Source organism: Verrucomicrobiota bacterium, assembly GCA_021413925.1.
Classification (GTDB): domain Bacteria; phylum Verrucomicrobiota; class Verrucomicrobiia; order Chthoniobacterales; family UBA6821; genus UBA6821.
This window is the reverse complement of record JAIOPL010000002.1, coordinates 173,015-230,074: the sequence shown is the minus strand read 5'-3', so window position 1 is coordinate 230,074 and position 57,060 is coordinate 173,015. Positions and strand designations below refer to the sequence as shown.

The 57,060-nt window shown below is 56.5% G+C and carries 52 protein-coding genes and 3 tRNA genes (1 of these 55 running past the window's edge); 35 read left to right on the top strand and 20 right to left on the bottom strand.

All coding sequences use genetic code 11. From position 1 onward, the window contains the following. Positions 1 to 13: 13 nt before the first annotated feature. Complete coding sequence (locus K8R57_01885) at positions 14 to 1,414, bottom strand: MFS transporter (GenBank protein MCE9587046.1); 1,401 nt, start codon at positions 1,412 to 1,414, stop codon at positions 14 to 16. A gap of 116 nt (positions 1,415 to 1,530) precedes the next feature. Next, a complete protein-coding gene (locus tag K8R57_01880) occupies positions 1,531 to 2,160 on the bottom strand; it encodes a hypothetical protein (GenBank protein ID MCE9587045.1) in 630 nt (209 codons plus the stop codon). Positions 2,161 to 2,377: 217 nt separating this feature from the next. On the opposite strand from K8R57_01880, the gene K8R57_01875 reads away from it, so the two are divergent. The 4 genes from K8R57_01875 to K8R57_01860 all read left to right on the top strand — a co-directional run bounded on the left by K8R57_01875 (position 2,378) and on the right by K8R57_01860 (position 5,886). Continuing rightward, on the top strand, positions 2,378 to 3,820 hold the full coding sequence (locus K8R57_01875) for a sugar porter family MFS transporter (GenBank protein MCE9587044.1): 1,443 nt from the start codon (positions 2,378 to 2,380) through the stop codon (positions 3,818 to 3,820). 158 nt (positions 3,821 to 3,978) lie between these two features. Beyond that, positions 3,979 to 4,063, top strand: a tRNA-Leu gene (locus K8R57_01870). An 83-nt stretch (positions 4,064 to 4,146) separates the two neighbouring features. After that, positions 4,147 to 5,112, top strand: coding sequence for a cysteine synthase A (cysK, locus tag K8R57_01865; GenBank protein ID MCE9587043.1), 966 nt, complete (start codon positions 4,147 to 4,149; stop codon positions 5,110 to 5,112). A 144-nt stretch (positions 5,113 to 5,256) separates the two neighbouring features. Next, positions 5,257 to 5,886, top strand: coding sequence for a tetratricopeptide repeat protein (locus K8R57_01860; protein ID MCE9587042.1), 630 nt, complete (start codon positions 5,257 to 5,259; stop codon positions 5,884 to 5,886). A gap of 341 nt (positions 5,887 to 6,227) precedes the next feature. Here K8R57_01860 and K8R57_01855 read toward each other — a convergent pair whose 3' ends face one another. Continuing rightward, on the bottom strand, positions 6,228 to 7,625 hold the full coding sequence (locus K8R57_01855; protein ID MCE9587041.1) for an NAD(P)/FAD-dependent oxidoreductase: 1,398 nt from the start codon (positions 7,623 to 7,625) through the stop codon (positions 6,228 to 6,230). Between the two features lie 340 nt (positions 7,626 to 7,965). Between K8R57_01855 and gyrB the strand changes: the two genes are divergently transcribed. Next, on the top strand, positions 7,966 to 10,545 hold the full coding sequence (gyrB, locus tag K8R57_01850; GenBank protein ID MCE9587040.1) for a DNA topoisomerase (ATP-hydrolyzing) subunit B: 2,580 nt from the start codon (positions 7,966 to 7,968) through the stop codon (positions 10,543 to 10,545). A 392-nt stretch (positions 10,546 to 10,937) separates the two neighbouring features. Here gyrB and argB read toward each other — a convergent pair whose 3' ends face one another. The 3 genes from argB to argC all read right to left on the bottom strand — a co-directional run bounded on the left by argB (position 10,938) and on the right by argC (position 14,176). Further along, positions 10,938 to 11,819: an acetylglutamate kinase gene (argB, locus tag K8R57_01845; protein ID MCE9587039.1), complete on the bottom strand. Its 882-nt coding sequence runs from the start codon at positions 11,817 to 11,819 to the stop codon at positions 10,938 to 10,940. 7 nt (positions 11,820 to 11,826) lie between these two features. Then, positions 11,827 to 13,056, bottom strand: a complete 1,230-nt coding sequence (gene argJ, locus K8R57_01840) for a bifunctional glutamate N-acetyltransferase/amino-acid acetyltransferase ArgJ (GenBank protein MCE9587038.1) — start codon at positions 13,054 to 13,056, stop codon at positions 11,827 to 11,829. 61 nt (positions 13,057 to 13,117) lie between these two features. Then, complete coding sequence (argC, locus tag K8R57_01835; GenBank protein ID MCE9587037.1) at positions 13,118 to 14,176, bottom strand: N-acetyl-gamma-glutamyl-phosphate reductase; 1,059 nt, start codon at positions 14,174 to 14,176, stop codon at positions 13,118 to 13,120. A 652-nt stretch (positions 14,177 to 14,828) separates the two neighbouring features. Between argC and K8R57_01830 the strand changes: the two genes are divergently transcribed. The 3 genes from K8R57_01830 to budA all read left to right on the top strand — a co-directional run bounded on the left by K8R57_01830 (position 14,829) and on the right by budA (position 17,226). Continuing rightward, a tRNA-Pro gene (locus K8R57_01830) sits at positions 14,829 to 14,902 on the top strand. Between the two features lie 999 nt (positions 14,903 to 15,901). Then, positions 15,902 to 16,381, top strand: coding sequence for a hypothetical protein (locus K8R57_01825; GenBank protein MCE9587036.1), 480 nt, complete (start codon positions 15,902 to 15,904; stop codon positions 16,379 to 16,381). Between the two features lie 134 nt (positions 16,382 to 16,515). Continuing rightward, the gene (gene budA, locus K8R57_01820; GenBank protein ID MCE9587035.1) at positions 16,516 to 17,226 is read left to right on the top strand and encodes an acetolactate decarboxylase; all 711 of its coding nucleotides are present in this window, start codon (positions 16,516 to 16,518) and stop codon (positions 17,224 to 17,226) included. Between the two features lie 76 nt (positions 17,227 to 17,302). Here budA and trmD read toward each other — a convergent pair whose 3' ends face one another. After that, positions 17,303 to 17,971: a tRNA (guanosine(37)-N1)-methyltransferase TrmD gene (trmD, locus tag K8R57_01815; protein MCE9587034.1), complete on the bottom strand. Its 669-nt coding sequence runs from the start codon at positions 17,969 to 17,971 to the stop codon at positions 17,303 to 17,305. 94 nt (positions 17,972 to 18,065) lie between these two features. Here trmD and K8R57_01810 point away from each other — a divergent pair, with 94 nt between their 5' ends. The 5 genes from K8R57_01810 to K8R57_01790 all read left to right on the top strand — a co-directional run bounded on the left by K8R57_01810 (position 18,066) and on the right by K8R57_01790 (position 24,644). Further along, positions 18,066 to 19,994, top strand: a complete 1,929-nt coding sequence (locus K8R57_01810; protein ID MCE9587033.1) for a PBP1A family penicillin-binding protein — start codon at positions 18,066 to 18,068, stop codon at positions 19,992 to 19,994. Between the two features lie 157 nt (positions 19,995 to 20,151). Continuing rightward, the gene (gene sucC / locus K8R57_01805; GenBank protein MCE9587032.1) at positions 20,152 to 21,342 is read left to right on the top strand and encodes an ADP-forming succinate--CoA ligase subunit beta; all 1,191 of its coding nucleotides are present in this window, start codon (positions 20,152 to 20,154) and stop codon (positions 21,340 to 21,342) included. A 36-nt stretch (positions 21,343 to 21,378) separates the two neighbouring features. After that, the gene (gene sucD / locus K8R57_01800) at positions 21,379 to 22,275 is read left to right on the top strand and encodes a succinate--CoA ligase subunit alpha (GenBank protein ID MCE9587031.1); all 897 of its coding nucleotides are present in this window, start codon (positions 21,379 to 21,381) and stop codon (positions 22,273 to 22,275) included. 47 nt (positions 22,276 to 22,322) lie between these two features. Next, positions 22,323 to 23,453 (top strand): citrate synthase, encoded by a 1,131-nt coding sequence (locus tag K8R57_01795; protein MCE9587030.1) that lies wholly within the window; start codon positions 22,323 to 22,325, stop codon positions 23,451 to 23,453. A gap of 69 nt (positions 23,454 to 23,522) precedes the next feature. After that, complete coding sequence (locus K8R57_01790; GenBank protein ID MCE9587029.1) at positions 23,523 to 24,644, top strand: hypothetical protein; 1,122 nt, start codon at positions 23,523 to 23,525, stop codon at positions 24,642 to 24,644. Positions 24,645 to 24,658: 14 nt separating this feature from the next. On the opposite strand, the gene K8R57_01785 is transcribed toward K8R57_01790, so the two are convergent. Continuing rightward, on the bottom strand, positions 24,659 to 25,672 hold the full coding sequence (locus tag K8R57_01785) for a metallophosphoesterase (protein ID MCE9587028.1): 1,014 nt from the start codon (positions 25,670 to 25,672) through the stop codon (positions 24,659 to 24,661). Positions 25,673 to 25,756: 84 nt separating this feature from the next. Next, positions 25,757 to 26,194: a DMT family transporter gene (locus K8R57_01780; GenBank protein ID MCE9587027.1), complete on the bottom strand. Its 438-nt coding sequence runs from the start codon at positions 26,192 to 26,194 to the stop codon at positions 25,757 to 25,759. 103 nt (positions 26,195 to 26,297) lie between these two features. Between K8R57_01780 and K8R57_01775 the strand changes: the two genes are divergently transcribed. The 3 genes from K8R57_01775 to K8R57_01765 all read left to right on the top strand — a co-directional run bounded on the left by K8R57_01775 (position 26,298) and on the right by K8R57_01765 (position 28,409). Continuing rightward, positions 26,298 to 26,783, top strand: a complete 486-nt coding sequence (locus tag K8R57_01775; GenBank protein ID MCE9587026.1) for a CYTH domain-containing protein — start codon at positions 26,298 to 26,300, stop codon at positions 26,781 to 26,783. 116 nt (positions 26,784 to 26,899) lie between these two features. Then, positions 26,900 to 27,703 (top strand): CHAD domain-containing protein, encoded by an 804-nt coding sequence (locus K8R57_01770; GenBank protein MCE9587025.1) that lies wholly within the window; start codon positions 26,900 to 26,902, stop codon positions 27,701 to 27,703. 46 nt (positions 27,704 to 27,749) lie between these two features. Beyond that, positions 27,750 to 28,409 carry a DUF1361 domain-containing protein gene (locus tag K8R57_01765; GenBank protein ID MCE9587024.1) on the top strand — a complete coding sequence of 220 codons (660 nt, stop codon included), beginning with the start codon at positions 27,750 to 27,752 and terminating at the stop codon, positions 28,407 to 28,409. On the opposite strand, the gene K8R57_01760 is transcribed toward K8R57_01765, so the two are convergent. Beyond that, positions 28,406 to 29,308, bottom strand: a complete 903-nt coding sequence (locus tag K8R57_01760; GenBank protein ID MCE9587023.1) for a sulfite exporter TauE/SafE family protein — start codon at positions 29,306 to 29,308, stop codon at positions 28,406 to 28,408. The genes K8R57_01765 and K8R57_01760 overlap by 4 nt on opposite strands. A 27-nt stretch (positions 29,309 to 29,335) precedes the next feature. Between K8R57_01760 and K8R57_01755 the strand changes: the two genes are divergently transcribed. Next, entirely contained in the window at positions 29,336 to 31,291 is a 1,956-nt protein-coding gene (locus tag K8R57_01755; GenBank protein MCE9587022.1) for an ABC-F family ATP-binding cassette domain-containing protein, read from the top strand. Between the two features lie 17 nt (positions 31,292 to 31,308). Further along, positions 31,309 to 31,671, top strand: coding sequence for a diacylglycerol kinase family protein (locus K8R57_01750; GenBank protein MCE9587021.1), 363 nt, complete (start codon positions 31,309 to 31,311; stop codon positions 31,669 to 31,671). Positions 31,672 to 31,724: 53 nt separating this feature from the next. Here K8R57_01750 and K8R57_01745 read toward each other — a convergent pair whose 3' ends face one another. Further along, on the bottom strand, positions 31,725 to 32,903 hold the full coding sequence (locus tag K8R57_01745) for a hypothetical protein (GenBank protein MCE9587020.1): 1,179 nt from the start codon (positions 32,901 to 32,903) through the stop codon (positions 31,725 to 31,727). Between the two features lie 246 nt (positions 32,904 to 33,149). Between K8R57_01745 and K8R57_01740 the strand changes: the two genes are divergently transcribed. The 3 genes from K8R57_01740 to lpxK all read left to right on the top strand — a co-directional run bounded on the left by K8R57_01740 (position 33,150) and on the right by lpxK (position 35,326). Further along, a tRNA-Ser gene (locus tag K8R57_01740) sits at positions 33,150 to 33,240 on the top strand. Positions 33,241 to 33,251: 11 nt separating this feature from the next. After that, positions 33,252 to 34,112 (top strand): homoserine kinase, encoded by an 861-nt coding sequence (gene thrB / locus K8R57_01735; protein ID MCE9587019.1) that lies wholly within the window; start codon positions 33,252 to 33,254, stop codon positions 34,110 to 34,112. Beyond that, on the top strand, positions 34,112 to 35,326 hold the full coding sequence (gene lpxK, locus K8R57_01730; GenBank protein MCE9587018.1) for a tetraacyldisaccharide 4'-kinase: 1,215 nt from the start codon (positions 34,112 to 34,114) through the stop codon (positions 35,324 to 35,326). The genes thrB and lpxK overlap by 1 nt, the downstream gene beginning before the upstream one ends. Here the strand turns inward: lpxK and K8R57_01725 are convergent. The 3 genes from K8R57_01725 to ruvA all read right to left on the bottom strand — a co-directional run bounded on the left by K8R57_01725 (position 35,323) and on the right by ruvA (position 38,664). After that, positions 35,323 to 36,591: a cyclopropane-fatty-acyl-phospholipid synthase family protein gene (locus tag K8R57_01725; protein MCE9587017.1), complete on the bottom strand. Its 1,269-nt coding sequence runs from the start codon at positions 36,589 to 36,591 to the stop codon at positions 35,323 to 35,325. The two genes, lpxK and K8R57_01725, sit on opposite strands and share 4 nt — an antisense overlap. A gap of 136 nt (positions 36,592 to 36,727) precedes the next feature. Continuing rightward, positions 36,728 to 38,056, bottom strand: coding sequence for a hypothetical protein (locus K8R57_01720; protein MCE9587016.1), 1,329 nt, complete (start codon positions 38,054 to 38,056; stop codon positions 36,728 to 36,730). Then, positions 38,056 to 38,664 (bottom strand): Holliday junction branch migration protein RuvA, encoded by a 609-nt coding sequence (gene ruvA, locus K8R57_01715; GenBank protein MCE9587015.1) that lies wholly within the window; start codon positions 38,662 to 38,664, stop codon positions 38,056 to 38,058. Before ruvA ends, K8R57_01720 begins: the two co-directional genes overlap by 1 nt. A gap of 334 nt (positions 38,665 to 38,998) precedes the next feature. On the opposite strand from ruvA, the gene K8R57_01710 reads away from it, so the two are divergent. Continuing rightward, positions 38,999 to 39,331, top strand: coding sequence for a hypothetical protein (locus K8R57_01710; protein MCE9587014.1), 333 nt, complete (start codon positions 38,999 to 39,001; stop codon positions 39,329 to 39,331). A gap of 7 nt (positions 39,332 to 39,338) precedes the next feature. Here the strand turns inward: K8R57_01710 and K8R57_01705 are convergent, their stop codons facing one another. After that, positions 39,339 to 40,616 (bottom strand): adenylate/guanylate cyclase domain-containing protein, encoded by a 1,278-nt coding sequence (locus K8R57_01705; protein MCE9587013.1) that lies wholly within the window; start codon positions 40,614 to 40,616, stop codon positions 39,339 to 39,341. A gap of 96 nt (positions 40,617 to 40,712) precedes the next feature. Beyond that, a complete protein-coding gene (locus tag K8R57_01700; GenBank protein ID MCE9587012.1) occupies positions 40,713 to 41,642 on the bottom strand; it encodes a serine/threonine protein kinase in 930 nt (309 codons plus the stop codon). A gap of 168 nt (positions 41,643 to 41,810) precedes the next feature. Between K8R57_01700 and K8R57_01695 the strand changes: the two genes are divergently transcribed. From K8R57_01695 to prfB, 9 genes are all read left to right on the top strand, one after another. After that, complete coding sequence (locus tag K8R57_01695) at positions 41,811 to 42,743, top strand: RluA family pseudouridine synthase (GenBank protein MCE9587011.1); 933 nt, start codon at positions 41,811 to 41,813, stop codon at positions 42,741 to 42,743. 59 nt (positions 42,744 to 42,802) lie between these two features. Further along, positions 42,803 to 43,585, top strand: coding sequence for a uracil-DNA glycosylase (locus K8R57_01690; protein MCE9587010.1), 783 nt, complete (start codon positions 42,803 to 42,805; stop codon positions 43,583 to 43,585). Positions 43,586 to 43,619: 34 nt separating this feature from the next. Continuing rightward, the gene (locus K8R57_01685) at positions 43,620 to 44,387 is read left to right on the top strand and encodes a 1-acyl-sn-glycerol-3-phosphate acyltransferase (GenBank protein ID MCE9587009.1); all 768 of its coding nucleotides are present in this window, start codon (positions 43,620 to 43,622) and stop codon (positions 44,385 to 44,387) included. Next, positions 44,384 to 45,394: a hypothetical protein gene (locus K8R57_01680; GenBank protein ID MCE9587008.1), complete on the top strand. Its 1,011-nt coding sequence runs from the start codon at positions 44,384 to 44,386 to the stop codon at positions 45,392 to 45,394. The genes K8R57_01685 and K8R57_01680 overlap by 4 nt, the downstream gene beginning before the upstream one ends. Beyond that, positions 45,394 to 46,047, top strand: coding sequence for a phosphopantothenoylcysteine decarboxylase (locus K8R57_01675; GenBank protein MCE9587007.1), 654 nt, complete (start codon positions 45,394 to 45,396; stop codon positions 46,045 to 46,047). The genes K8R57_01680 and K8R57_01675 overlap by 1 nt, the downstream gene beginning before the upstream one ends. A gap of 59 nt (positions 46,048 to 46,106) precedes the next feature. Next, on the top strand, positions 46,107 to 47,978 hold the full coding sequence (locus K8R57_01670; protein ID MCE9587006.1) for a GreA/GreB family elongation factor: 1,872 nt from the start codon (positions 46,107 to 46,109) through the stop codon (positions 47,976 to 47,978). A gap of 68 nt (positions 47,979 to 48,046) precedes the next feature. Beyond that, positions 48,047 to 49,333: a phosphopyruvate hydratase gene (gene eno, locus K8R57_01665; GenBank protein ID MCE9587005.1), complete on the top strand. Its 1,287-nt coding sequence runs from the start codon at positions 48,047 to 48,049 to the stop codon at positions 49,331 to 49,333. Between the two features lie 10 nt (positions 49,334 to 49,343). Beyond that, positions 49,344 to 49,697 (top strand): septum formation initiator family protein, encoded by a 354-nt coding sequence (locus K8R57_01660; GenBank protein ID MCE9587004.1) that lies wholly within the window; start codon positions 49,344 to 49,346, stop codon positions 49,695 to 49,697. Between the two features lie 350 nt (positions 49,698 to 50,047). Beyond that, a protein-coding gene (gene prfB, locus K8R57_01655) for a peptide chain release factor 2 (protein MCE9587003.1) occupies positions 50,048 to 51,200 on the top strand; the annotation gives its coding sequence in 2 pieces (ribosomal slippage) (positions 50,048 to 50,131 and positions 50,133 to 51,200; 1,152 coding nt in all). Positions 51,201 to 51,203: 3 nt separating this feature from the next. Here the strand turns inward: prfB and K8R57_01650 are convergent. Further along, a complete protein-coding gene (locus K8R57_01650; protein MCE9587002.1) occupies positions 51,204 to 51,701 on the bottom strand; it encodes a hypothetical protein in 498 nt (165 codons plus the stop codon). Between the two features lie 67 nt (positions 51,702 to 51,768). On the opposite strand from K8R57_01650, the gene K8R57_01645 reads away from it, so the two are divergent. Beyond that, on the top strand, positions 51,769 to 52,008 hold the full coding sequence (locus tag K8R57_01645; protein ID MCE9587001.1) for a prevent-host-death protein: 240 nt from the start codon (positions 51,769 to 51,771) through the stop codon (positions 52,006 to 52,008). A 5-nt stretch (positions 52,009 to 52,013) separates the two neighbouring features. Next, entirely contained in the window at positions 52,014 to 52,412 is a 399-nt protein-coding gene (locus K8R57_01640) for a type II toxin-antitoxin system VapC family toxin (protein ID MCE9587000.1), read from the top strand. Positions 52,413 to 52,457: 45 nt separating this feature from the next. Here the strand turns inward: K8R57_01640 and K8R57_01635 are convergent, their stop codons facing one another. Then, positions 52,458 to 52,865: a DUF1622 domain-containing protein gene (locus K8R57_01635; protein ID MCE9586999.1), complete on the bottom strand. Its 408-nt coding sequence runs from the start codon at positions 52,863 to 52,865 to the stop codon at positions 52,458 to 52,460. 3 nt (positions 52,866 to 52,868) lie between these two features. After that, complete coding sequence (gene rdgB, locus K8R57_01630) at positions 52,869 to 53,507, bottom strand: RdgB/HAM1 family non-canonical purine NTP pyrophosphatase (protein MCE9586998.1); 639 nt, start codon at positions 53,505 to 53,507, stop codon at positions 52,869 to 52,871. Between the two features lie 23 nt (positions 53,508 to 53,530). On the opposite strand from rdgB, the gene leuS reads away from it, so the two are divergent. Then, complete coding sequence (leuS, locus tag K8R57_01625; protein MCE9586997.1) at positions 53,531 to 56,119, top strand: leucine--tRNA ligase; 2,589 nt, start codon at positions 53,531 to 53,533, stop codon at positions 56,117 to 56,119. Between the two features lie 44 nt (positions 56,120 to 56,163). Further along, positions 56,164 to 56,580 carry a hypothetical protein gene (locus tag K8R57_01620; protein ID MCE9586996.1) on the top strand — a complete coding sequence of 139 codons (417 nt, stop codon included), beginning with the start codon at positions 56,164 to 56,166 and terminating at the stop codon, positions 56,578 to 56,580. 97 nt (positions 56,581 to 56,677) lie between these two features. Here the strand turns inward: K8R57_01620 and hisA are convergent, their stop codons facing one another. Continuing rightward, on the bottom strand, positions 56,678 to 57,060 hold the 3' portion of the coding sequence (hisA, locus tag K8R57_01615) for a 1-(5-phosphoribosyl)-5-[(5-phosphoribosylamino)methylideneamino]imidazole-4-carboxamide isomerase (GenBank protein ID MCE9586995.1). 331 nt of this gene lie beyond the right edge of the window; 383 of the gene's 714 nt are visible here — the last part of the coding sequence; the start codon falls outside the window, past its right edge; it ends in the stop codon at positions 56,678 to 56,680.

Here is a 57,060-nt window from a genome sequence, read left to right as displayed (position 1 = left end):
TATCCTATACCCCTCAATGCCCGCCCTGCTTCACCGAGACATCCTCACCGGTGCTACCGCTCAGACGTGACCAGTTGAAGCCGTAGAGAGCGATCACCACGAAGCAAAAGAGAGGCACGATGAAGCCCGGGGACATCAGCTTGTCGGATCCACCGTCCTGCATGACGCGACCATACCAGCCGGTCACCTTACCGTATTCATCGCTGAACCAGCCCATGAGTTTGGGCATGATCGCTCCGCCCATGATCGCCATGACGATGAACGAGGAGGCGATCTTGGCACGCCTGCCAAGACCCCAGATGCCGAGTGCAAAAATCGTGGGAAACATGATCGACATGAAAAAGAAGCTCAGGAAGAGGGCCGCGACAGAGATCCACGAGAGCTTCAGGAAGATCAGAACCATCATGGCAATGTTTACCAGCGCAAAGATACCAAGCAGCTGGTGAGCTTTCACGGAGCGCATCAGCATAGCACCCACGAGACGACCCGACAGGAAGAGAATAAAGGCAGCACTAAGAAGCTTTGTGGCTCCCTTCTCCGTGAGGAAGGAAAGTCCCGAGGCCTGGGTAGTCGAACCGTTCTCGCCTCCGATAAGCCAGCATCCCTTCAGAAAATCGGGAAGCGAAGGCGTGTCGGAAACAATGTAGTTGATGAAGAAGCTGAAAATGCCTGCCTGCGCCGCGACATAGAAAAACTGTGCCGCGACCGCGCCGGGAAAATGAAGATGAGACCAGATCGAACGCTGATGTCCGGCGGCATCATCCTCTTTGGCATAGGCATCCTCGGTATTGAGTTCGGGGAGCGGAGCCACCATAAAGACCGCCGCGATGATCAGGACAAAGATCGCAACGGCAAGATACGGGATATAAATTGTCTGACTAGCCGCCTCCACACCCTTGCTAGAATAGAAGAACATCCCACCGACAATCGGGCCGAAGATCCAGCCCACTCCATTGCATGACTGGGCCAGATTGATGCGTGTGGCAGCAAACTGTTTATCTCCCAGAACGGTCGTATACGGGTTGGCGATCGTCTCCAGAAAGGTAAGCCCCATGGCAATAAGGCAGACGCCAACAAGGAAGGCCCAGAACTGGGCAATATGAGTGGCCGGTATGAACCAGAATCCTCCGAGGGAAACCAACAGAAGTCCTGCGATGATCCCCTTGCGGTATCCGAACTTCTCGGTCAGCCAACCTGCGGGAAGCGCGATGAGGAAGTAGCCGAGATAATGGGCAAACTGAACCCATGCCGACTGGGAGCGGGAGAGGTGGAGCAAGTCCTGGAAGTGCTTGTCCATCACGTCGATCATCCCGTTGCAAAAGGCCCACAGAAAGAAGAGCGTCGAAACGAGGGCGAAGGTAACGGCGTAGCTTTTCCCTTCAGGGGAACGGAACATGTCGAGGAACTTGGTCATAGGGGATCGAGGGGATTTAATTTAGGTAATGGGGTATCGGGGTAAAGGGTCACTTAAAATCGTGAGACGAACCCGAAGCAAGCGATACTTATCGCCTCCTTCCCTATCTCCTATTTTCAAGCCAGAATCGAGAGACTGTCGGCGTGCTGGCGGTCCCAGCGGTGTGTCAGGCCTGCCCAGAACTTGGAGGATTCGTCGCGTGTCCGCCGCTCATAGTGCTCGCGTGAGGCACGCAGATCTCCGAGCAGCTTTTCGGGATTCTTCTCCGCCACATGCAGTGCTTCCTTGGTCTTGGGCCCGACGATCCCATCAGCGGGCAGACCCAAGGCATCTTGCAGGATCTTCACCGCACCGGTCGGTCCCCGGTTGAAGGCGGCATCACGCAGTGCAAATTGCACAGCAGGCACCTCCGAGAGCATCGCCACGGGATCTGTGTAGCGACGGATATGATCGGCCGCCGCATCCTCCGCCTCCTCGTACTTTCCCGCAGCGATCAGCTTCTCGATCGAATCAAGTGCCTCCGGGTGATAGCGGTCATTGATTCCGGCGACCTCGCGCTCCCCTCCCCCGTCTCCAGAGGGAAGATGATAAACCTTCAGGTGCCCGGCGGCATCCCGACGGGCTTCATAATCAACGATACGCCGCGCCTGTTCATGGGGAGTCATAGAAATAGGGAATTGGGGATAGGGAAGGAGACGCAGGGCATGGGCCGTTGCGCCTGACTCTGCAGCATCTCCCGACATCATCCCGGATAAAAGAAAAACCCATCCCCCTTTTGAGGGAGATGGGTTTTCAGATTGTGAGCTTGTCAGTGTGTCAGCGTGTCAGCTTATTTAATCAGGCGCCTTCCTACTCCTGACACGACTAAGGAAAGTTTTACCTTGTAGACTAACAGCAGTTAGAGTCCCTAGAGTTGCGCGATACCTGCACTTTATATTCCCCCACTCCCATCACATTAGAAAAATGACAAACTCCGTCCCCACTCCTGCGAAACTCAGCCCAATCGTTTACTTCATCGGATTCACCGGCGCCCTTGCGGGACTTCTCTTCGGACTCGACATCGGGGTGATCTCCGGTGCCGAAGGCCTGATCCAGAAGAGCTTCTCCATCACGGACCAGGTGATCGAACTCGTGGTCAGTTCACTACTTTGGGGGGCCGTCTTCGGGACGCTGATCAGCGGGATTCTATCCAACAGCTTCGGCCGTCGCGGTGCCATCTTGATCAGCGCGGTGATCTTCATTCTAGGTTCGCTTGTCTGCGCATTTTCACCTGACGCGCACTTGCTCATCGTTGCCCGTTTTTTTCTAGGCATCGCCATCGGCGTCGCCTCGTTCACCGCCCCCCTCTATCTCTCTGAAATCTCCCCTCAGCGTGTCCGTGGATCGATGATCTCCATGTACCAACTGATGATCACCATCGGTATCGTCCTCGCCTTCCTTAGCAATACATGGCTGGCCAATTACGCCAACTTCGACTGGTTGCTCGGGGACCACTACAAATCCATGTTGGGAGCCGGTAACTGGAGGGTGATGCTCGGAATCGTCGCCTTTCCCGCCTTTCTGATGTTCTTAGGCGTCCTCTTCCTCCCAGAGAGCCCTCGTTGGCTTTTCCTCAAGGGCAAGAAGGCCCTTGCCGTCTCGGTCTTCGAGAGAATGCACCTCCCTACGGACGAGATCAGCAAGGAGGTCGTGGAGATCGAGGAGAGCCTTCGGGTCAGACAGAACGGATTCCAGATGTTCCTGGGTAATCCGAACTTCCGGAGGGCCATCGGCCTCGGAATTGGCCTTCAGATCATCCAGCAACTCACGGGGATCAACGTCATCATGTATTATGCTCCACGGATCTTTAAGATCGCTGGGTTCTCCAGCACGGAGCACCAGCTTTGGGGTACGGTCATCGTCGGGGTCACCAATGTGCTGGCGACATTCATCGCCATCGCCTTTGTCGACAGGATCGGACGCAAGCCGATCATGTACGCGGGCTTCGCAGTCATGGGTATCGCGATGATAGCCGTGGGCACCCTCTTCAACATGGATCTGGAAAAATCCCCGGCGCTTGGCATCTGGGCCATTGGAGCTCTTCTCATCTTCATCGTCGGATTTGCCATGAGTGCAGGCCCCATCATCTGGGTCATCTGCGCGGAGATTTTCCCGCTTTCGGGTCGGGATCTCGGTGTGACGTTCAGCACGGCTACGAACTGGATCGTGAATGCCATCGTGGGGGGTACCTTCTTGACCCTGCTCGATAAATTTGGAAACGGGAACACCTTCCTGCTCTACGGAGGGCTGAACGCTCTCTTCGTGATCTTCTTTCTCTGCTTTGTGCCGGAGACAAAGGGTATCTCGCTCGAGAAGATCGAGGCCAACCTCCTCTCGGGCAAGCGACTCAAGGATATCGGGCGGTAAATTAAACAAAGGCGGAGGGACGGTAGTTTTCCGTGCGGCACACCCTCCATTGCCAAGCTTTGCTAGAAGTACCAAAGTCATTGTGGAGGCGGCTTGAAATCCCGCGGTTCAACTTCGGGTCTTGTAGGAAATCACGAAATCATTCACGTTGGAGAGACGCTCGGATGGCGGAATTGGCAGACGCGCTAGATTTAGGATCTAGTACCGAAAGGTGTGTGGGTTCGACCCCCTCTCCGAGCACCATCTTCATCGAACTCTTCACTCGAGAATAATATCTTGGAATGATTCAGCGACCAACATAGTAGTCATTCAACACATCCAACCCCATGGGACATATGCACAACTCCATCATCGACACGATCGGCCACACTCCTCTTGTGCGCCTCAACCGCATCACCAAGGACCTCCCGGCCACGATCGCCGTGAAGTGTGAGTTCTTCAATCCTCTCGGTAGCGTTAAGGATCGTATCGGTGCGGCCATGATTGCCGATGCCGAAGCCAAGGGACTCCTCAAGGAAGGAACCACGATTGTCGAGCCGACCAGCGGCAACACCGGTATCGCACTCGCCTTTGTGGCAGCAGCCAAGGGCTACAAGCTGATCCTCACCATGCCCGAGACGATGAGCGTCGAACGTCGGACCCTGCTTGCAATGCTGGGAGCCCAGCTTGTTCTCACCCCGGGTTCCGAAGGGATGAAGGGCGCTATCGCCCGCGCGGAGCAGATCCTCTCAGAGACTCCGAACTCCTGGATGCCGCAGCAGTTCAACAACGCCGCTAACCCAGCCATTCACGCCAAGACAACCGCAGAGGAAATCTGGGAAGATACCGACGGCAAGGTGGATATCCTTGTTTCAGCCGTTGGCACTGGCGGCACCATCACCGGCGTCGCGGAGGCCTTGAAGGCCCGCAAGCCAAGCTTCCAGGCTGTCGCCGTCGAGCCCAAGGACTCTCCCGTCATCACTCAGACAAAGGCCGGCGAACCCGTGAAACCTGGTCCGCACAAGATCCAAGGGACCGGCGCCGGATTCGTACCGGGCAACCTCCATCTCGAGATCGTGGACGAGGTGCTCACTGTCACCAATGACGAGGCCTTCGCCATGGCCCGCCGACTCGCCAAGGAAGAGGGTATCCTCGCCGGCATCAGCTCGGGGGCGAATGTCCATGCCGCAATCGAGCTCGCCAAGCGTCCCGAGAATGCTGGCAAGCTGATCGTCACCATCGCCTGCTCGACAGGAGAGCGCTACCTCAGCACCGCACTCGCCGAGGAAGCCCGCGCCCAGGTCGGAGGCTAGGCCGAAATGATGCAGGGTGAATGCAGAAGTATGAAAATTTCTCCTGCATCATCCTTGAGAAATCACCTCGCTCTTTCTGCTCTTGCGGATGATTTGAGGTTTTCATTTCCCCACTTTCATAATTCATAATTCATCCTTTCTTCCATGTCCTCCATCTTTACACCACCCGAAGCCGATCAGGAAATCGCACCTCCTTCCGGAGTTGAATTACTCTGGCTGAAGCACCGCGGCACTCTACTCGGCGGGATCGGCGCTCTTGTAGTGATCTTGGTGATCACACTCGGCGTGATCGTCTCCAACAGGTCATCCGAAGAAGCCTCTGAGAACTTACTTTCTGGAGCTACCAACGACACGGCCCTCAATGAGGTGATTTCTAAATATCCCAAGACCCCCGCTTCGGCTGATGCCATGCTTCTACTTGCAGCCTCGCTTCGAGATGCTGGTAAGCTGGAGGAATCGGACGCCCTCTACTCCCGTTTTGCGGAGACCTATCCCAAGAATCCACTGGCCGTTTCATCCCTTATCGGTCGCGCATCCAATGCCCGCATTGCCGGAAAAACAGACGTTGCGCTGAACTCCTATCAGCAGGCTTCATCCGGATTCCCGCAGTCTTATGGAGCACCATTCGCCCTCTTTTCCCAGGCCCGTCTTCTGGCTCAGCAGGGCAAGATGGAGGAGGCTAAGCGCGCGATTCAGGCCCTTGCCAGCCAGTATCCCTACTCTGCCTCGGCACAGGCAGCAGGGGCCGGCCCCCGCCAACCACAGGCGAACTGATACACTACTGAATCTGATGCGGAGGCAACGCAGGCCGCTCGTGTGAGTGAACCGTTACGTCACCCTAAAAAACTTCTCATGAAAGGCCGCTCTCCCTATGGGAAGGCGGCCTTCTCTTTTGTCCCCCCTAATTGGACTTCAAAGCCCTCTCCAATTTTACGGCACCCGCCTCCCAGCGGGCAGTGCCGCCCTTCCGGGTCCCGCTTCGCGGGCTCTACCGCGCGGCTTCCCAGCCGCTTGGTTGATCGCACTTCTCTCCCGAGAAGCTGTGCTCCCGCTCCGCGGCTCTCTCTGAGAGTCTACCGCGCGGCTTCCCAGCCGCTTGGTTCTACGAGATTGCCTCAGGCCTGCAGGCTATCGGCAATCTCTTCCGCCGGATAGGTCCAGATTTCGCTTAGGGTCGGGTGGTAGTGGGGTACTAGGGCAAATTGGCCTGCCGTGGAATGGAAGGCCATGGCAACGACGATCTCATGGATAAGTTCCGAGGCCTCGGGCCCGACGACCGCGCCACCGAGGATCTTCCCATCCCTGGCATCAGCGATCAGTTTAACAAAACCGTCCGTCTCACCCTTCACGATCGATTTGCCATGATCGGCAAAGGGATAACTGGCTGTTACCACGGAGTGGCCCGACTCCATGGCTTCCTGCTCCGTCATCCCACATGAGGCCATCTGGGGCTCCGTGAAGGCGGCAAAGAGCTTCAGACGGTAATCCATCACCACGGGGGATCCTCCCTTCAGGAGCGCGGTAGCGTTCTTAGCGGCCGTCTCCCCCTGCGTGATGGCAATATGGACCACCTCATAAGGGCCGCAGCAGTCACCGGCGGCAAAGAGATGACGCGCCGTGGTGCGTTGCTCGAGGTCGGTGCAGATAGCAGGCCCCTCGAGCGCCACACCGGCCTTATCAAGACCAAGGCCGGCGAGATTTGGACGGCGGCCCAGAGCATTCAGCACAATGTCGGCTTTCACCTGCTGCTTCTTATCCCCATGTTCAAAATGAATGACGATATCATCACCCGATTGCTCGATCCCAAGCAGTCGGGTACCGCAGAGCACCTCCATCCCTCGCTTGCGAAACGCCTCAGCCAAGGCATCAGCCACATCCCGGTCGCCGCCGGTCAGGAGCTGCGTGTTGCGCTGCAAGATCGTCACCTTGGTGCCAAGCGACTCCAGGTAGTGAGCCATCTCGAGAGCCACCGGTCCGCCCCCGAGCACGACTGCCGAGGCAGGTATCTTTGTCATCTCCAGCAGATCATCACTGATAAGGCAGAGCTCAATTCCAGGGATCTGCGGTCGATTGATGACGGAGCCAGTGGCGATGCAGCCGCTTTTCAGATTGATAATCCTCTCCCCTCCCCCATGAAGGATAACGCGGAGTGAGTGAGGATTAAGAAATTCGGCACGGCCACGGATGAAATCAAACTTCCCCCCCTCCAGCTGCTCCTTCCTGTAATCGGCAAACTCGGTAATCAGACGCTGCTTACGAGCGATGATCTCCTCTGCGTCGAATCCGATCTTCTCGGCACTCAGGCCGAACTCCGCTGCATGACGCAGTTCACGGTAGCGGTTGCCTGACTCGATCAGGGTCTTGCTCGGCATGCACCCCCGGAGAATGCAAAGCCCTCCAACCTCCTCTCCCCCCTCGATCACCGCCGTGGAGAGCCCCAGAGACACCGCCGTCCTAGCGGCCGCATAACCTCCACTCCCACCGCCGATCACCACAAAATCATATTCCCTCATGCTTTCACTCTGAGGCTGAAATCTTGAATGTGGAACTCAGGAAATCAGGAACCCAAGATTCTTAAGCAATTCTGACAATGTAATAAAATCACCATTTCTGGAAACTGCACTAGTCGCTCAAATAACTGCGCTCTACGAATCAATCCCTGATCCTTTCATTTTTCCTGAGTTCCTGAGTTCCATATTTTATCTCTGACCCCCAGATATGGTGCTCGTACTGCGATGAGACATCCAGATCGTGTGTACGGGGCCAAAAAAGCGTTGCCCACCCCCCTCTCGCGTCCCTACCCTTCTGGGAACCACAAAACCGCCCTTCTTCCGGGCATTCCGATACTCTCCCATGGCTAAAAAAGAACCCGCAGAACCCATCATCCCCCTCGACGACTCCGATATTCCAGAGAAGCAGGATACCGCCGGCGGCGAGGAATACGGAGCCGCCCAGATCGACAAGCTGGAGGGACTCGAAGCCGTCCGTAAGCGCCCCGGCATGTACATTGGCGATCCCGATGAGCGTGGACTCCACCACTGCGTCTTCGAGGTTCTCGATAACTCGATCGACGAGCATCTGGCCGGCTACTGCACTCGTGTCGAGGTCTCCATTCACTCCGACGGATCGGTCTCCATTCGTGACAATGGCCGCGGTATTCCGGTAGAGATCCATCCCAAGTTCAAGATCCCGACCCTTGAACTCGTCATGACCAATCTCCACGCCGGCGGCAAGTTCGGCCAGGGAGCCTACAAGTACTCGGGCGGTCTCCACGGCGTCGGTGCGAAGTGCGTCAACGCCCTCTCCACTTGGTTCAAGGTCGAGGTCATGCGCGAGGGGAAGGTCCACTTCATGGCCTTCGCCCAGGGTAAGACCACCCAGCCGCTCACTGTCCTCAGCGAACTGAAGAACAAGAAGCAGACCGGCACCTTCGTCACCTTCCTGCCCGATCCCGAGATCTTCACGATCACTACCACCTTCAAGTTCGAGCGCCTGTCCGGCCGTCTCCGCGAGCTTGCCTTCCTGAACCCGGGCATCGAGATCGTCCTCACCGACGAGCGCGACGACGAGGAGCATCGTCCCCGCCACGAAACCTTCCTCTACAAGCACGGCATCGTGGAGTTTGTGCGTCAGCTTGGCGAGACTCGCCAGATCCTCCACCCGAAGCCGATCGTCATCTCCCGCCAGCGCGACGAGATCTTTGTCGACGCCGTCCTTCAGTATAACGACTCCTACACCGATCAGATTCTCTGCTTCGCGAATTCCATCCCGAATCCCGACGGAGGTACCCACCTGACCGGCATGAGGACCGCCCTCACCCGCGCGATCAACCAGTACGCCAAGGCCAACAATATCCTCAAGGAGAAGGACCCCGCCCTCTCAGGTGACGATGTGCGCGAGGGACTCACCGCTGTCCTGAGCGTCAAGCTTCCAAACCCCCGCTTCGAGTCCCAGACCAAGGTCAAGCTGGTCAACACCGAGGTAGAGGGCGTCGTGAATTCCTCCATCTACGAGGGGCTCATGGATCACTTCGATCAGAATCCCCCGGTCGCCAAGAAAGTCATCGAGAAGGCCCTCACCGCAGCCCGCGCCCGCGAGGCTGCCCGCAAGGCCCGAGAGACCGTCCGTAAGAGCGCCCTCACCGGCGGTGGACTACCCGGCAAACTGGCCGACTGCTCCGAGCGCGATCCCTCTCTCACCGAGCTCTACATCGTCGAGGGTGACTCCGCAGGCGGGTCCGCCAAGCAGGGCCGCGACCGCCGCTTCCAGGCTATCCTCCCGATCCGAGGCAAGCTTATCAATGTGCAGAAGGCCCGTCTCGATAAGGTCCTCCAGAACACCGAGATCCAGACCATGATCACCGCGATCGGCACGGGCATCGGTGATGGTGATCAAGAAGGCGCCTTCAACATCGAGAAGCTCCGCTATGGACGCATCGTCATCATGACAGATGCCGACGTCGATGGATCCCACATCAGGACCCTGCTCCTTACCTTCTTCTACAACCAGATGCCGCAGCTCATCCGCCGTGGTCACATCTACATCGCCCAGCCACCGCTCTACCAGATCAAGAGAAAGAAGCGCGAGGAGTATGTCGACGACGACGTTCAGCTCAACCGCATCCTGATCTCTCTCGGAGCCGAGGAGCTGAAGCTCGTCTCCCTACCTGACAAGAAGGAGATCGCAGCAGCCCCGTTCAAGGAGATCCTGGAGCTTCTCGACAGGCTCGAGAAATCGAGCGAGGCCGTTCGCCGTCTGGGTGGTGATTTCGAGGCCTACCTCCACGCCCGCTCGGCCGAGGGAGTCCTCCCCTCCTACCTGGTTGTCATTCGCGCCGGCAACGAGGAGACCGTCGAGTATTTCCACAACGAGACGGATCTCCGCGACTTCACAGCAAAGAACATCGATCTCAACCTCTTCGATGCCGAAACTTCCGAAGGGGAGAACGGCGAGAGTGGCACCGGAGCCGTCGTAGAAAAGGTCGCCAAGGCTGACAAGAACCCCCGCCGCCGACGCGCCCGTCTCGTCGAGATCCATCAGTCCAAGAGCATCGAGAAGCTCATGGGAGAACTTAATAAGAAAGGCTTCAAGATCGAGCACTACGCTGATAGCAAGACACCACTCTTCCACCTCATCGACGGAGAAACCACCCATGAGATCTTCGCCATCCCACGTATCCTCGAAATGGTGAAGGAAGTCGGCCGCCGCGGCGTCCAGGTCAAACGATTCAAGGGTCTTGGCGAAATGAATGCCAAGGAACTCTACGAGACCGCCATGAATCCCGAGCGCCGCCGTTTCCTCAAGGTAGAGCTCAACGACGACAACGCCCTCGAGGCCGGACGCATGTTCGACATCCTCATGGGTGATGTGGTTGAGCCGCGCAGGATATTCATCGAGGACAATGCGCTGAACGTCCGCAACCTGGACGTCTAAGAGGATGCTCGGGATTTTGCCGCAGGGCGGTGTTGCTGCTCGGTTGGCGTAGGCCTACTACGCCTGCCCTCGCACGCCTTGCCCTGCATCCAAACTTCCAAGCCTCTCGGAAAAGGTACACGTCGCATGGCTGCTGCATTGCTGACCATTGAACTTGGGTGTGCCCATGCCGATCGCCCATCACGTTAGCTCTGGGCTGCCTTCGGCATTTCTACCTGCTCCCGCCAGTCGCAGGTTTCAACTTTCAAAGCCGAGAAATCAGGTTCACGCCTTGCTTTATCCCCAAGGCTTGGAAGATCGGATGGAGAGCAAGGCGTGCGAGCGAAGCGGTAGTAGTCCTACCGCGAGCGAACAGCAACGCAGCTATCCGCTGATATCCCAAGCCCTTGTAATTAGGGGTTAATTTCCGTGCCTATACCTTCCTCCGAAAACGTCTCCAGAAGAACGGCATGATTCACTCCAGCCCCGAGCAGGTGGACTTTTCCCAGCCCGTTTGCCAGGGCCTTGGTAGCGGAGCGCACCTTGGGAATCATCCCCCCGGCGATCACACCACGGTCGATCAGTTCCTCGGTCTGAGCCGCAGTGAGACCGTGAATGAGTGATTCAGGATCGTGGGGATCCAGCAGCAGTCCTGGCACATCGCTCAGGAAGATCAGTTTGCTGGCCGGCAGGGCGGCGGCTAGGGCGGCCGCGGAGACATCGGCATTGATGTTGATCGGCTCGCCGCTTGGCAGGGCGCCGAGTGGTGAAATGACAGGCACCGCGCCGGCCGCAAGCGCCGCTAAGACAGCATCGGGATTAACCTGCTCGGCCTCTCCCACGAATCCCAAGTCGACCTCTTTGTTATCAGACCCGGTGAAAGGAGGCAGTTTACTGGCGATGAATACCTTCCGACCGGATATCCCGACAGCTTTCACCCCGAGAGCCCCCAGCTGATTCACGATCCCGGGATTGACCTCGTCATCAAGCACGGAGCGTACAATCTCTACGGTAGCTTCATCGGTGACACGGAGGCCATCGACGAATTGGGGAGTAAGTCCCTGCTCCTTCATACGGGCATTGATAGCCTTACCTCCTCCGTGGACCAGCACGACGTGGATGCCCACGGCATCCAGGAAGGCAATATCGATCAGGAAGCGTTCCACCTGTTCTTCCGCCTCCATAGTGCTTCCCCCGTATTTGATCAGGAAGATGCTGCCACGAAATTTCTGCAGGTAGGGGAGCGCCTCGACGAGTGTCTCGGCACGTTGACGGGAAGTAATCTGGGATGCCATGAAAGATTTATAGTGAGAACTCCGAGAGGTTCAGCCGAACATATTCCTCAGTGAGATCCGTGGTGAGTAGGCGTGCCTCACCCTTACCGAGATGGAGATCGATCATGACGGCAAATTCCTTTTTCGCAGCCACCTTACGGAGTCTGGCTTCACCCTTTGCGTCCTGGCATGCCATACCGTTCTTAGCGGCGAGGATTCCGTCATAGGCGATCTCCACCTTGTCGGGATCAAGGGGAGCCCCAGCATAGCCGGCCGCATCGATGATCCGGCCCCAGTTCGGATCGCTTCCGGCCCAGGCGCATTTCACAAGCTGGGAATTCGCGATGGCTCGTCCGATCTTATGAGCGTCAGACTCAGACTTCGCACCCTTGACGGTGAGTTCGATCACGCGAGAAGTCCCCTCCCCGTCCGCCACGATGGCACGCGCCAGATCCGCGCAGACCGCCTGCAGGGCCTCGGCAAAGGCTTTCTTCTCCGCAGTTGTGCGGATCGCAACCTTCGAAGCACCATTGGCAAGCGTCAGGACCGTGTCGTTAGTACTGCAGTCCCCATCCACGGTGATACAGTTGAACGTTCTGGAGGTCACCTCGCCGAGAATCTTGCGCAGGAAGGCCGCTGGCACCAATGCATCCGTCGTGATCACGCAGAGCATGGTCGCCATGTTCGGAGAAATCATTCCTGCTCCCTTCGCCATCCCACCAATGCGGAACGACTTGCCTCCGACCTTCACCTCATAAGCAGACTGCTTCGGCACGCTGTCGCTCGTCATGATCGACTTGGCGGCTGCCGTGGCGGCAGAGGGTGATGATTTTAGCGCATCGGCTGCCTCGCGGATCGCGGGGAGTATTTTGGAGAGGGGAAGCTGGACACCGATTCTCCCAGTGGAGCAGATCAGCACCTCGTCGGCATGGAGACCAAGAGCCACTGCCGTGGAGTTGGCGGTCTGCTCGGCAGCTCGGAGACCGGGAGCGCCCGTACAGGCGTTGGCGTTGCCGCTGTTAAGGAGTACTGCACGTGCCTTTCCTGACTCTAGATGCCTCCTGGAGAGCAGGACTGGCGCAGCCTTCACGAGGTTGGTGGTAAAGACGCCGGCAGCCGTGGCGGGAAGCTCCGAAGCCACGATACTTAGGTCACTTCGCAGGGGGCCGGTGCGCTTGATGCCACAGGAGGTGGTACCTGAGAGGAATCCTTTGGCAGCGTTGACGCCACCGACAATGCGTTTTAGGGACGAAGACATAGTTAAAAAGTAGGAAAGTGGGAAAGTGAAGGGTGCAAACAGTCGAGCGTCGAGGGCTTTACTAGAGGAGCCCAGCGGTCTCAGGAAGACCTGCCCTCACGTTGAAGCACTGCACGGCCTGGCCGGCCGCTCCCTTCACCAGATTGTCGATCGCGGAGAGGATCACGACCCGACCGGTCCGCGGCTCGTCGTAGACCGCGATGTCGCAGAAGTTCGTTCCCGAGACATGCTTGGTGTCGGGTGGGGTTTCCCGGATCCGGACAAAGGGCTCCTCGGCATAGGCGGCAAGGAGTGCCTTCTTGAGATCGGCGGCTGTTCTTCCAGCCGCAAGAGTCGCCACGATCGTGGTGTGGATACCCCGGTTCATCGGCGCAAGATGAGGGATGAAGGTGATCACCACCTTGTGACCTGCCGCATGGGAGAGTTGCTGCTCCACCTCAGAGATATGCCGGTGCCTCGGCAAGCCATAGGCCCGCATGCTCTCATTGCACTCGGCATAGAGATAATCGACAGCCGCCTTCCGCCCGGCTCCACTGACGCCGCTCGCGCTGGAGGCTACGATCCCCTCGGAATTCAGCAGACCCGCCTTGAGAAGGGGGATGAGCGGGAGCTGAATGCTGGTCGGATAGCACCCAGCACAGGCAATGAGGGGAGAAGATTTGATCGCCTCCCGTGAGAGTTCGGGGATCGCGTAGGTAGCCTGTTCAAGAAGCTCCGGCGCGGGATGTTCACCACCATAATAGTCGGCATAGACCTCGGCATCCTGGAGCCTGAAGTCCGCACTCAGATCGATTACTACCTTACCAGCCTTCAGCGCCGCAGTGGCATACTCAGCCGCAACGCCATGGGGCAGGGCTAGGAAGACCACACCGGCATCACAGGCGGCAACATTGGCTGGATCGGCCTCGGTGAAGAGCAGTGATGCGATCTTAAGGCCTGTGAACCTGGGCATCACCTCTCCGAGCGATTTGCCGGCGTACTGCCGCGAAAATATTGCCGTGACCTCAGCGGATGGATGCCGGTCCAGCAGAGCGCAGAGCTCCTCGCCGGAATAGCCACTGGCACCGACGATCGCAACCTTCAGCAGAGCCGGGTCAGTCTTGGCAGAAATGGAACTCATGATCGAAATACCCTAGTGAATCCAATGGCGGGAGCAAAGTCGGAATCAGAGTATCAATGCATGATCCCGCTGAACAACGAGCTGTGGGTACAGCGTTGTAGCATGCAGAGCATCCCGGTAGGGCGAGACGATCGGGAGATCGCGAGGCAAACGCGGAGGAGAGTTTTTAATATGGAACTCAGCCGTAACGGCTGCGAAGCAACGGCCGGGCTAGCCAACTCAGGAAAAAGAAACAGAAGGGGAAGTTTTACCACGAAGTGGGAACCAAGAGCCCTCCAAGGGGGGAGGAGATAAGAAAATGGCATGGGGCTCCGAGTATCGGAGCTGGAATGCCTGGAGGCTCACTCTCTCAAGCTCGCTTGATGAGCTGAACCGTCAGGCATTCATGAGCATAGGATCGCTGATCCTGCTTCCATGCCAAGCCCTCGACGCTCGACTTTCGACACTCGGCTTCCCTACTCAGTTTCTTTGCAAGTCCTTGGCTGTCTTCTTCGTGGTAAAATTTCAATCTCTGCGCCTCAGCGTTTGCTTGCCCGGCCTCGGCCCTTGGGACTTGGGCCTGCGTTACGGCAGCGGGAGAACATTCATTCGGGTCGCAGCAAAACGATCTTGCAGGATGTCGCCAGAAACCCGATGCTTCCCCGCTCGAGAACGGGCTGTAGCACAGCTTGGTAGTGCGCTTGAATGGGGTTCAAGAGGTCGTGGGTTCGAATCCCGCCAGCCCGAGTCTCGGTTTTTTCAGCGGACTCCATCGTTCTGAAGAGGTGCCCACAGCCAAGAAGGGAATGGCGGGGTAGCTGTTTAGGTCAAGTCGCCAAGAAATCGCTACTAGTGGCTGGGGTTGCAGATTCTTCTATGCACCACGGCAGTAAGGAGTAGCGTGCAATTACATCTTTCCGAGGTCTGTCATCAGAACCCTCCCCGTCGAGCTGTCGCTCACGGGGTTTTTTTGTGCCTGCGTGGGCATATTCGCCAAAAAAACCAACTTAATGAAAAACCCCCTCCTCGCTCTTCCCTCAGTTGCAGGACTCACCTCATTCGCTGGATCTGCGAAGGCTCAATCTAGATATATCGACAATCAAGATGTCACATCTTTCTAAGACCGTCATGTCAATGACATCGCCGTTGAAACACGAATATCTTCAAGAGGAAGGGAGTCCGACTTTTGTTATTATTAGCGAAAGCATTGCATCCGCAGTTCCAAGCAATGCCCGAGTTGTCAGATTTCTAGTAGAAGCAAGGAAACATCTCAGGAGAGGTGAGGCATATGTTGAGCACAGGCGTTACGTTGGTCTAAATAGAACGAGCTCCATGCCGTGGGTCGTCACGATCAACGATGGTGATCATCAAGTTGTTAATTCCCAACACTCGACTCTCCACAAGGCTTTCCAGAAAGCTACCCGAATGAATGCTCCTGATCCAGTTGCATTCGACAAGCCTGAGTACGAAATCATCAGTCTCTTCAAGAGACTCTTAGGCGATAAAAGATAAGACCCTAAAGAATTACCAGCCCGAGTCTCGGTTTTTTAAGAGAGTTTTTTTCTCGAAATACTCCTTCCCTCTGAAGAGCTTGCAGAAGAATGCCGGGGTAGCTGGGTAGCTGGGTTAGGCAGGTCGATAGGGAATCGCTATGAGGTTGAATGTGCTGTTTAGGGTTGATTGGATTGTGAGGGGGGCTAGATTTCGGTTGTAGTACCTATCCCCTCACCACAAGCCAAACACCCCATGAAAACATTCCTCCTCACCCTTGCAACGGGACTCTTCGGAATCACCCTCTCCCTTAGCGCCGCAGAGAGCACCGGCATCGACGGCAACTACAAGCTCGTTTCGCACAAGACACCGGATGGAAAGGTCGTCAAGGCTCCGAATCTTGCCGGCATGATCAACCTTACTCCCGGTGGATATAAAAACCTCAATGTGATGTATCAGAACGTCACCGCAGCGAGCGCATCGCTCTCAATCATTTCGAGATACAAGCTTTCAGGCTCCACATATACGGAAACACTCCTTTCAGCCGCCAACGACCCTCTTACAGGAAAAACTGTTGCCTTATCGGGCTACACGAAGAGCGTGAAAGTGATGCGTGAGGGAGGATCCATTAAATTCCAGCCACCCTTTGAGGCACCTACTTACGAGTTCAAGGGCGATACACTCATTGCGACGGTTCCAGGCAAGTTCGTCGATACTTGGGTCAAGGTTAAGTAACAAGCGGTACCCATTCGAAGTCTTTCTCAAAGAAGACCCATCTCCTTCCAGCAATGGGCGGGGATGGGTTTTTTTGGGCCAATCAACGCACCTCTCTTCTTGGAATGGGAGCCATTGGCGTCAGTATCTCATTCATGCAGTCGTCGGAAATCGTATCCCAGTTCTCCACGATCGATGCCATCCTTCAGGGCATCTATGATGGTCCCGCCACCTTCGGCGAGGTGAGGCGCTATGGCGACTTTGGAATCGGCACGGTGAATCATCTCGACGGTGAGATGCTCGCTTTGGATGGAATCTTCTATCAGATCACGGGGGACGGCTTGGTACATGTCATTCCGGACAAGGAAAAGACATCGTTTGCAACGGTCGCATTCTTCAATCCAACCCATCATGCCGCGGTTAACAAGCTCACCTCTCTAAGAACAATGCAGGGATGGCTGGAGAGGCATCTCGGTTCGAAGAACTTCTTCTGGTCAATCCGGATCGACGGGATCTTTTCCTCTATGCGGGTTCGCAGTATTTCCCGACAGCATCCTCCCTACAGACCGCTCGTCGAGGTGGTCCGCTCGGAAGCTGTTTTCAAGTTCCGTAACATCCCGGGAACGCTTCTCGGTTTCCGTTCCCCACCCTATATTAAGGGCATCAATGTTCCCGGATACCACTTTCACTTCATCAGTGATGACAGGACCAAGGGTGGACATGTCCTGGGTTGCAGTCTCCTCCGGGGAAAAGCATTGTGGTCATGTCACCGAACCTTCCAAATGAAGCTTCCCGATGACCCGGCTTTCCGTAAGGCCGACTTTTCAGAACATGACGCCGAGGCTCTGAAAAGAGCCGAACAGTAGGGAGAGATAGAGGGTCTGAATCGAATCCCGCTAGCTGGAGTCTGGCTCTCTCCCTTCTGTACTCTTACTCTTACTCTTACCCGAGCAAATCAGGCCGGCGTTTCTTAGTAGCCTCCAGAGCCTGTTCCGCACGCCATGTTGCGATCGCGCCGTGATTGCCGGAGAGGAGTATGGGCGGAACCTTCCACTCGTTAAACTCAACGGGACGCGTGTAGTGAGGATGATCGAGTAGACCGGTCTCAAAGGATTCGGTGACCGCTGATTGGTCGTCTCCCAGGACGCCGGGGATAAGGCGCACGATCGCATCGGTGAGGACAAGCGCCCCGAGCACACCATTGGTAAGGATATAGTCTCCGATCGAGATCTCGTCGTCGACCAGGTGATCGGCTACGCGCTGATCGACTCCTTCATAATGACCGCAGAGAAGAATCAGATGCTCCGCCTTGGCATACTCGCGAACGATCGGCTGGGTCAGAGTTCTACCCTGTGGAGTGAGGAAGACTACCTTGGTCTCGGGCCTGCGAAGCTCGGAGAGGGCTTCGGCGATCGGCTCGATCTTCATGACCATGCCCGGGCCTCCGCCATAGGGAGAGTCATCGACCGTGCGATGACGGTCGTGGGTCCAGCGCCGCAGGTCCACAGCCTCCAGCTTCACAAGGCCCGCTTCCTGGGCGCGACCAAGGATGCTCTCTCCAAGAACGCCTTCCGCGATGGCAGGGATGGGGGTCAGTATCTGAATCTCAATCATGGGAAGATCATTACCATGGGATCGTCCGATGAACAGCGACTCGTCATCAAGCTCCATAACCGGATAGTCTTTTCTGATCCTCAACTGAACAGTGAACAGACGATCCAAGACACCTACCAATCGAGGCAAAAAAAAGCAGCCCAGACGGAAGCGCTCGTTCCTAATCACGCTGATCAAGCTGGGCTTCGCGGCACTGCTTTTCTGGATGCTGATCGGGCTGGTTTACTATCTCTGGGCCCTGACCTTCGACATCTCGACCATCGGTCAGATGCCGCAGCGTTCGTCGATCTACGATCGCACCGGAATCTTCTACAGCAGGACCATCGGGGAAAACAGGATTGTCGTGCCCTACGAAAAGGTCTCCCCATATTTCGTCAATGCGCTGATAAGCCGCGAGGACTCGCGCTTCTACGAGCATCACGGCATCGACCCGGTCGGCATCGCCCGTGCCGCCGTGCGGAACCTGCTCTTCGGAGGAATGAAGCAGGGGGCCAGCACGATCACCCAGCAACTCGCACGCAACAGCTTCCCCCTGGGAGGGAAGACCTTCAACCGAAAGTTCCTGGAAGCCGCCATGGCCTTCCGCATCGAGATGGAAATGAGCAAGGAGAAGATCCTAGAGCTCTACATGAATCGCATCTACTTCGGCTCGGGTCTCTACGGGGTCGAGGCCGCCAGCCTGGCCTACTTCGGAAAACCAGCCGCCGACATGGATCTCTCCGAGGGGGCGCTACTAGCAGGACTCATCCGCAGTCCGAACAGGTTCTCGCCGCTCAACAATATCGATGCGTCTCTGGGACAGCGGAATGTCGTTCTGGGACGGATGGAAGATCTGGGCTTCATTACCCATGCCCAGCTTGAGAAGGCGGAGGCTGAACCGATAAACCCCGCCCAGCAAAGGCTCGTTAACCCCATGAACAGCTGGGCCGTCGATGCGATCCTCCATGAACTGGAGCAGGTGGTGCCCCTGGACAGGATCGACTCCGGAGGTCTGCGTATCGACACAACAATCGATGCCGGACTCCAGCAGTCCGCCGAGACCGCTGTCGCTAAGCGCCTCATGGAAGTCGAACAGCGCCCCGACTACCGTCAGCAGCATCATGTCGCCAAGGGAACCAAAGCAGAAGAGCCGCTGGAGCCGCTCCAGGGAGCACTCCTTGCCATCGATAATGCCAACGGTGGCATCACGGCGATCGTGGGAGGGCGTGATTTTGTAAAGAGCAAGTACAACAGGGCCTTGGTCGCCATGCGTCAGATCGGTTCCTCGGCCAAGCCCTTTGTCTACGAGGAGGCCTTCCGCAGGGGAATCATCACGCCGGAGACACCTGTGAGTGACGCCCGCCTCACTGCCGCCGACCTCCCTTCCCGCTCCGCAACTTATAATCCTCAAAACAGCGACGGAACCTTCGGTAACGATCTGCCGGCCAGGGAAGGACTTGTGCGGTCCCGGAATACCATGAGTGTCCGTGTCGGCATGAAGACGGGGCTGGCAGACATCGCCTCCACCATGGAGCGACTCGGCCTGGCCGAGCATGTGCCTCACTATCCTTCGATCTGCCTCGGCAGCTTCGAATCTACGCTTAGGAATCTCACCACGGCCTACACGGCGCTCGCCACCGGGGGGAAAAAACTCCAACCGCACCTGATCGAACAAGTCACCGACTCCGAGGGGACCGTTCTTTATCGCGCAACCCATGGACGGATCTCCGTGCTTGACCCCACGGCGACGAGAACCACCACAGGAATCCTAACCGAGGTCATGACGCGGGGCACGGCGGCCAAGTCGGCTGAACTCGGACTCCGCAAGCCGGCTGCCGGGAAGACCGGGACGACCGACCACTTCGTGGATGCCTGGTTCCTGGGATATACCCAAGGACTCACCTGCGGCGTCTGGGTAGGCTTCGACCATCCCAAGACCATCATGCATGGGGGCTACGGCGCCGAACTGGCCCTCCCGATCTGGGTGGACGTGATGCAGTCGCCTGCGTCTGATCACTTCGCGGCGGGGCCGCTGCTGTAGATAGGGGATCGGGAATAGGCTATGGGGAATGGGGGGGATGGGAGGGGACCGCTAGCCTCAAAAAACCCATTTCTTGGTTTTTTTGAGACTCCGTATCAACGAGTTCTTTCCCTTTTAAAGATGGCTGTGTATTAGTCTGGCTTATCACTTTTTTCTAATGAATATCCACGAATTCCAGGCCCGAGAACTCTTCGCCGAATTCGGCGTCGCCACCCAACCAGGCAGTGTTGCCCACACTCCCAACGAGGCCGAGACCGTCGCAACAGGACTCAATCAAGGCAAACTTGTCATCAAGGCTCAGATCCATGCAGGAGGACGTGGCAAGGGAACTTTCAAGAACGGATTCAAAGGCGGCGTTCATCTCTGCGACACCCCTGCGGAAGCCAAGGATCTGGCCTCGAAGATGCTCGGCCAGGTTCTGGTCACCCATCAGACCGGCCCTGAGGGGAAGGAAGTCGGAAAGATCTTTGTCGGCGAGGCCGTCGACATTGCCCGTGAGCTCTATTTCGCGATCCTCATTGACCGCGCCACCTCGGTTCCTGTTTTGATCGCCAGCACCGAGGGAGGTGTAGACATCGAGACGGTCGCCGATAAGACCCCTGAGAAGATCCTCCGTCTTTCCATCAATCCCTTCCTAGGGATCATGCCTTACCAGACGCGTCTGATCGCCTCCTCACTGGGACTCACCGGCCCGCTGATGAACCAGGCCTCCAAACTCTTCACCAATCTCTACCGCCTCTTCATCGAGCGGGACTGCTCGATGGTCGAGGTGAATCCCCTTGTCGTCACCACCGATGGCCGCCTGATGGCCCTGGATGCGAAGTTCAATTTCGACGACAACGCCCTCTACCGCCAGCCCTCGATCATCGCCATGCGCGATGTCACCGAGGAGGATCCGCGGGAAGTTGAGGCCTCGAAGCACGGCCTCAACTACATCGGGCTCGACGGAAATATCGCCTGCCTGGTCAATGGTGCGGGTCTTGCCATGGCCACCATGGACATCATCCAGCATGCCGGCGGCAGTCCCGCGAACTTCCTCGATGTCGGGGGTGGTGCCACCCGGGAGCAGGTCGCTTCGGCCTTCCGTATCATCCTAGCGGATTCCCGCGTGAAGGGAATTCTGGTCAATATCTTCGGAGGTATCATGGACTGCGATGTCATCGCCAACGGTATCGTCGAGGCAGCCAAGGAAACAGGCCTCTCCATCCCGCTGGTCGTCCGACTCGAGGGAAACAATGTCGAAGCGGGCAAGAAGACCCTTGCTGAGAGCGGCCTGAAGCTTGAAAGCGGCGAGAACATCCTCGACGCCGCGAACAGGATCGTCGCCGCCGTAAAATCAGCCGCCTGATCCCAGGGTAACCTTCAAACCTTAACTTTTCACTCCATGTCCATTCTCGTCACTCCCGACACCAAAGTCCTCATCCAAGGTATCACCGGCAGCTTCGGCGCACGCCATGCCAAGCTCAGCCTCGACTACGGCACGAAAGTCGTGGCAGGCGTCACCCCGGGCAAGGGGGGCCAGCTTTTTGAGAACCAGGTGCCCATCTTCGATACCGTCGAGCAGGCCGTCCGCGAGTCAGGAGCGACTGTCTCCGCCATCTTCGTCCCACCTCCTTTCGCAGCCGACGCTATTCTCGAAGGCGTTGCCGCAGGCCTTGAACTCGTTGTGTGCATCACCGAGGGAATTCCCGTCATCGACATGATGAAGGTGAAGGAGGCCATGAAGGGCTCCAAGACCCGCCTCATCGGCCCGAACTGCCCCGGTCTGGTCACCCCCGGCACAGGAGAGAAGTCCCATGGAGGCTGCCGCATCGGCATCGCCCCGGGTTACATCCATAAGAAGGGAAGTGTCGGCGTTGTCTCCCGCTCCGGCACCCTCACCTATGAAGCGGTCTGGCAGCTCACGACCCGCGGCTATGGTCAGAGCACCTGTGTCGGCATCGGTGGCGATCCTATTAACGGTACCTCCCACCTCGACATCCTGAAGATGTTCAACGAGGACCCCGAGACCGAGGCGATCATCATGATCGGAGAGATCGGCGGAAGCGCCGAAGAAGAAGCCGCCGCCTGGGCTGCCGAGCATTGCAAGAAGCCGATCGCCGGATTCATCGCGGGAGCGACCGCTCCCGAGGGAAGGCGCATGGGCCATGCAGGAGCCATCGTCAGCGGCGGTCAAGGAACGGCCGCCGGCAAGATCGCCGCACTCCGGGCCGCTGGCATCGAAATTGCTGAGACTCCTTCCGATATGGCAGATGCGCTCATCCGACGGATGAAGCGCTAAACGTCACTTTCCAACTCAATCATCCAACCTATCAAAAGCCCACTCCCATGCCCGTCATCGCCAAAGGACTCGAAGGTATCGTCGCCAACTCCACCGCCCTCAGCGATGTGCGAGGCGAGGAGGGCATCCTCATTTACGCCGGATACAACATCGACGAACTGGCCGGCAAGGTAAGCTACGAGGAGGTCGTTTATCTCCTGTGGCAAGGTGAACTCCCTAACAAGGCACAGCTCCAGGCTCTTCATGAGGAACTGGGTTCGCAGCGCGAGCTGCCGCAAGGTGTCATCGACTTCATCAAGTCCGCCCCGAAGGATGCCAATCCCATGGATGTGATTCGTACCGGCGTTTCCATGCTGGGTCTCTACGACAAGGTCCCGAGCGGCGACATCGATCCGGCGAACAATCGCCACCGCGCCGTCTCGATCACAGCGAAAGTCGGCGTGATTGCAGCCTATTACCATAGAGCCCGTCTCAATCAGGATTTTCTCCCTGTTCGCAAGGATCTCGGCGAAGCAGCCCACTTCCTCTATCTCCTGAATGGCATCGAACCCACCGCCGAGGCCGCCAAGACCCTGGACGTTGCCTATGTCCTCCATGCCGATCACGGCATGAACGCCTCCACCTTCTCTGCCCGCGTCACGATCGCCACGCTGAGCGACATCTACTCTGCCGTCACGTCCGCTATCGGAACCCTCAAGGGGCCTCTCCACGGCGGTGCCAATGAGGGAGTCATTCACATGCTTCAGGAGATCGGCGATGAGACCAAGGTCGATGGCTGGGTCGAGCAGGCAATCGCCACCAAAAAGAAGGTCATGGGTATCGGTCACCGCGTCTACAAGACCCTCGACCCACGTGCCCCTCACCTCCGCTCCATGGCGGTCCAACTCTGCGAGCAACTCGGCGAAGGAAAGTGGATCCGGATGTCTGAGCGCATCGCCGAGCTGATGAAGGACCGCAAAGGACTTAATGCCAACGTCGATTTCTACTCGGCTACTGTTTACTACTCGCTCGGTCTGCCCACCGATATGTTCACCCCGATCTTCGCAATCTCACGCACCTCGGGTTGGACGGCACACATCCTGGAGCAACTCGTCGACAACCGCCTCTACAGGCCGCTGAGCGAGTATGTCGGGCCTGCCGTTGGCAAGACCGTGACTCCGCTGGAAGACAGAGCCTAGAAGGCTTTCTCTCCGGGAATAAACCTGGGGGATGTTGCGGGATGGGTCGCGCTCGAGTATCCTACAGACATGAGCGAACTCAGGGTTCAATCCGGCGCGGTCATTGCCCTGCGGCTTTTTGACATCGCCTACTCCATCGATCTGAAGCGGGTCGAGGATCTCTGGTCGCGAGGAAGCGGTCAATCCACCAGCCGCAGCCGCCTGAGTTCCACACCTCCGAAGGCCCTGACCTTCGACGTGCCCCCTGTCCTACTGACGATGAATCCTGTGATGCTGGAGATCGCAGGAGTCAGTCATCAGGCTTCAGTCTCAGCGCGTCTCTATGACTTCGGAGTGGTGGCCCTCTCCGTCCGTGTGCCCGCGATGGATCTGAGTTGGGAAGATTACTCCGACCTCTGCGAGGCGGTGGACCGGAGCATCGGGCCAAATGCCCTGGGAGGCCCGTGGCAGAATCTCCTGAAAGAGATCAGGGACTCACTCACTTCTGCAATGACAAGGCCTAATGACTCGACTCTGGAGGAGGATCACCTCGTGGCCATTGTTCAGAAATGGGACAAATCGGTCATCGGAGCCGATCTTCCGGAATTGATCGATCTCGTGCCGATCCTCTCGGGCGAGAACCGCCCTCTCTCCGAGAAGACTCGCAAGGATCTGCTGAAACAGCGCTTCTCCTACTACGAGGATGATCTGGTTGTGGTTACCTGGGACAGAGCCTTCATCTACGAGCCCCGCAGCGATTCCGATGTCGCTGACATCCTTGAGGTGGCCAATGCGCAGTTGCTTGAGTTCCGCTACTACGACGAACTGCTCGATGACGAATTGCCCCGCATGTACGAGCTCGTGAAGCAGGCACGACGGGCTACAAACCTTTTGGCACCCAGACGCTTCGCGGACCTTGCCCGCAAGCTCTACACGCTGGTCGCCGAGGTGACAGAACTCACCGAAAAGGCCGACAACGTGCTCCAGGTGACCGAGGATGTCTATCTGGCCCGCATCTACTTGGCTGCGCTGGAGATCTTCCGCGTGCCGACGGTAAGCGCTGCTGTGGACCGAAAACTCTCCATCGTCAGGGACACCTACGCAGCGCTCTACGCCGAGGCGTCCGGTTCACGGGGGGAACTTCTTGAGGTGGCGATCGTCGTGCTGATTGTGATCGAGATCGCAATCGCTCTCCTACACCACACCGTCTGAGTGGATAGAAGGTTCTAGACGTACGAATTGATCTTGGAATCATCGGCAACCTTGGAGTTGCCATTCATCGGATCGGTGGTGTTGGTGTAGTTCCACGCGACTTTTTGCCTGATATCCACCTTTTGAAGTCCCTTCGGGAGGATCTCAATCATGCCGACGCCGGGATAGGTCCCCATATTCGGACCCTGCCACCACTTTCCACAAACCGCTCCTCCGGTGATGCATGGGATACCATTCAACTCAAGGCGCTCGTTGAGGTGAACATGACCTTGGAGAATTGCCACAACGGGACGATTCCGGAGTTTTTCCATCACGAGGTTCGCATTCAGGACACGGACTCGTCCCGGTGAGGGACCGACCAGCGCTCCGAAGGATCCTGCAACCCCGGTGAGGAACGGAATATGGGTGCAAAGGATGATGGGCTCGCTGGAGGGAATGGTGGCGAGTTCACGGTCCAGCCAGGCCAACTGCGCGGCATCGATCCATCCCCGGTAGGGATCCTGACCACCCACCACCTTGACGGAGTCGAGCATGAGGAACCGGTACCCATGCCAGCGAAAGGAGCGGTAGGTATGCTCCAAGCCGAAATATTTGCGCCAGCGCCAGCGAGGATCTCCCTGTGAAGGGGTGCCATCGGCCTGGAGCGGTTCGTAGAAGTCATGGTTGCCGATGATCGGCTCGAGCCTTGTCTTGAGTTTCTTAAGAAAGGTGTCAGCCAACCCCCAGCGATGCTCCATGACCTTGCCCGACGAGTGGAATCCTCCATGGACAAAATCCCCTCCCCCTATTATGAGATCAGGCTTGAGGGAGTTCATAAGTTCAGCCGTGTGGTCGAGCCACTCCGGGGCGTTATGCTCATCCATGGCATGACAGTCGGTCAGAAAGCCAAGCCGAATCGGCTTTAAGCCTGCCGGAAGCTCGACTCCACCCAGAACGCTCGGCAGCAGAAGCTGGGAGGCAAAGAACGCCCCAAGACCCGTGACAAATTCACGGCGACTCCAGGATGGAAGAGGTTCTTTGGCAGACATGAATGAATCAGGAGTCAATCAAGCGGATAGAAATCAGAAAGCAACGTGTCCAGAGCAACTCTTATAGTTTTGTTATCAGCAGGCTCAGCGCTCCCCGAGAGTGATAACTACCACTCCCGCAAGCACCAGAATGCCTCCGAGCATCGTCACCATGTTCAGCTGCATCTCCCGGAAAAACACCCAGGCAAAGAGAATAACAAAGAGTGGGTAAGAGATCTCGATAAGCGAAACGAGGGTGGGATTCTTCGCGGACATGGCTGCGTAGGTCAAATAGGCACCGAGCGCCGAACCGCCAATGGAGAAAAGAAACAATCCGAGATCACCACGCGGTAGCGAAGCGACAGCAAGGGCAGAAGATAGACGCCCCGTAGAAAGGATAGCGATCAGGGCTCCAAGAAAACCAAAGAGGGAGTATCCGAAAAAGAAAACCAAGGGGTTGAGCCCCTGCTTGAGAAGCGGCCCGCTGGCTGCATAACTTATTCCCCAGCAGACGGAGGCAGCAACGGCGTATAAGATCCACATAGAGTGAAAAAATATGACACTGATCATCCGATTCCTCAAATGGGAACTGGAACGCCTTCTCCAGCCCCTTGCCTTTAACTGAAATCGGCGCAACGCTACCTGAATGGGAGTTGAAATCGAACGCAAGTTCCTCATCCGCGAAGATGCAGATGACCGCTGGATCAGGGAAGCCCTTGGCATTCCGTACGTTCAGGGATACCTCTCCCGGGAACGAGGGCGCACCGTGCGTGTCAGGATCGCTGGGGATAAGGCCTATTTGACGATCAAGGGAGAGGTGCAGGGGATTTCCAGGGCGGAATTCGAATATGCGATTCCCATCGAGGATGCGCGCGCGATGCTACCGCTGTGCGACGGCCCGCTGATCGAGAAAACGCGGCATCTCATTCCCCACGAGGGGCATGTCTGGGAGGTCGATATCTTCCACGGCAAGAACGAGGGACTGATCATTGCGGAAATCGAACTTGAGAAAGAGACGCAGGAGGTTCCGATGCCCGAATGGGTGGGCAAGGAAGTGACCGGTGATCGCCGCTATTATAACTCAAGTCTGGCCGTCCATCCCTTCATGGTATGGCAGGAAAAAGAAAACTGATCACGATGAGCAAGCGGAAAAAATCTCTTTCAGGACGGGAGCGCAAAGCACCGATACTAAAGAAAAAACCACGCTTTCATCTCAGACTTGGCAAACCGATTGGAGAGGAGCTCCAAATGATCGCTCGTCTCCACCTTGAAGCGGCACTCACCCAACTTACTGGGAACAATGTCTCCCCCGAGCGGGTGCATGAGGCTCGGACAGCCATCAAAAAGGTCAGGGCCGTCATCCAACTCTCTTCCCCTGCACTGGGAAGCATCCACCGAAGATTTGTCTCTGATCTGCTTCATAATGCCATGATGAGGATGGGGCCACTCAGGGATGCCGATGTACAGGTCCAAGCTCTGGATCTCCTGCTGGAAACGGAAGGTCTGATGCCGGAAGACTTCTCCTCAGTCAGAGCGGGGCTTGCCGATATCGCCAAACAGCGGCGCGTAAACTATATCCGCCAGATCCCAAGAGTGAGTGAATCCCTGGAGGAGGCCCTCCGATGTGTGAACAAATGGCTCCTCGACCCGCTGCAGGGAAAAGATGTGAGTCGGCGTGTCCGCCGCAGCTACCGAAGAGGACGATCCCTGCTCGACCTCTGCCAGGTCAATGACGATCCGGAAACTTTCCATTCCTTCCGCAAAACAGTGAAACAGCTCTGGTATTCAATCCGTATCACCTCCGAGTTCTGGCCCGAGCAAGGTGCCGATCTTATCCATGAACTCGGTCTCATCGGGGAACTCGCCGGCAAGGAACGTGATTTCACGCTGCTCGCAAAGACCATCCGCCAAGGCCCAGCAAACAAGGCTGCTCATCATTTGATCGCGATGCTAGACGAGGAGCTTCCCAAATTGAGAAGGGCTACCCTGACGGCGGCTCTGTCTTTCTATGAGCAGAAGCCCAAAGCCTTTGTTGAATTCCTGGATCTCTGAGCATCACCCCTGTTATTTTTTAATCATGCCACCAGTAAACCTCCCCATGCCACTCCACGAGGCACATGCCCTTCTCCAGCATACATGCGAGCAGGCCGTTGCCATCATCCGACCCAACTTCCACATGGGTCTTGATCTCTTCCTGGCTCTTATTCCATTCGTGATCGCACTCCTTATCTTTCGAAAGAAAAGCAGCATCCCGGGGATTCTCTGGTGGCCACTACTTGCCATCATGGTCCTGTTCCTACCCAATGCCCCCTATGTCCTCACGGATGTCATTCACTTCGTCGCCAAGGTTCGTGTCACTCCACCGCTGCCGATCTGGGCAATGAGCCTGCTTCTAGTGGAATATTTTTTCTATTTTCTGATTGGGATGGAGTGCTTTGTAATCCCGCTAATGCTCTGGGGCAGGACGCTTCGGCGGCATCACTGGGGATGGCTTACCTTACCTCTTGAGATCCTGATGATATCGCTCAGTGCCTTTGGAATCTACTTGGGACGCATCGACAGACTCAATAGCTGGGATGTGGTCACTGATCCCGAGCACCTGATGGTTCAGGCTCTCCGTGACGCCCTGAACCCGAAACCGGAAGAGATGACCCTATTGTTTTTTCTGGCGGTCCTCGTCGTCTTCTACCTGATCAAGACCTTCAATGTTCTCATCGCAAGACTGCTTGCTCGAGATATAGCCCCGTTGGCTTCTTAACGCAGCTTCCAGAACATCGCGACCGTGATGATCAGGCCGATCGCCGTGATGAGGTAACGCACTTTCTCTTGAGAAAGGCGCTGGGAATAGGTGGCTCCGATGTAGTATCCAGCAACAGCACCCACGGTCATCACGGCCATACGTGGCCAGTCGATCAGTCCATTCACCGTAAACCAGATCGCTGCGACAAGATTGATCAGCGAACCGAGGACAGTCTTCAGCGCATTCATCTGATGAATATGGGAAAAGCCGAGAAAGCCGAGTGTCGCCAACATCAGAATCCCGATTCCGGCCCCGAAGTATCCTCCATAGACCGAGACCAGAAACTGGAAGATCATGGCGATAATCAGATGTCTTCTTCCTGAGGGAACAGGCTGTGATTGCGTCGCCTCCATCACGAGTTGATGGGCAACCTGTCTCCTCACCACCCCTTGGATCATGAAGAGCACAGTCGCAAAGAGGACCAGATAGGGAACCAAATGGGCAAAGGAGCTTTCGCTTCCATGAGTCAGCAAGAAACTGCCGACGAAGCCGCCCACAATACTTACTGGGATAAAAGAGGCAAGCCAGGGCCTGATCTCAGCAATGTGTTTCCTGAAACCGTAGATGCTGCCTGATGTGCCGATCACGAGCGAGAGGGCGCTCGTGGCGTTTGCCTCCACGGGATTCATGCCGAATAGGATCAGGACAGGAAAGGTGATCAGGGTGCCTCCTCCAGCAACTGCGTTGATCACTCCCGCAACGCAGGCAGCAGTCAGCAGGGAAATCATTTCGATCCAAGGCATCAGGCAACAATGGCAGAAAACCCGGAGAGATGGCGATCCGATATCCGAGCCAGCAATGAGTTGAGAAATCTTCTTTTGCTCGAGCTCCTCGAAGAGGATAGCCTCTAAGGCCATCGTTTTCGCTCTCTATATCATTCCATCATGCTGACAGCTTCCGGTCTTTCCAAATCCTATGGCGGACGAGCCCTCTTCGAAGAGGCCTCCCTACAGATTAACCGCGGAGACCGTGTTGGACTCATCGGTGCCAATGGAGCGGGCAAATCGACGCTTTTCTCGCTGATTCTCAAAGAGGCCGCCCCGGACTCCGGAACAGTGGCCTTGGAGAGAAGCGTCACGATCGGATTCCTGCCGCAGGAGAGCGCCCCATCGGGAGATGAGACCGTCCTGGAACTTGCCACCAATATTTCCACCGACATGGAGGAGGCCCAGCGACAGATGAGGGAGCACACCGAGGAGGATCCCCTTCACCATGAGGGAGCGGGACGTTTCGTTGAACTCGACGGCCACTCACTTCAGGTCAAGGCAAAGCGGATCCTGAGCGGTCTCGCCTTCCGTGAAGGGGATGTCAATAAGCCGGCACGCACACTCAGCGGCGGCTGGATCATGCGCGCCCATCTGGCGCGCCTTCTGGTGATGGAGCCTGATATCCTGATGCTCGATGAGCCGACGAACCATCTCGATCTTGAGTCACTCGGGTGGTTCCAGAGCTATCTCTCGAAATATTCCGGAGCCATCCTGGCGATCTCACACGACCGTGAGTTCCTGAATGAGATCTGCGTGGGCATCCTCGAAATCCGCAATCGCAAGCTGAACCGCTACCGGGGTAACTACGACGACTACCTGGCCCAGAAGGCCGCCCGAGAAGAGCAGCACTTGGCCGCCTATAAGAACCAGCAACGTGAGATCGCGGAACTCCAGCGCTTCATCGACCGCTTCCGAGCCAAGGCGAGCAAGGCTTCCCAGGCCCAAGACCGAATCAAGCAGCTGGCGCGTATGGAAAAAATCGATGCTCCGGAGCGCGACGATGCAACGGTCTCCTTCTCTTTCCCCCAGCCTAAACGGAGTGGCCAGCGGGTGATCACACTGGAAGGAGTCAAACAGGCCTACGGCTCTCATGTCGTCTATTCCCACCTCGACCTCGAAGTCGAGAAGGGTCAGCGGACCGTTCTCGTGGGACCGAACGGCGCCGGCAAATCCACCATGCTCAAGATCCTGGCGGGGATGCTCCCACTGGAAGCCGGCACTGTCACTCCTGGCCATAACCTCTCGATCGGCTACTTTGCCCAGCACCGCACCGAGATGCTGGATGTGAAGAGGACCGTTCTTGCCGAGGCGATGGAGACCCAGACTCCGGTTCCGGAACAGACAGTCCGTACCATTCTGGGATCCTTCCTGTTCCGTGGGGATGATGTCTTCAAGCCGGTAGGAGTGCTCAGCGGAGGAGAAAAGAGCCGCCTGGCTCTGGTTAAGCTGCTGCTTAACCCGCCCAACCTTCTGCTCCTGGACGAACCGACAACCCACCTCGACATGCCTAGCATCGACGCCCTGATCGGCGCTCTGAGCCAGTACGAGGGAACCCTCCTCTTTGTCAGCCACGACGTGCACTTCATCAGGGCCCTGGCCACCACGGTCCTGCATATCAGCGCGGGCAAGCTCACCTCCTATTCGGGTGATTATCAGTACTACCTCGAAAAATCAGGGGCTCTCTCCGAGCGGGCGGCACTTGTCGCCCCAGGAGATTACCGTCCGGAGACTTCAGGAACTCAGGAAGCAGCACCACGAGTGAAGATGGGACTCAAGGAGATCAAGGAACAGCGTCGCGCCGAAGCCGAGGCCAGAAAAGCGGCCAATAAAATCATCCGGGAGAAGCAGGCACGTCTCAAAACCGCAGAAGAGAACATCACTAAACTAGAGACTCGTCAGCGGGAACTAGTCATGGAACTGGAAAACTCGGGAGGAAAAGCCTTTGAGCTTAACCGCGAACTGGCCGGGATTCAGGAACGCCTCAGCTCGGTGATGGAGGAGTGGGAAACTCTCTCGGCTTCACTTCCTGCTGCAGAAGAGGAAAAAGAGGAGTCGGCCGAATCCTTAGTCTAATCTCCAAGCTCTAAGCCATGATTACCCGATTCCTCCAAGCACGTATCCGGAGCTTCGGCTATGCATTCAATGGTCTGAAGGTTCTCTTGCTAACCCAGCCCCACGCCCAGCTCCACGCTCTGGCAACCGTGGCCGTGCTGATTGCGGGTAAGATTCTCCATCTTAGGCGATGGGAATGGGTGGCCATCCTACTCTGCATCGGCATGGTCTGGATGGCGGAGGCTCTCAACACGGCATTGGAGTTTCTAGCCGATGAGGTTTCACTCGAGCAGAGGGAGCGGATCGGCAAGGCCAAGGATGTCGCTGCCGGCGGAGTACTAATCACCGCACTGATCTCGGTTGCCGTCGCTGTCATTGTCTTCAGAAATCATCTTCCCTGACCCGGGTTTTTAAACCCAACTACTATCAAGACTTCTCCATTACAGAAAAGGCGCTACATCCCCCTTCGGCGAAAGTAGGCGACTTTCACCGGACTGATCGCGGAAAATGTACCGACGAGATCCCTCTCATGCATGAGGATCCAGGGTTGGGCATAGTTGATGCCGTTCTTGGTGAAGACCACGTCATCGGCGAGATAGACAGCCGAATGGATGACCCCTCCGGATGAATTCAGTAGAAGAACCAGATCTCCGGCGGTACTCGGCTTGGCAATCTCATAATAGTGATCGGTGATGAAGCGACTCGCAAAGCCGTTATCACTCATGCGAGGATCCGGTGTAAGGCTGAAAAAATTAAGTGCCGTCCAATGACAGTCGGGTATCCTGGGATCCCCATCCGATGGGGGCAACGGAGAGGTGTAAAGTCTGTCACGAGCTATCGGAGGCAGGGCATAGAGCAGACTGAGAGATCCGCCGTGGGGAAGCCGTTTCTGCGACTCGAACAGCGGCTTCAGATCCTTCAACAATACTCCTGGCATCGAGAGGGCCCAGTAGTTAAGGGGCTTATCGATATCGGAGTCGGATCGGATGAGAAGTCGAGCTAGTATGGCATTCTGACTCGTCAGGCTCCTGAGAAAATCACCTCGCTCCTGATCGGAATCGAGTCCCTTGATAACTGACTCAGGATCGCTGAAGTAGGTGAATCCGTTCCGTTGATAAAGCAGGCGCTTCATGATGCCCTTCGCTTTTTCATCCGAGAAATGATGGGTGTCGAAAAATTTGTCAACATCGCCGTTGGGTATAAAATAGGGTGTTTCCTGGAAACGGTTTGCCGGATTCCGGGCGAGTTGCAGGTAGAGCTTGGAGCGGACTTCTGGGGGAAGATTGAGAACGGTTTCAAAATCAGGCTTCAGGATGAAGATTGCTCCCATACCCTCCATCCGTTTCGCAAGCAGGCTGGATGATTGTTCTTCGGTGCAACCGCTGCCGATCAGGAGGTCATGGACGGCTTGGCGAGTCGTGGCGCCAAAGCTCCAGAACGGACCATCGGCAGTGGTCTTCTCGAAGCCAGCATATTCCTGCGGTTGCTCGATACGAATGTCCCATTCCTCAAGATCTCCCCAGGCTCCGGAGCGAATAATCCCGACACTCCCCTCCGATTCCTGCGCCAGATGCCCATCGATCAGATGCGTCAGAAGCACACCCGCAGCAATGATCAAAATCCAGAAAGCCACTTGGCGCTTTCGGGAAGCGATCCATGAGCTCCATGGTAGTTTTCGGGTGGTGACCGGATGATCTTGGGAATCGAGAGATAAGGGTGAATTCACAGCATGGACCGATCAAGAGACAATGCTGGGGGAGGACAGACCATGAAATCGGCGGGTGCAATTTAACAAACGAAAGCGGCTTTGCGAGTGCAATCATGAGGCGCTTTCCGATTGACCATCACGGAGTGCTTCATCAATCTACAGAGCGATCAAGGTGAGGTGGCTGAGTGGTCGAAAGCAGCGCTTTGCTAAAGCGCCGTACTCCAAAAGGGTACCGAGGGTTCGAATCCCTCCCTCACCGCCATTACCGAAAGGATGAAACTCATAACTTCCGTCACGGTCTCCATCCCAGGCACTACGGCGAATCTGGGTCCGGGATTCGATTCGTTTGGATTGGCTCTGGATGTGGCAAATCTCGTCACGATCACTGCTGCGCAAAAGATGGCTGCCTCACCCGCGATGGTGGAGGCCACGGGAAAAAGCTTTTTCCTCGGGAGCGGACTCACACCCTTTCCATTCTCCTGGAAAATCAAGGGGAGCGTCCCCCAGGCGCGAGGCCTGGGAAGCAGCGTCACGGTCCGTCTCGGCACCCTCATGGGACTCAATGCCCTCTGCGGCAATCCTCTCTCACGCCTCGGTATCTATCGCCTCTGTGCGGAACTGGAGGGACACCCTGACAATGCGGCTCCCGCTATGTTTGGAGGGTTCACGATTGCCCGCTCTCATCTCGATCCCATCCGCCTGCCGGTCTCGGCAAAACTCCGCTTTGTTCTCCTCATCCCGGACTTTGAGGTAGCCACTCCCGACGCGCGCAAGGTCATGCCCAAGTCGATCAGTATCGGCGATGCGGCAGCTAATGCGGCGGATGCAGCCGTGATCGCGACTGCCTTCGCTACCGGGAAATACGAACTGCTACGGGGAGCCTTCGGCGACCGTCTTCACCAACCCTACCGCGCCAAGCTCGTACCCTTCCTCGGAGAGGTTGTCACAGCGGGTGAGCAGGCCGGAGCCATTGGAGGATGGCTTAGCGGTTCAGGTTCGACCATCTGCTGCCTTGCCCCTGATGCCGTTTCTGCAAAAAAAATCGCTGCTTCAATGCGCGCAGCTGCACCGAAGGGTGCCAAGATAGCCATTGTCGCCGCCGACAACAAAGGGGCCAGGATCGTCAAATCCTGATGAGGCAGCTACTCGACAGACTCGAACAGTTTGCCGTCGATGTCATCCTGGAGAGGAGGGCCGGAAAAAGAGCAGGCCTACTCCGAATCGTTCTTCGTGGGCTTTCCTTCCTCTATCTCGCCATTGTCTCCGTCAGAATCCGACTCTACTACTCCAATATACTGAGACCGCACCAGGTTGGATGCCCCGTGGTAAGCATCGGTAATCTTACGGTTGGCGGTACAGGAAAGACCCCGGTCGTTGAAAAACTCGCCCGAGAGCTCTCGATGCGCGGAAGGAAGGTTGCAATTCTCAGCAGAGGATACAAAAGCACGCGCCGACGGATCCCTGGGAACGACACCTCCCCTGTGCGTGTCGTCTCCGAAGGAGGGGCTCTCCTACTGGATTCCAAGAATGCAGGTGACGAGCCCTTCATGCTGGCAAAGAACCTTCGAGGGGTCGCAGTGGTGGTTGATAAAGACCGCGTCGAATGCGGACGCCATGCCATCGCTCAATTAGGAAGCGACCTGCTGATCCTTGATGACGGGCTCCAGTACCTCCGCCTGCAACGTCGCTTCGACCTTGTCCTAATTGACCGGGAGGCCCCCTTCGGTAACGAGTATCTTCTTCCCCGAGGCACACTGCGCGAACCACCCTCTCACCTAAGACGGGCCACTCATATCCTGATCACCAAATGCGACGGAAGTGATCTCTCTGAACTTTACCGCCGCATCAGGCTCCATAACAGAACAGCCGCCATCATTGAATGTCGGCACCGTCCGGTAGAACTTCAGGATTTCTCGAGCGGCAAGAAAATCCCAGTCTCCTCTCTGCAAGGCCTCAAGGCCGCAGCTCTCTCCGCCATTGCCTCACCAGAGAGCTTCGAGCAGGGACTTCGCCGGCTCGGTGTCTCTCTGGAGCTGACCCAGAGCTTTGCTGACCATCACCGCTACTCGAAACGAGAACTCGACCGCTTCATCAAACGCTGCACGCGCCGCGGCATCTCCTGCATCATCACCACGGAGAAGGATGCCGTGCGGATGCCCCACCTGCTGAACCAGGAAATTCCGATTCATTACCTGAGAATCGAGATTGAAATCATTAAGGGCCAGGAGCATTGGGATCGGATGCTTAACCAACTCCTCCACCCGCCTCATCCTGTCATCGAGGATTCCGAGACAAACGGAGAGGAACTCCGTCAGGCGGCCGAAGGCCTGGTGAGCGCGGCTTCCTAATCGCTATTTTCGGCCTCAAAGCTGTGAATGTAGTCCCGCGTGATGGGGACAACATCCGGACGCTTGGCCAACTGGATCTGGAAGACCATCTGCCCCTGATGCCGGAAGCTGAGCTCGCTGGTGACCAGGTAGAATTCCCACATCCTACAGAACCGCTCGTCATAAAGGCCTCGGACTTCTTCCCTTCGCGACTCGAAGCGTTTGCGCCAGAGCCGCAGGGTGTCGGCGTAGTGCATCCTCAGGATCTCGATGTCTGTTACAAACAACCCCGCTTTCTCGATCTCAGGAAGGACTTCGGAAAGCGCCGGGGAATAACCTCCGGGAAAAATGTGTTTAGCGATCCAGGGATTCGTATGTCCCGGCCCCTCCGGCCTGCCGATGGAGTGAATCAGCGCGACACCATCCTCTCTCAGCAACTCCGAGATCTTGCGAAAAAACTCCCCGTAATGATTCACCCCCACGTGCTCGAACATTCCGACAGAGACGATCCTGTCATAGCTGCTCGCCTCATGACGGTAGTCCCGCATCTCGAATCGCAAACGATCGGCCAACCCTGCATGGAAGGCGCGGAGATTGGCATGAGCATGCTGCTCAGTCGAAAGCGTCAATCCCGTCACATCGGCACCGAACTTTCCGGCAAGCGTCAGCCCCAGTCCTCCCCATCCCGATCCGATATCAAGCACCTTGTCACCGGGGCGAAGCAGCAGCTTCGCTGCGATATGAAGTTTCTTGAGCTCCTGGCACTCCTCTAATGTCTCCTCACCGGTCGCGAAATAGCCGCAGGAATACTGCCTGTCGGCATCCAAGAAGAGCGCGTAGAGATTATCCGAGAGATCGTAGTGGTGAGCCACATTCCTTCGCGAGCGTGAAGCCGGATTGAACTGGTGAAAACCACGCATGAGATCGCGCAGTCGTTCCGTGATTCCACTCATCGGGTAGTTCAATGCTTTCAGCCCGATCGAACGGAAGAGCAGATCGAGGAAGTCATGGAGCGTCCCCTGTTCTATTGTCAGTCGCCCCTCCATGTAGGCCTCGCCGGCCTCGAGTTGCGGATCAAGAAGTAGCCTCCATCCGGTTTTCTGATCATGAATCCGGATGACAATCTCCTCTCCCTGACCATCACCATAGGTGACCGAAGATCCTCTCCAGTCAATGACTCGCAGAGAACCGTGCCGTATCAATCCCCGGAGAACAGGATCAAGCAGCCCCTTGCCTCGACTTTCATTCCCTTTCTGATGCAGAGAATTTCGATTTCCAATAGACATCTGCGTTATCAGCCCCTCCCTTTTTGCGAGCGTGTGCATGCAGAAACGGTGCCACTTTCTTACTCATCGCGTCCATAATCAGAACGCTTAGATTGTGACCTGAGATCTAAGATCTAGCCGGGCGGCTTTCCCTCACTCAGCCCGCCACAACAGGAACCATCACGGCGTCGCTCATCCCGTGTAGGATTTTTTTATCGGCAGGACATACCGTGGCAAGCATACCCCCAAGCGTGGCTTTTCCGTCGTTCACAAAGAAATAGGGGCTCAGGCGCGCGCGCCCCTTCATCGTGGTGAGGTTCCCGTCGGCATCGTAGAGAGTTTGATCTGTGAGGATAGAATGACGGAATTCCTGAAGGATGTAGGGATGTTCCGGGAACTCCTGTAACGCACGCTCGATCACTGCTTCCCATTCGAAACGCGGCAGATCGGATCCTAGCGAGACGCCCCTCGCACCCCAGGCACGGCCGTCGAACCCGCTGATCTTGATGATGAGATCACGGGCTTTCTGGCTGAAGGCTCCCAACTCCTTCCAATTCTGAATCTCAAGCCGTGGATAGACAGCGTTCGGGGGAAGCGTGCATGGATCGAGCACCCAGGTATAGGGGATCCACTTTTGCAAGGATTGCATTCCACGCTCACCGAGCTGACGCATCCAGAACTCACGGAGCGGAGCCATCCAGAAGAGTGCCATCCAAAGTTTCTCCTCAAGCTGCGCCTTGGGCGGAGGGGTAACAGAGACACGTCCCTGGCAGGCATTATGGAAGAGGCTCTCAGCGCAAGGCACATTGGGAAGATCGAACATCTCGAAGAAGCGGTAAATATTGCCACTCCATTCATCGCGTGAAGAGGTATCAGCAACTTTCCAAAGGAGATTTCCTCCCCGTTCCAGGCTCATTCTGGTGAGACGCGCAGCCAGCCATTCCATCTCGGGTCGGTAAGTGTCAGCCTCCTCGGAAACAACGATCTCTCCCCCAGGTAGCAACGAGGAAAATCCTTCGAGCATCCCTTCAGGGCCTCCGAGCACGTCGAAGCCGAAGGATGCGTAGGTTTCATTCAACCATCCGGTGAGGCCGATCCCCCCGGGGATCTGATCGAGTTCGCAGATCGAGAATCCTTCCTCCGTGAGGATGAGATCGGGTCTGATCACCCGAGCAATTTGGCCACGGAAGGCGGAATTCCTGCCAAGCGCAACAACCTCTGGAGGCTTTCCCCGATCGAGAAGCTCCGCGATCCAAGAGGGTTGACGCCCGTCGACGCTCTGCCTGTAAAGGAGATCGCAGGCCTCTGCGAACTGGAGTAGACGGTGGCCCATGGATTCAAGCTCTCGGGCGAGTTTGGCATCCAGACTGTAGGGCGAAGGAGCCCATCGCCATTCCTTCCCGGCGAAGAGTTCGCCCTCCGGAACACGGCGACGCAGTTCCTCAAGCGCGACTGGAGCAGGTTTCGTCGTGGGGGTGAGGGCCATCACGAGAGAAGATTCCTGAGTGCCTCACGCACCACATCCTCGGCGGAGGAATCGGCCGAAAGCTTGGTCATCACGGCTTTCACAGCCTTGTGGGCATCGACCTGTTTGTACCCAAGCGATATCAGGGCCAGCACGGCATCGTGGAGATGGCGCTCGATGCCCGATGGTGCATTTCCACGGCTTGCCGCCTCCCATTCCGCAGCCACTCCGAGCTTGTCCTTGAGTTCCAGCACGACCCGCTCGGCGGTTTTCTTTCCAACTCCGGAGATCTTCGAAATCGCCGCGATATCGGAAGTGACCACGGCCGATTTGAAATGTCCGACTTCCATCCCACTCAGGATGGCGAGGGCTAGCTTCGGGCCGATACCTGAGACATGAGCCATGAGTAGACGGAAAAGGTCGCGCTCTTCGGAGGAGGAAAAACCGTAGAGGATCTGAGCATCCTCGCGCACATGGTGATGGGTCAGCACCCGAACTCTGGCTCCCGTGGAGGAGAGTTTGCTGTAACTCGATAAGGGGATGAGAATCTGATAGCCGATTCCACCAGCATTGACGACGATTTGGTTCGGAAGCACATCTTCCAGTATCCCTTCGACAAAAGTGATCATAATACCCATTTTTCTACCCATCTTAGCCGTTAAAGACCAGAGCTTGTCGTTCCCACGGGGGATTCCAGTCTTGCTGCTGTGTATACTAGTTTTCCTGGGAGCATCTCACCGGCTTCATGGAAGCGACAAAAAGGAGACTCCGGCCCTGCTCTTGGGAGGTTACTTTGATCGTCCGCCGATTCACCGTTTTCTTCCTGGGTCGAAAAGAACCCTGCTCTTTCCCGCCCACGTCAGCATACACAGCGAAGTGACCCCCCTGGGGTCGGATGCCGGGAGGTCACAGGAAGCTTGGGATCTCTTCCTGAAGGAATCCCGGGAGGACACTTCCCTTCTGATGGCCACCCTGAACCCGCTGATGGTGCGCGACGCCCATCAGGTGATCCAGGCGGCGGTGATGAGTTTGGACGATCCAAGACTTGCATCCTGCATCCTTAATCCCGGATTTCTCCGCCGCTTCAGTGCGATCTTCGGGCCAGAGTTGATTGTGGCCATACCATCCCGCACTAAAATCTACGTTTTCCCCAAGCTGGCAAACCGACTTCCAGAGATGATCCAGGCGATTCACGACGACTATCTGATCTCGCCTCAACCTGTCTCCACGGAACTCTTTGAACTTTCCAAAAAAGGAATGAGGGCTATCGGCACCGTCGATCCCGACGATCAGTGAGCCTAAATCAGACCGCTTCCGCCAGCAACGCCTGCTCGGGCGTCAGTTCATCGTCGCCGCGGCGGGCCCTCTCGACGCGCTCCAGATAATAATCCAGCACCCTGTCCGGTATGCCTGGAATCCGCGCCGAGGCGAAGACCTTGATTGCCTCTTCCCACTTGCGCTCACGGAAAAGAATAACCCCCTTCCAGAACTGGTCGCGACTGCGCTCCCTCTCAGGAGAGAGAGAGTTCTTCGGGGCAAGAAACTCATAGAGTTCGACGCGGCGGCGGCTGCCGGCACGCTGGAGAAGATCAATGGGGCGGCCCTCCACGGTTTCAGAAGCCATCTCATAGGATAACGGACCGCTCAGAATACGGCATCCATACTGAGCGCAGGCCGCGGAGAGATGACGTGTAAAATCCACCACAGGGCCCGAAACGCTGTAACGCCCCAATCTGGCACCCCCGTAGGCGGCAGCGATCATGGGCCCCGAGTTCACCCCCATGCGAAAATCCAGGCGCTGCTGCCAGCGGTTGTCGCATTCACGATTGAGTTCTTCGAGCCGCGACACCAGATCGATTGCCGCACGGGCAGCCTTTGCCGCATGGTTGAGAACTCCCGAGGGCGGGAGCGGGACTCCGAAGACGACCCGGATACTCTCACCTGAGCACTCGTCAAGGTAACCGCCGATATCGACCAGAAAGTCGGAGGCCGTCCGTAAGTAGAGATTCATCAAAGCGACATAATCCTCCGGCTTCAGCACCTCCATGAGTTCGACATGGTTATGGACAGAGCAGACAATCACAGAGGCTTCATGCATCTCGCCGGGAAAATCGACGGACAATTCCCCTTCGACAAGTTGCCGGAAGATCTCGGGCCTTAGTCGCTGACCAAAAAGACGCCGCAGTACGGGCTCTCTGGATCCCGCCTCGGTTCTTCGGAAAAGAGCAATCGCAATCACTGAAAGAAGGAGGGCCGCGATACACGGCACAGGATTCAGGTACGAGTTGTAAAGGGAGGCTACGAGCGAACCTCCCAGCAGGAGTAGTAGAGCCGCAAGCGCTAGCAGCATCATTTCTCTCAGGCTGGATCCGATGCCAATCCAGAGGGAAGCGGGAACAAGAAGCAACGCCAGAATCAGCGGAAGCAATGGCAGTCCATTTGCAGAGGGATGCAGGGATGCGGCATGAATCAGGTTTTGCCACACGGTCCCGGCACCAACAAATGCGCCAACAAGATGAAGAAGAACAACGACCGTTGCAGTGGCAAACAGGAGGATCAGGAATGATTTCAGCAGCCTCATATCAATCGTGTCAGCCTTGTTGTTGTGATGGAGACGGATGATTGCGCACGGGTAGGTACATTTTCAGTAAGAACAGTGGTAATCAAGGGAAACGCTTCAGCGTTTATGAATCCTACCCGTGAGAAGATTTCTCATCAACTCCCCGAGCCCCCTCACTTTTCGTTCTCGCGCACCGAAGGCGGCGAGCATTTCCCTATGTGCCTGGGCATGAGAAGCGAAGCGTTTCCCGGGATTGGGATCGGTCATTTTGGCCAGGAGCTTTCTCGTAGTCGGGGAGGCGTCCATCCCAGAAAGGGAAATAGGTTTTGACTTGAGATCCAGCAACTCCGGTATTGAGAGCCCTTCCGTTTGATAAGGGGGAGCGGAAGTCAGCGCATGGTAGAGACAGCATCCAAGCCCATAGAGATCGGAGCGAAAATCACCGGGAAGACCCTCCAGTATCTCGGGAGCCACATAATCAGGAGTGGCGAGAAGATGGGACTGAGCAACGGGCTGTGCAGCAATGCTACGGGCAAGACCGAAATCCCCTAAGTTGGCGCTTCCGTCATCGGTAAAGAGAATATTGGCGGGTTTGAGATCACGGTGCACGATGCCCTGGGCTTCAGCTGCCGCAAGAGCATCGAGAATCTCAATTCCGACCCTAAGGACACTTCCCTCGTCGAGCCGACTTAAAGCTGAGTCCGACGGACCGATTCGTTCATGGAGAGAGCCTCCCCCCATGAACTCCATCACCAGACGCGCCCCGGACGAGTCTTCCTCAAAGTTGAGAACTTTCACAACCCCGGGATGATCCAGCAATCGGGCGCAAACCGCCTCATTACGAAGCATCACCAGATGTTCCTCGTAATCGGGAGCTGATCTTTCGAGCACCTTGAGTGCCACGTCACCTACCCCTGCATTCTCCGTTACACAACGCGCCCGGAAAACCCGACCGCTTCCACCCCGACCCGCGATTTCCAGGAGCTCATACGGGCCGATCCTTCTCCTGACCCTAACTTCGGAGCAGCATCGGGGACAGCGAACCATGGAGAAACTGGGTTCCCCTGCGGTATCCAGTATCACCCCGCAGGAGGGACATGGTTCCTCGGAATGCTCTGGGGTGGCCGACGACATCCATTGACCCTAATGGCGGAAACCCTCATCCTTCAAGCGACTCGGATCAGGAAACTCACCCGTGACCCAGCCGCAACACCCATGACCGAACCCATTGTCCACGAAATCACTGCATCCGACGAGGATAGCCACCAGAGGGTCGATATGGTCCTGGTCCGCCATCTATCTCATTTTTCGCGTTCCAAGATCCAGTCCCTTGTGAAATCGGGAAGAGTTACCCTGCGTGGAGAACCAGTCAAAAACAATGAAGAGGTGAAGCCGGGCGATCTCTTTCGAGTCGAGGAGGAGCCGCCGAAGCCACCAGCAGGAGCCAGAGCCGAGGACATCCCCCTAGAAATCCTGCATGAGGATGAGGATCTCCTCGTGGTCAACAAGCCGGCCGGCATGGTCGTGCATATAGGCGCTGGCCATGAGGATGGCACTCTCGTCAATGCCCTCCTGTATCACGGAGCCTCCCTCTCGGCGGGTTCCGAGGAGCATCGCCCAGGTATTGTCCATCGTCTGGACAAGGAAACCAGCGGCTGCATTGTCGTAGCCAAGAACGATCAGATCCATGCGGCGCTCTCCCAGGCGTTCGCCGACCGTCAGGTGAAGAAAACTTATCTTGCCATCATCCGGGGAAGGCCGCGCCACGCGAAGGGAACCATCGATCTGGCGATAGGCCGTCACCCGGTTCAGCGGCAGAAGATGACGCCCCGTCGGGCCCCCTCGGGACGGGATGCCGTGACAGACTACGAGCTTCTCTCCACGCGTGACGGCTGGACGCTCATTGCTTGCATGCCTCACACAGGGCGAACCCACCAGATCCGTGTCCATCTTCAGAGTCTGGGACACCCGATCGCAGGAGATCCCCTCTACGGAAAACGAGACCGCTTCGAACGCCATCTCCTTCATGCATGGAAACTTGAGTTCCAGCATCCCCGCACCGGTGAACCACTCTGCTGTGAAGCTCCACTTCCCTCTGATTTTGATCTCGTTCCCCTACCGGCTTCAAAGTCATCATCTCGGGCATGAGTGCGACATCAGACGGTTTTCAGGAAGCCTTGGACGCAACCCTACCCATTCTCCAGTCCATGACCAAGAATCTGCGCGTCAAACCCAAGGCCACCAGGACAAGCCTTGAAAATCTGAGAATCTCGCTCCCCCCCTCCTTTGAAAAACCCACGGAAACCGCTAGGGAAACGATCAAGCCATCACATCCCGTCACCCCGATTGTTTCAGTTAAGGACGATGGACGCCTTGCCAAGCTGGAGATCCTGAAGAAAAGCATCCTAACCTGCACGCGCTGTCCCCACCTCGTGACCAGCCGCACCCAGGTGGTCTACGGTGTCGGCAATCCCTTCGCGGAGCTCCTCTTCGTCGGGGAGGCACCGGGTGAAGAAGAGGATCTCCGTGGCGAACCCTTCATCGGCAAGGCCGGTCAATTGCTTACCAAGATCATTGGGGCCATGGAGTATACCCGCGATGACATCTTCATCGCCAATATTCTGAAATGCCGACCCGACATGCCGGCAGGAGAGTCCGGCAATCGAAAACCGAAACCCGCAGAGATGGCCACATGCCTTCCGTGGCTGACACAACAGATTGAACTCATCAAACCCAAGGTCATTGTCGCTCTCGGCCTGACCGCCGTCGAAGGCTTGCTGGGAGAACCCTGCACGATGCGTGATGTCCGCGGCAAATGGCTCGACTATCAGGGAGTGCCGCTCATGCCGACCTACCACCCCGCCTATCTCTTGAGAAATCAGACTCTCGCCGAGAAGAGGAAAGTCTGGGAGGACATGCTGCTCGTCCTTGAAAAGCTTGGTCGCCCTATCAGTACGAAGCAGCAAGGCTACTTCCTCGAGAAGGCCTAGGGTCAGAGGGAACCGATAGTGCTTCATCAGCCCGGTGAATCCCGTCACGCCATCAGCTAGGATGAGAGAGAGGATTCCCCACTCGTGCGGTTTATTTCTCGAACGGGCATTTCGCACCTTGTTTCATTGGCTCGTCATCACGGGTTGCAGGATCCTCTACTCGTTGACCTGCAAGGTGAAGGTCGTCGAACTGGCTCCAGTTCCCCGCCGAGGTTCTCTCATCATGGCCTCCAATCATATCAGCCACTTTGATCCCGCCATCCTGAGTGGTTTTTTTCCACGTCGTCTCGACTGGCTGGCGATGAGGGAGCTCTTCGGAGCCGGCTGGTCGGCGAGGGTCTTCACTTGGTTGAACTGTATTCCCGTCGACCGAGGCGGAACTGACCGCACGGCGCTTCGGCAGGCCTTCCATCGACTCGCCGATGAGCGGGTGATCGGGATCTTTCCAGAAGGGGGCATAAGGGCTGGGGAGTGGTCAATCTTGAACGGGGCCGCCATGAAGCCGGGCCTTGCCATGCTCAGCATCCACTCGGGAGCACCCGTTGTTCCCTGCGCCCTAATTGGGAGCGATCTCCTCTACAAACCGGACAACTGGCTCCGTCGAACCACCATTTATCTGATCATTGGGGATACCATTGAACCGCCAAAAGAGGATGCCCGGCAACCAGGAGTCAGAGAGCGCTTCGCGGCGGATCTCTCGAAGGCTTTCATTTCGCTCAAGGAGGAGGCCGTAGCCCGTTTCAACCTCTCCGAAGAGGATCTTCCCCAGACCCCGCAGGCTAGAAAGGGAATCCATCCATGAGATCACTGATCAACCGCACCGCCCATGCGGGCATGGATGCCATCATGTGCGCCCTAATGAACACCGCACAATGGCGTCTTCGCCACCATGCAGTCACTCGCGAACGGTTGGAGGAATATCTGCTGGAATGCCAAGAACACGATCACCAGAGCTACTACGCAACACCAGATGAAAACCGGACATTAACCCCGCCCGACTGGAGGCGGGATGGCCACCGCCTCTCATGGAAGACGCCACGACCAGAAAAATATCCTGAGAATAACACTGCCTGTGCTCACCTCTTTGAAACGGCTAACCCAAAGACACCGCATGGAGCACCTACGATCATCCTCATGCATGCGCTCATGTCGGCCAATGATTACGGCTACCGGAGGATCGCATCCCGCTTCAACAAACAGGGTTGGAATGTCCTGTTTCCTCATTTGCCCTTCCATTACAGTAGGAGACCGAGGGGATATGCCAATGGCGCCCTGACGATCACTGCCGACCTTATCAGAAACGCGGAGACCCTGAGACAATCGGTCATTGAGCTACGTCAGCTGATGGCCTGGGCACGTCAGCGGGGATCGCGGAGGATCGCCCTGCTCGCGACCAGTTATGGAGCTTGGGTTGCCTCGCTAGCCTTGTCGCTTGAGAAAACCGATTTCAGTGTTCTGATGCAGCCCGTGGCTGACGTGAATTATGCAACCTTCGGAAGCCCAGCCAGCCGCATGATGGCCGGTTTTCTGAAGCGCAACGACATCCATCCGGAAGCCCTCGACCGACATGCTCATCTGAGTTCACCAGCACGGCTTACTCCCCTCACCCCACCGGATCGCATCACGATCATTGGAGGGAAATATGACCGACTTTCCTCTCCAGCATCCCTCAGAAGCCTTTGTGATTCCTGGGGAGGAGCCAGATACCGGCAGGTCGATCAGGGGCACTTCGGTTATGATGCCATGAGAAGCGCTCTCCAAGAATCAGAGCAATTCATGAACCATCCCGTAATGTCCGAATCGGAGTAATGAAAACACAGAATCCCACTCTCCTCGTCACCATCGGCCCAACACAAGAGCCTCTTGACGCTATGCGTCTTATCAGTAACCGCTCGACCGGAAATCTCGGCACCCTGCTGGCACTCCGACTTATTGAATCCGGTCACTCCGTAATCGCATTGAGGGGAGTCGGCTCGACGGCCGAATCCACCGAGCTCCTAAAGCACTGCGAACAGGTCATTCCGTTTGTCAGCACTGCAGATCTGAAAGCCGTTTTGGAGAATCTTTCGGCCGAAAAGCACCCAATCACCGGGGTCTTCCATGCGGCTGCCGTGAGTGACTTTTTCCTGCCCTCTGCGGGAACGGGAAAAATCCCAACCTCCAAAGGCTCTCTTACACTCACCTTGGAGCCGACCCCTAAACTTCTCCCCCTCATGCGAGGCTGGTTCCCCTCGGCCATGATCACTGGGTGGAAATTTGAAGCCTCTGGCGACCAAGAGGTAGCCGTGGCCGCGGGAATCACTCAACTTCATCAATGCGACACCGATATCTGCATCGTCAATGGTCCCTCCTACGGCGAAGGATTCGGTGTGCTTTCAAAATCAGGCCAACTCACGCATCTAGCGGACCGCGAAACGCTCTGCGATCATCTGGCGAAGAGTTTGCAGAACGATTCAGAATAAGTCTTTTCACTTGAATCTCCTTTCTTAAAAGCACGGGTCTCTCTAGACTCCGCGCACTCATGATCGAAGACCTAAATCCCTACATCGACGCCGGTAAAATCACCGCCGCCGCCGCCGAAGCCCTTTCCAAACTCTCTCCCGGGGCCTTCTGCACCCACCGCAGCTGGGGATTTGGCAAGATCGCCGGTTGGGAATTGATCACGGGCCAGATCACGATTGATTTCGGCACCAAGAAGGGACACCCGATGCAGCTCCAGTATGCCGCGGAGACCCTCACCCACATCCCTTCGGAGCATATCCTCGCACGGGCGGCGACCAATGCCGCAGCAGTCCGGGATCAGGCTGCTTCCGACCCGGTAGGGCTCGTCCGTTCGATTCTTGCAGATCACGGGGGCCAGGCGACAGCCGACGAGATCGCGGCAACGATGGTTCCTTCCGTCTTCGATGCAACTGGCTTCAAGAAGTGGTTTGATGCCGCCAAGAAGAAACTCAAGACCGACGGTCACTTCCTAATTCCGACAAAGAAAGGGGAGCCGATTGTCCTCCAGGAGACCTCCCAGAATCCTCACGAACGCCTGATCGGCGAGTTCCGTGCGGCACGCCACCCAAAGGAGCAGGTCGCGGCTCTCGACACGGCACTCAAATCACTCAACGACTTCGCCAAGGAAGTGGAGGAACTCCGTTCCCTAGCCACCGAGGTTGAAGAGGCAGCCAAGCGAGGCGGCAGGATCCACGCCGCCAAGGCGATCGAGCTTCTGATCATCCGTGACGAGATTTGCGCCAAGCACGAATCCCTAAAGCCAGGGCCCGAGGCGGCCAGCATCGCGTCACTCCTAGCCGATTCACCAGCCAAGCTGACCGAAATCTTCGCAGAAATCCCAGCCGCCAAGTATGGGCGAGTCCTCGAGGCTTTCCCAATCGCCTTCCCCGAGAATTGGGAGGAGAAGGTGCTCCGTCTCACCCGCACCTCCGAGCCCCGCCTGAGCGGCGAGATCTTCAAACTCTTCGTGGCCCAGGGAAAGCGTGAGGCTTTTGCAGAACATACCCGTCGCTTGATTCGTGAGCGCTCCGCCAGCTCCGACTATGTCCTCTGGCTCTGCAAGGATCGCTCCAAGACGCTCCCCGAACTCATCGACGAGGAACTCTTCGCCGCCATTCTCGCGGCCATGGAGGCTGATCTCCACGCCGATATCAAGAGCAAGCGCCTTGAGGAGTTCCTCTTTGAGGATCGCGATCTCGTGGCCGACCTCCTTGGCAAGGCCGAGCGCGACTCAGCACGTCAGGCCTTCCGCAAGATCATGCTCAGCCCCGTCTTTGCGGATCTGAATAGGCGCTCCCTGCTGGCCCGCATCCTTAAAATCCATCCCGAACTCGAATCTCTGGTCACTGGGGATCAGGAGGCACCCTCCGAGCGCGCCGAGAGTCTCGTCGTCTCTTGGGCCAGCCTTCAGCGTCGCAAGGAGGAGCTAGAGCACATCGAGAAGGTACTTATTCCCCAGAATATCCGCGACATCGCCACCGCCCGTTCCTACGGGGATCTGCGCGAGAACTTCGAGTTCAAGTCGGCCAAGGAGCAGCAAGCAGTTCTCAACCGTCAGAAGGGAGAGCTTGAGCTCATGCTTAATAACTCCCGCGGCACGAACTTCGAGAATGTCGATACCTCAGCCGTTTCCATTGGCTCCGTGGTGACCGTGGAGCAATCGAAAGGCGGATCCGCTGAAACCTACAGCATCCTGGGAGCCTGGGACGGGGTTCCCGATAAGGGCTGGGTCTCCTATCAGGCCGTCATCGGCAAAGCCTTGCTCGGTAAAAAGATCGGCGAGGTCATCGATCTCCCAGCAGACAAGGGCACCCGCTCCATGAAAATAGTCTCGATCGAACCCTTTACCGACCTAGCCGCCCTCGGATCCACTGAGGGAACCACCTCCTAGAACTTCGGGCGCAACACTTTCTTGAACCGTTTTAAACTTCCATCTACCCACTCCTAACTTCCAAATTCATGAACGACACAACCATCACAGCCATCCACGCCCGTGAGATCCTTGATTCCCGCGGCAACCCAACACTCGAAGCCGACGTCCACCTGGCCGGTGGAGCCATAGGACGCGCCGCCGTCCCAAGCGGAGCCTCCACAGGAGAGCATGAGGCCGTGGAACTCCGTGACAACGTAAAGGGTCGCTACCTAGGCAAGGGTGTGAGCAAGGCCGTCGGCAATGTCATCAATCACATCGCTCCGGAGCTTGTAGGATACAATGCCCTGGACCAGATCACCATCGACAACGTGATGAGGGAGCTGGATGGCACCCCGACCAAGAAGAAGCTTGGCGCTAACGCCATCCTCGGCGTCTCTATGGCCGTCGCTCGCGCTGCCGCCGCCCAACTCGGACTCCCTCTCTATAAATACCTCGGCGGTCCGAACGCCAAGGTACTGCCTGTCCCAATGATGAATATCCTCAACGGCGGCGCCCATTCCGACGCGCCGATCGACTTCCAGGAGTTCATGATCATCCCCAAGGGGCTCCCCACCTTCTCCGAGGCTCTCCGTGCCGGAACCGAAGTCTTCCACGCCCTCAAGGGTGTGCTGAAGGACCGCGGTCTCTCCACAGCCATCGGGGATGAGGGTGGCTTCGCCCCCAAGCTCAAGGGGGCCGAGGATGCCCTCGATTCCATCTCCCTCGCGGTTGAGAAGGCCGGATACAAGCTCGGAACGCAGATCGCGATCGGCCTCGATGTCGCCTCCAGCGAATTCTACGACGCCACCAAGAAGCAGTATGTCTTCAAGAAATCCGATGGCAGCCGCCGCTCCGGTGCCGAACTCGTTGCCTACTACAAGAAGCTCTGCGGCAAGTACCCAATCATCTCGATCGAGGATGGCTGCGCCGAAAACGACTGGGCGACCTGGAAACTCCTTACCGAGGCTCTCGGTGACAAGATCCAACTCGTCGGGGACGATCTCTTCGTGACGAATGTAGAGTTTCTCCGCAAGGGAATCGACAAGGGAGTGGCCAACTCCATTCTTGTGAAGGTGAACCAGATCGGCTCCTTGACCGAGACCTTCGACGCCATTGAGCTTGCCAAGGAGAACCGCTACACGGTCGTCATCAGTCACCGCTCCGGCGAGACCGAGGACACCACAATTTCCGACATCGCCGTCGCCACGAATGCCGGCCAAATCAAAACAGGATCACTCTGCCGCACCGACCGCGTCGCCAAGTACAACCAACTTCTTCGCATCGAGGAGCAACTCGGTGAAGATGCTGTTTACGGCGGCAAGCTAAGGTGCTAGTAAATCGTTGATGCAGGGTAGTCACGTCATCCAAACGAATTCAAATTCGCGTCGCCGCTCGCAGTCGGAATTCCTTCCGACAGCGATGCGCGTCGTCTTTGGTTTGATCGTTGTCTGTGCCTTACTGATTGCCGGATTCACCTTCTATCCAGAGTGGACCCGACTCTCCTCAATGAAGCATGATCTCGCAGGCCAGACTGCACGCCTCGAAGAGCTGAAGAAATCAACCGCTGAGCACGAGAAGGAGGTTCATTTGCTCCAGACCGACAAAGAGTATCTCGAGATGATTGCGCGCGATCGCCTTGATCTCATGAAAGATGGCGAGACGATCTTCCGCCTGAGCAGCGCCAAAACGCACTCCTGAGAAGGGGCTGCAAAGCAGGTCCCTTCGATGGGTGAAACTTGAAAGCTGAGACCTGAAGGGAGTTAAAGCCAATAGACGCTAAGCTCGATAATTTTTCCCTCGGAGGATTTTTAACTCCAAATCAATCCTTATACCAATAACAGGTAGAAATGGCACTTTAGCGGCGAAGGAGTTTTGGTGGGTGGCACGGAGGAAGAGTGATGGCTACCTTCAGGTAACCAGAGCGATGACGACACTGCCACACGCCAAAAGAACCAGCCGTAGAGTGTTATTTCTGATGGTCATTGGTATTACCCGCTCCCTTTATTCTTTTTCAGGTTTCATCTTTCAGGTTTGATCCTTCATTACCAATGTCTTCCGAATCTCAGATCGACCTAACCACCCTGGATGCCTCCGGGCTTGCCGATCGTCTCGGCTCGCTCAGGAGGTTTCTTTGACGCTCCCGCATTAGCCGCTGAACTCGCGGCCATCGAAGGCCGCATGACGGAACCGGGATTCTGGGATAACCGCGAGTCGGCCCAGAGGGACATGGAAAAGGTCTCGTCCATCAAGGCAAAACTCGGCCCACTTGGACAGTTGGAGCTGCGTGTCGGTGATCTTGAGATCCTCAAGGAAATGGCCATGGAGGATCCCGACCCCGCCGCGAAGGCTCAGGCCGCGGACGAAGTCTTCAAGGAATTCCATGCACTGACCGGCGAGATCGAAAGATTCGAACTCCAGCAACTCCTCTCCGGAGAGTTCGACAAAAGCAATGCCTACCTCACCATCAACTCGGGGGCGGGTGGCACCGAATCGTGCGACTGGGCTGACATGCTCATGCGCATGTACAAGCGCTGGATCGAGCGCAGTGACTTCACCGCCAGCGTTGTCGATATCCAGGAGGGTGATGAAGCAGGCATCAAGTCAGTGACCCTCGAAGTGACGGGAGATTTTGCCTACGGCTACCTCCAAGCCGAACGCGGCGTCCACCGTCTTGTCCGCATTTCTCCTTTTGACTCCGCAAAGCGCCGCCACACATCCTTTGCCAGCATCGATGTGACGCCCGAGATCAAGGACGCCCCCATCGAGATCAACCCTGCCGATATCGAACGCTCCACCTTCCGCTCAGGCGGCAAAGGAGGACAGAACGTCAATAAGGTGGAAACCGCCGTCCGCCTTCGCCACATACCCACGGGAATTGTCGTTGCCTGTCAGGCACAGCGGAGTCAGGGAAAAAACAGTGAACAGGCTCTCCAGTTGCTCAAGGCTAAGATCTACCAACTTGAAGCCGACAGGAAGCGCTCAGAAATCGACCGCCAGTACAGCGAGAAGGGTGAGATCGCCTGGGGCAGTCAGATCCGCTCCTATGTCTTTCAGCCTTATCAGATGGTCAAGGACCACCGCACTGGCGTTCAAACAGGCAACGTACAGGAGGTCATGGATGGAGCAATCGACCCCTTCATTGAGGCGAAACTGCGCGGCGTGAAGAAGGGGACAAGCAACGACTCCGACGACGATCTTTAGTTTTTAAATCTCAGTCTCGTCTCCACTCAACTTTTCCATCCAGGACTGGGCGAAGTCCCAGAGATCCAGGAATCCGGAGTTGTAGAAGTACTGACTCAAGATCGGGTGATGCTGAAGTAACCGGAAGTACCAGCTAAAGACCTCAGTCTCTTCACGGGTAAGGATTTTGGTGATCGAGACAGCTTGGGCGATGCGGTTTAGCAATCCGAAGAGTGCATCGAGGTCTCGTTTGAGAGCAACCTCTGCTTCCGTGATTAATAGCGCTTCGGGTGTAAGGAGATGTTCCAACTTCTTCTCGAAGTCTGATCCTTTCAAGAACGTCACAGCGCGTTCGATCGCCGGGTTTTTCTCCAACTGATCATGAAGTTCGGTGAGTAGCTTCTCTTTTTGCTCCCTGAATTTCCTGCCCTGATGGAGAAACCATCCCACGCCGCCAAGAAGCGCACCTCCAAAGACGACGACGATTGAGAGTAATGCCCAGAAATCAATCAAGCGTCTCATTTGTTGAAATCCTACCCCCTTCTCCACCCCTTGCATTTCATTTATCGCGTGATACAATCTGTATCACATGAAAACAGCTTCCATTCGTGACCTCAGGAATCACTTCGCCGATGTGGCGAAGTGGATCGAGGGTGGAGAATTGGTTTCCATCACGCGTCATGGATCAGTCTTTGCTACGCTCTCTCCAGCCACGCCTAAAAAACTCCTTACCGCTGATTGGAAGGCCCGTTTCAAGGATCACCCACCTCTGGGAAAAGGCATCTCGATAAGGGAAAGCACGAAAATCTGGTCTGATCTCAGGGACTGAAGGCCATGTTATCGGCCTACTATCCCGATTCCAGTTTCCTAGTATCACTTGTCTGCAATGACTCGAACAGTGCCGAGGCCTGTTCCATCATGAGCAAGTTGGCAAGCCCGCTGGTTTTCACGGCACTTCACCGGATTGAAGTCAGAAATGCCCTCCGGAATATAGCGGCAAAAGGACTTATCAATCAGGATGAGCGTAAAGCGGCCTTCCGTCGTATTGAGGAGGATCTTAAGGAAGGACTGCTGGTTCACTCACCCATCGACTGGCCGGATGTTCTCCGGGGAGCAGATGAATTGAGCGAAAGATACTCCTCGCAGGATGGCCAACGAACGATCGATCTGGTGCATGTGGCTGTAGCCCTTGAGGGCGGGGCAAAGACCTTGCTCACCTTTGACAAGCGTTAGCGGGGCTTGGCTAAGGCAGTCGGACTGAAAGTTATTCCCTAGACTCTATTCTCGCGACTTCTTCACGGCATCGGTGATCACGGAAACGCCCGATTGCGTGAAAGCACGATGCCATGGGAGCGTTCCCTCGATCTCGATCTCCAGAGAGAATGAAAGGAATGTCCGGATCAGGACGATCACCCCGAGAATGATCACATTATTCATGGTCGGATCGACTGCTACGGTCCTAATCAAATCACCGGCCACCAAGACCTCCAGACCGGCCAGGATTCCACCGCCGAGCGTACGCCGCAGCACGGAGTAGGCCTTGGCTCCGTCGCCCGTCTTGTGCCATGTCCGCAGGGCAAGGAATGCCGCAAGCAAGAGTCCTGCTACTAGCACAGCCACGCCGATCCCGTCGGCGATATGTACAATCAAACCCAGAACATTGGAATATGTGTCGGAAGCTTCCATGAATCAGATGCCCCTCTTCTGCCACCACTCTCGGAACTGTGCAAGCGCTCTACTGCGGTGACTCATGCTATGTTTGATCTCGGATGAAAGCTCCCCAAAGGACTCTTTGTAACCAATCGGCATGAAGATTGGGTCGTAGCCGAATCCACCCTCTCCCCTCACTTCATGGGCGAGAATTCCTTCCACGGTTCCGTCGAAGGTTGCAAGGGTCACACCGTTCTCGGCCACTGCCAGCACGCAACGAAACCGCGCCGTACGGACCTCATCGGGGAATCCTTTCATCTTTTTGAGCACCAGTGCGGTATTTGCCTCATCGGTACATCCGGGTCCGGCATAGCGCGCAGAGTAGACTCCCGGTTCCCTTTCCAAGGCATCGACTTCGAGCCCAGAGTCATCGGCTAAAACGATTCCTGACACATGACGTGAGATCCCCTCGGCCTTGAGCTTGGAGTTTTCTTCAAAGGTAATGCCCGTTTCCTCGATCTCTGGCAGATGTGCGTGCAAGGTCACATCGGTCACGATGACCCCCTCCCCGAGCATGGTTTGGATCTCCCGGGTCTTATGCTTGTTTCGGGTGGCCAGAAGAATCTCTGGTTTTTCGTGCTGACTCGGCTTGGCGGAAGGGATGTTTTCGGATTCCATAAACATTTCCTACTTCGAACCAGATGTCCGTTACCCGCAAGAACTATCCCTTTCCCGAATTCGAAGCCCGTTGGCAGAAGCATTGGCTGGAGTCCGGAGCCTTCTGTGCTGCAAATCCTGGAGATCCGAGTTTCCGCGCCGATGCCAAGAAGTACTACGTGCTCGATATGTTTCCCTACCCCAGCGGAGACGGTCTCCATGTAGGCCATGTCGAGGGGTATACGGCCACCGACATTCTCGCCCGCTATCACCGACTGAAGGGTGATAATGTGCTGCATCCGATGGGATGGGATGCTTTTGGTCTTCCTGCCGAGCAGTATGCGATCAAAACGGGGCAACATCCCCGGATCACGACCCAGCGGAATATCGATAACTTCCGCAGCCAACTCCAGTCGCTTGGGTTCAGCTATGACTGGTCGCGCGAGATCAGCACGACGGATCCGGAGTACTTCCGATGGACCCAGTGGATATTCCTCCAGCTCTACAATGCCTGGGTGAACCCCACCACGAATCGCGCGGAACCGATCTCCACCTACACGGGTGAGGATCCTGACAGCGTCCGACTGGCCTTTGTTTCTGATAAACCGGTGAACTGGTGCCCCGAACTCGGAACCGTGCTGGCCAACGAGGAGGTCGTGGATGGCAAGAGTGAGGTCGGAGGGTTCCCGGTCGAGCGCCGTCCGATGCGTCAGTGGATGCTTCGAATCACGGCCTACACGGAGCGTCTGATCGCGGATCTTGACGGCCTTGACTGGCCGGAATCGATCAAGCTGCTTCAGCGCAACTGGATCGGTCGAAGCGAGGGCGCCGAAGTACACTTCGGACTAGAGGGCCTCGAAGGCGTTGAGGGACTGGAGCAAACAGTCACTGTCTTCACAACCCGGCCCGAAACCCTCTTTGGCGCCACCTATCTTGTCTTGGCTCCGGAGCATCCGCTCGTTGAGAAGATTACCGCTGCCGCCCAGGCAGAAGCTGTCACAGCCTACAAGAAAGCCTGCTCCTCCAAAAGCGATCTCGAGCGGACCGACTTAGCGAAGGAGAAGACAGGAGTACCTCTCGGGATCTCTGCCATCAATCCGGTCAACAACGAGAAGATCCCCGTCTGGATTGCAGACTATGTCCTTACCGGATACGGGACGGGCGCCATCATGGCAGTCCCTGCCCATGACGAGCGCGACCATGAGTTCGCAGTCACCTTTGGCCTCCCCATCCGTGAGGTGGTCCTTCCCGATGAAGCTGCCGATGGCGCCTCAGATGGAAAAAAAGTCTGTTTTAGTGGGAAAGGCATAGTTGTGAATTCAGGTCAGATCGACGGGCTGCGCACGCCGGAAGCCAAACAAAAGATGATCACCTGGCTTGAAGAGCAAGGCTTCGGCAAGGGCACTATCACCTATAAGCTGCGCGACTGGCTCTTTTCCCGTCAGCGTTACTGGGGAGAGCCCTTCCCTATCGTTTGGGAGAACGGCACCCACCGTCCACTCGACGCTAGTGAACTTCCCTTGGAACCCCCTGCGATGGAGGATTTCAAACCGACTGGAACCGCCGAGCCTCCGCTATCAAAGGCCGTCGATTGGGTCCGATATTCCGAAACCGCTCGCCGGGAACTGAACACGATGCCCCAATGGGCAGGCTCCTGCTGGTACTACCTGCGTTTCTGCGATCCGAAGAACTCTGAGCGCTTTGTCGCCAAAGCAGCCGAGCAGTACTGGATGGGTGGAACAGGCGCTCCCGGTGGAGTCGATCTCTATGTGGGTGGTACCGAGCATGCGGTGCTGCACCTGCTCTATGCCCGTTTCTGGCACAAGGTTCTCTTCGATCTCGGACAACTCAGCACCCCGGAGCCGTTCCAACGCCTAGTCAACCAAGGGATGATCCTCGGAGATGACGGCCAGAAGATGTCGAAGAGCCGTGGTAATGTCGTCAACCCCGACTCGGTCGTCACCGAATACGGAGCCGACTCGCTCCGACTCTACGAGATGTTCATGGGCCCCTTGGAGCATGGGAAGCCGTGGAGCATGACCGGTGTCGAGGGGGTCTACCGATTCCTTGCCCGCGTCTGGCGCATGGCGATGACGGAGGATCAGGAGAGGAATTGGGTTCTCTCCGACGATCTCGCGGAGCAGGAGTTAAGCTCAATCCAACGCCGCGTCCTGCATACCACAATCAAGAAGGTCACTCAAGACATCGAGTCGCTCAGTTTCAACACGGCGATCTCGCAGATGATGATCTTCACGAACGAGTTCACGAACGCGAAGCCCCGCCCCTTAGGGGCTCTCCGTCTCTTCCTGCCATTGCTGAGTCCCTTCGCCCCTCACCTAGTTGAGGAGCTCTGGTCTCGCCTCTCGGCGAAGTTTTCGGGATTCGGAGGTCTCGCTTCTCAGTCGGCATGGCCCGCATGGAATGAAGAGTATCTCGTCGTTGACGAGATTACCTATGCGGTCCAGATCAATGGGAAGGTTCGCGGCCATCTGACAGTTCCAACGGGAGCCGATAAGGAGAGCGTGGAGAAGGCTGCATTTGCGGATCTGGCGCTCGCAGAGCTCCTAGAAGGCAAGGAAGTGAAGAAAGTGATCGTCGTCCCAGGACGCTTGGTAAATATCGTGGTGGTCTAATTTCTTCCGAATCCTTTCACTCTTCCCCATCACATCATCATCTTATGAAAATCCGCAACCTTCTCCTTTCCTTTTCCTTGATTACCTTGGTGTTCTCACTCCGCGCCGACGAAGACACACCGCTTGAGAAGCAGATGCAGATCATGGCCAGGAGCATGAAACAGCTCTCCGGACAGATCGCCGATCCAGCGAAGCAGCAGTCAAGTGTCACGCTGATGGAGACCCTCAAGCAGGCCGCTTCCGACGCCAAGGGATTGGATCCACGCAAGGCTGCCTCGGTTCCACAAGCTGATAGGGAAAGGTTTCTGGCTGACTACAGGGCTCAGATCGACAAACTCTCCGCCGCCTTCAATCAGATCGAGGAGGCCGTGAGCACTGGGAAATACGATCAGGCAAAAACTCTTCTGTCGGCCGTTGGCCCGATCAAGAAAGAGGGGCACACCAAGTTCAAGCAGGACTAGTGCCGATTTTTCGATCAGACTGCTTAAGCAGCGCTCATTAAATGAAGACTATAGCTATTTTGAGCTATAGTCTGCAGGCTCCCGAGCTCCATCTCGATCACTTCAGGATACTTCGTAGATCCTCAGGCATCCGTCCCTCGTACAGCGCGCGTCCAATGATCGCCCCATGGATCCCAGGAATCATGGCGAGCTGACGGAGATCTTCCGGGCCCGACACCCCGCCACTCGCGATCAGGTCGCAGGGAACAGTGAGTGCCATCTCGCGCATGGCTGCAAGATTGGGCCCCTGAAGCATTCCGTCTGTTGCGATGTCGGTATAAATGATCGTTCGGATCCCGACATTCACAGCCTCACGGGCAAGATCTAGGGCAGTCATCTCCATCGTCTCCACCCATCCCTTCACCGCCACCTTTCCCTCCTTGGCATCAATACCCACCGCTAGCTGCGAAGGCCCGAAGGCACCTGCAGCTTCTGCCAAGA

Coding starts and splice junctions, on each gene's coding strand:
- K8R57_01790 (MCE9587029.1), top strand. CDS start 23,523: ATGAGCGAACTCAGGGTTCAATCCGGCGCGGTCATTGCCCTGCGGCTT.
- ruvA (MCE9587015.1), bottom strand. CDS start 38,664: ATGATCACTTTTGTCGAAGGGATACTGGAAGATGTGCTTCCGAACCAA.
- leuS (MCE9586997.1), top strand. CDS start 53,531: ATGTCCGTTACCCGCAAGAACTATCCCTTTCCCGAATTCGAAGCCCGT.
- argC (MCE9587037.1), bottom strand. CDS start 14,176: ATGAGTTCCATTTCTGCCAAGACTGACCCGGCTCTGCTGAAGGTTGCG.
- K8R57_01675 (MCE9587007.1), top strand. CDS start 45,394: ATGAAAACACAGAATCCCACTCTCCTCGTCACCATCGGCCCAACACAA.
- K8R57_01770 (MCE9587025.1), top strand. CDS start 26,900: ATGATCGCTCGTCTCCACCTTGAAGCGGCACTCACCCAACTTACTGGG.
- K8R57_01700 (MCE9587012.1), bottom strand. CDS start 41,642: ATGGTTCGCTGTCCCCGATGCTGCTCCGAAGTTAGGGTCAGGAGAAGG.
- K8R57_01765 (MCE9587024.1), top strand. CDS start 27,750: ATGCCACTCCACGAGGCACATGCCCTTCTCCAGCATACATGCGAGCAG.
- K8R57_01725 (MCE9587017.1), bottom strand. CDS start 36,591: ATGTCTATTGGAAATCGAAATTCTCTGCATCAGAAAGGGAATGAAAGT.
- K8R57_01885 (MCE9587046.1), bottom strand. CDS start 1,414: ATGACCAAGTTCCTCGACATGTTCCGTTCCCCTGAAGGGAAAAGCTAC.
- budA (MCE9587035.1), top strand. CDS start 16,516: ATGCAGTCGTCGGAAATCGTATCCCAGTTCTCCACGATCGATGCCATC.
- K8R57_01695 (MCE9587011.1), top strand. CDS start 41,811: ATGACCGAACCCATTGTCCACGAAATCACTGCATCCGACGAGGATAGC.
- lpxK (MCE9587018.1), top strand. CDS start 34,112: ATGAGGCAGCTACTCGACAGACTCGAACAGTTTGCCGTCGATGTCATC.
- K8R57_01645 (MCE9587001.1), top strand. CDS start 51,769: ATGAAAACAGCTTCCATTCGTGACCTCAGGAATCACTTCGCCGATGTG.
- sucC (MCE9587032.1), top strand. CDS start 20,152: ATGAATATCCACGAATTCCAGGCCCGAGAACTCTTCGCCGAATTCGGC.
- K8R57_01640 (MCE9587000.1), top strand. CDS start 52,014: ATGTTATCGGCCTACTATCCCGATTCCAGTTTCCTAGTATCACTTGTC.
- K8R57_01780 (MCE9587027.1), bottom strand. CDS start 26,194: ATGTGGATCTTATACGCCGTTGCTGCCTCCGTCTGCTGGGGAATAAGT.
- K8R57_01760 (MCE9587023.1), bottom strand. CDS start 29,308: ATGGCCTTAGAGGCTATCCTCTTCGAGGAGCTCGAGCAAAAGAAGATT.
- argB (MCE9587039.1), bottom strand. CDS start 11,819: ATGGCATCCCAGATTACTTCCCGTCAACGTGCCGAGACACTCGTCGAG.
- K8R57_01620 (MCE9586996.1), top strand. CDS start 56,164: ATGAAAATCCGCAACCTTCTCCTTTCCTTTTCCTTGATTACCTTGGTG.
- K8R57_01755 (MCE9587022.1), top strand. CDS start 29,336: ATGCTGACAGCTTCCGGTCTTTCCAAATCCTATGGCGGACGAGCCCTC.
- K8R57_01650 (MCE9587002.1), bottom strand. CDS start 51,701: ATGAGACGCTTGATTGATTTCTGGGCATTACTCTCAATCGTCGTCGTC.
- K8R57_01855 (MCE9587041.1), bottom strand. CDS start 7,625: ATGAGGGAATATGATTTTGTGGTGATCGGCGGTGGGAGTGGAGGTTAT.
- thrB (MCE9587019.1), top strand. CDS start 33,252: ATGAAACTCATAACTTCCGTCACGGTCTCCATCCCAGGCACTACGGCG.
- K8R57_01680 (MCE9587008.1), top strand. CDS start 44,384: ATGAGATCACTGATCAACCGCACCGCCCATGCGGGCATGGATGCCATC.
- K8R57_01875 (MCE9587044.1), top strand. CDS start 2,378: ATGACAAACTCCGTCCCCACTCCTGCGAAACTCAGCCCAATCGTTTAC.
- eno (MCE9587005.1), top strand. CDS start 48,047: ATGAACGACACAACCATCACAGCCATCCACGCCCGTGAGATCCTTGAT.
- K8R57_01670 (MCE9587006.1), top strand. CDS start 46,107: ATGATCGAAGACCTAAATCCCTACATCGACGCCGGTAAAATCACCGCC.
- K8R57_01710 (MCE9587014.1), top strand. CDS start 38,999: ATGGCCACCCTGAACCCGCTGATGGTGCGCGACGCCCATCAGGTGATC.
- argJ (MCE9587038.1), bottom strand. CDS start 13,056: ATGTCTTCGTCCCTAAAACGCATTGTCGGTGGCGTCAACGCTGCCAAA.
- cysK (MCE9587043.1), top strand. CDS start 4,147: ATGGGACATATGCACAACTCCATCATCGACACGATCGGCCACACTCCT.
- K8R57_01825 (MCE9587036.1), top strand. CDS start 15,902: ATGAAAACATTCCTCCTCACCCTTGCAACGGGACTCTTCGGAATCACC.
- K8R57_01795 (MCE9587030.1), top strand. CDS start 22,323: ATGCCCGTCATCGCCAAAGGACTCGAAGGTATCGTCGCCAACTCCACC.
- K8R57_01750 (MCE9587021.1), top strand. CDS start 31,309: ATGATTACCCGATTCCTCCAAGCACGTATCCGGAGCTTCGGCTATGCA.
- K8R57_01880 (MCE9587045.1), bottom strand. CDS start 2,160: ATGATGTCGGGAGATGCTGCAGAGTCAGGCGCAACGGCCCATGCCCTG.
- K8R57_01720 (MCE9587016.1), bottom strand. CDS start 38,056: ATGGCCCTCACCCCCACGACGAAACCTGCTCCAGTCGCGCTTGAGGAA.
- K8R57_01785 (MCE9587028.1), bottom strand. CDS start 25,672: ATGTCTGCCAAAGAACCTCTTCCATCCTGGAGTCGCCGTGAATTTGTC.
- K8R57_01690 (MCE9587010.1), top strand. CDS start 42,803: ATGACCAAGAATCTGCGCGTCAAACCCAAGGCCACCAGGACAAGCCTT.
- K8R57_01705 (MCE9587013.1), bottom strand. CDS start 40,616: ATGAGGCTGCTGAAATCATTCCTGATCCTCCTGTTTGCCACTGCAACG.
- rdgB (MCE9586998.1), bottom strand. CDS start 53,507: ATGGAATCCGAAAACATCCCTTCCGCCAAGCCGAGTCAGCACGAAAAA.
- K8R57_01775 (MCE9587026.1), top strand. CDS start 26,298: ATGGGAGTTGAAATCGAACGCAAGTTCCTCATCCGCGAAGATGCAGAT.
- K8R57_01635 (MCE9586999.1), bottom strand. CDS start 52,865: ATGGAAGCTTCCGACACATATTCCAATGTTCTGGGTTTGATTGTACAT.
- K8R57_01660 (MCE9587004.1), top strand. CDS start 49,344: ATGCAGGGTAGTCACGTCATCCAAACGAATTCAAATTCGCGTCGCCGC.
- K8R57_01860 (MCE9587042.1), top strand. CDS start 5,257: ATGTCCTCCATCTTTACACCACCCGAAGCCGATCAGGAAATCGCACCT.
- sucD (MCE9587031.1), top strand. CDS start 21,379: ATGTCCATTCTCGTCACTCCCGACACCAAAGTCCTCATCCAAGGTATC.
- gyrB (MCE9587040.1), top strand. CDS start 7,966: ATGGCTAAAAAAGAACCCGCAGAACCCATCATCCCCCTCGACGACTCC.